This window comes from Calothrix anomala FACHB-343 (assembly GCF_014696435.1).
Classification (GTDB): domain Bacteria; phylum Cyanobacteriota; class Cyanobacteriia; order Cyanobacteriales; family Nostocaceae; genus Aulosira; species Aulosira anomala_A.
The window spans coordinates 1-57,671 of sequence record NZ_JACJQG010000036.1; the positions used below are offsets into that span (position 1 = coordinate 1).

At 40.2% G+C, this 57,671-nt stretch carries 41 protein-coding genes and 23 tRNA genes (1 of these 64 running past the window's edge); 23 read left to right on the forward strand and 41 right to left on the reverse strand.

Translation table 11 applies throughout. The features are described 5' to 3' along the window. The first annotated feature begins 396 nt into the window (after nt 1-396). Entirely contained in the window at nt 397-1,323 is a 927-nt protein-coding gene (locus H6G08_RS20170) for a phosphodiester glycosidase family protein (protein WP_190546151.1), read from the forward strand. A gap of 67 nt (nt 1,324-1,390) precedes the next feature. Here the strand turns inward: H6G08_RS20170 and H6G08_RS20175 are convergent, their stop codons facing one another. Then, the gene (locus H6G08_RS20175) at nt 1,391-2,983 is read right to left on the reverse strand and encodes an ammonium transporter (protein ID WP_190546154.1); all 1,593 of its coding nucleotides are present in this window, start codon (nt 2,981-2,983) and stop codon (nt 1,391-1,393) included. A gap of 489 nt (nt 2,984-3,472) precedes the next feature. Here H6G08_RS20175 and H6G08_RS20180 point away from each other — a divergent pair, with 489 nt between their 5' ends. From H6G08_RS20180 to H6G08_RS20200, 5 genes are all read left to right on the forward strand, one after another. Then, nucleotides 3,473-4,837 carry a serine/threonine-protein kinase gene (locus tag H6G08_RS20180; RefSeq protein WP_190546156.1) on the forward strand — a complete coding sequence of 455 codons (1,365 nt, stop codon included), beginning with the start codon at nt 3,473-3,475 and terminating at the stop codon, nt 4,835-4,837. 356 nt (nt 4,838-5,193) lie between these two features. Then, nucleotides 5,194-5,763 carry a hypothetical protein gene (locus H6G08_RS20185; RefSeq protein ID WP_190546158.1) on the forward strand — a complete coding sequence of 190 codons (570 nt, stop codon included), beginning with the start codon at nt 5,194-5,196 and terminating at the stop codon, nt 5,761-5,763. A gap of 55 nt (nt 5,764-5,818) precedes the next feature. Then, a complete protein-coding gene (locus H6G08_RS20190) occupies nt 5,819-6,223 on the forward strand; it encodes a C6orf136 family protein (protein ID WP_190546160.1) in 405 nt (134 codons plus the stop codon). Nucleotides 6,224-6,404: 181 nt separating this feature from the next. Then, nucleotides 6,405-7,577, forward strand: coding sequence for a TRC40/GET3/ArsA family transport-energizing ATPase (locus H6G08_RS20195; RefSeq protein ID WP_096647274.1), 1,173 nt, complete (start codon nt 6,405-6,407; stop codon nt 7,575-7,577). 485 nt (nt 7,578-8,062) lie between these two features. Beyond that, the gene (locus H6G08_RS20200) at nt 8,063-11,371 is read left to right on the forward strand and encodes a GAF domain-containing protein (RefSeq protein ID WP_190546162.1); all 3,309 of its coding nucleotides are present in this window, start codon (nt 8,063-8,065) and stop codon (nt 11,369-11,371) included. Between the two features lie 125 nt (nt 11,372-11,496). On the opposite strand, the gene dnaN is transcribed toward H6G08_RS20200, so the two are convergent. From dnaN to H6G08_RS20225, 5 genes are all read right to left on the reverse strand, one after another. Continuing rightward, nucleotides 11,497-12,654, reverse strand: a complete 1,158-nt coding sequence (gene dnaN / locus H6G08_RS20205) for a DNA polymerase III subunit beta (protein ID WP_190546276.1) — start codon at nt 12,652-12,654, stop codon at nt 11,497-11,499. Nucleotides 12,655-12,890: 236 nt separating this feature from the next. Beyond that, nucleotides 12,891-14,480, reverse strand: a complete 1,590-nt coding sequence (locus H6G08_RS20210; RefSeq protein WP_190546164.1) for a B12-binding domain-containing radical SAM protein — start codon at nt 14,478-14,480, stop codon at nt 12,891-12,893. 165 nt (nt 14,481-14,645) lie between these two features. Beyond that, entirely contained in the window at nt 14,646-14,906 is a 261-nt protein-coding gene (locus tag H6G08_RS20215; RefSeq protein WP_190546165.1) for a hypothetical protein, read from the reverse strand. A gap of 556 nt (nt 14,907-15,462) precedes the next feature. Beyond that, nucleotides 15,463-16,437: an alpha/beta fold hydrolase gene (locus tag H6G08_RS20220; protein WP_190546167.1), complete on the reverse strand. Its 975-nt coding sequence runs from the start codon at nt 16,435-16,437 to the stop codon at nt 15,463-15,465. A 20-nt stretch (nt 16,438-16,457) separates the two neighbouring features. Continuing rightward, nucleotides 16,458-17,069, reverse strand: a complete 612-nt coding sequence (locus H6G08_RS20225; RefSeq protein ID WP_190546169.1) for a hypothetical protein — start codon at nt 17,067-17,069, stop codon at nt 16,458-16,460. A gap of 385 nt (nt 17,070-17,454) precedes the next feature. Here H6G08_RS20225 and H6G08_RS20230 point away from each other — a divergent pair, with 385 nt between their 5' ends. Then, entirely contained in the window at nt 17,455-17,943 is a 489-nt protein-coding gene (locus H6G08_RS20230; protein WP_199322671.1) for a biotin carboxylase, read from the forward strand. A 309-nt stretch (nt 17,944-18,252) separates the two neighbouring features. On the opposite strand, the gene tnpA is transcribed toward H6G08_RS20230, so the two are convergent. Continuing rightward, complete coding sequence (tnpA, locus tag H6G08_RS20235) at nt 18,253-18,654, reverse strand: IS200/IS605 family transposase (RefSeq protein ID WP_190546171.1); 402 nt, start codon at nt 18,652-18,654, stop codon at nt 18,253-18,255. 29 nt (nt 18,655-18,683) lie between these two features. Here tnpA and H6G08_RS20240 point away from each other — a divergent pair, with 29 nt between their 5' ends. Next, on the forward strand, nt 18,684-19,976 hold the full coding sequence (locus H6G08_RS20240; RefSeq protein ID WP_190546173.1) for an RNA-guided endonuclease InsQ/TnpB family protein: 1,293 nt from the start codon (nt 18,684-18,686) through the stop codon (nt 19,974-19,976). A gap of 77 nt (nt 19,977-20,053) precedes the next feature. Here H6G08_RS20240 and H6G08_RS20245 read toward each other — a convergent pair whose 3' ends face one another. From H6G08_RS20245 to upp, 3 genes are all read right to left on the reverse strand, one after another. Beyond that, entirely contained in the window at nt 20,054-20,332 is a 279-nt protein-coding gene (locus H6G08_RS20245) for a YggT family protein (protein ID WP_190546175.1), read from the reverse strand. A 132-nt stretch (nt 20,333-20,464) separates the two neighbouring features. Further along, nucleotides 20,465-20,818 carry a ssl2009 family thylakoid membrane protein gene (locus H6G08_RS20250; protein WP_190546178.1) on the reverse strand — a complete coding sequence of 118 codons (354 nt, stop codon included), beginning with the start codon at nt 20,816-20,818 and terminating at the stop codon, nt 20,465-20,467. An 86-nt stretch (nt 20,819-20,904) separates the two neighbouring features. Beyond that, the gene (upp, locus tag H6G08_RS20255; RefSeq protein WP_190546179.1) at nt 20,905-21,555 is read right to left on the reverse strand and encodes a uracil phosphoribosyltransferase; all 651 of its coding nucleotides are present in this window, start codon (nt 21,553-21,555) and stop codon (nt 20,905-20,907) included. 554 nt (nt 21,556-22,109) lie between these two features. Between upp and crtH the strand changes: the two genes are divergently transcribed. From crtH to fba, 3 genes are all read left to right on the forward strand, one after another. Next, nucleotides 22,110-23,612 (forward strand): carotenoid isomerase, encoded by a 1,503-nt coding sequence (gene crtH / locus H6G08_RS20260; protein ID WP_190546181.1) that lies wholly within the window; start codon nt 22,110-22,112, stop codon nt 23,610-23,612. A 272-nt stretch (nt 23,613-23,884) separates the two neighbouring features. After that, the gene (locus tag H6G08_RS20265) at nt 23,885-24,025 is read left to right on the forward strand and encodes a hypothetical protein (RefSeq protein ID WP_190546183.1); all 141 of its coding nucleotides are present in this window, start codon (nt 23,885-23,887) and stop codon (nt 24,023-24,025) included. Nucleotides 24,026-24,307: 282 nt separating this feature from the next. Further along, entirely contained in the window at nt 24,308-25,387 is a 1,080-nt protein-coding gene (fba, locus tag H6G08_RS20270; RefSeq protein ID WP_190546185.1) for a class II fructose-bisphosphate aldolase, read from the forward strand. A 292-nt stretch (nt 25,388-25,679) separates the two neighbouring features. Here fba and hisD read toward each other — a convergent pair whose 3' ends face one another. The 3 genes from hisD to H6G08_RS20285 all read right to left on the reverse strand — a co-directional run bounded on the left by hisD (nt 25,680) and on the right by H6G08_RS20285 (nt 28,503). Next, a complete protein-coding gene (hisD, locus tag H6G08_RS20275; protein WP_190546187.1) occupies nt 25,680-26,966 on the reverse strand; it encodes a histidinol dehydrogenase in 1,287 nt (428 codons plus the stop codon). Between the two features lie 164 nt (nt 26,967-27,130). Beyond that, a complete protein-coding gene (locus H6G08_RS20280) occupies nt 27,131-27,688 on the reverse strand; it encodes a hypothetical protein (RefSeq protein ID WP_242046218.1) in 558 nt (185 codons plus the stop codon). A 518-nt stretch (nt 27,689-28,206) separates the two neighbouring features. Continuing rightward, a complete protein-coding gene (locus H6G08_RS20285) occupies nt 28,207-28,503 on the reverse strand; it encodes an acylphosphatase (protein WP_190546188.1) in 297 nt (98 codons plus the stop codon). 235 nt (nt 28,504-28,738) lie between these two features. Between H6G08_RS20285 and H6G08_RS20290 the strand changes: the two genes are divergently transcribed. From H6G08_RS20290 to H6G08_RS20300, 3 genes are all read left to right on the forward strand, one after another. Beyond that, nucleotides 28,739-29,122, forward strand: coding sequence for a DUF1823 family protein (locus tag H6G08_RS20290; RefSeq protein ID WP_190546190.1), 384 nt, complete (start codon nt 28,739-28,741; stop codon nt 29,120-29,122). 529 nt (nt 29,123-29,651) lie between these two features. Continuing rightward, a complete protein-coding gene (locus H6G08_RS20295; protein ID WP_190546192.1) occupies nt 29,652-31,310 on the forward strand; it encodes an alpha-amylase family glycosyl hydrolase in 1,659 nt (552 codons plus the stop codon). A gap of 276 nt (nt 31,311-31,586) precedes the next feature. Beyond that, complete coding sequence (locus H6G08_RS20300; protein WP_190546194.1) at nt 31,587-32,630, forward strand: 3-deoxy-7-phosphoheptulonate synthase; 1,044 nt, start codon at nt 31,587-31,589, stop codon at nt 32,628-32,630. 277 nt (nt 32,631-32,907) lie between these two features. Here the strand turns inward: H6G08_RS20300 and H6G08_RS20305 are convergent, their stop codons facing one another. Next, entirely contained in the window at nt 32,908-33,867 is a 960-nt protein-coding gene (locus H6G08_RS20305; RefSeq protein ID WP_190546196.1) for a stage II sporulation protein M, read from the reverse strand. 79 nt (nt 33,868-33,946) lie between these two features. On the opposite strand from H6G08_RS20305, the gene H6G08_RS20310 reads away from it, so the two are divergent. Both H6G08_RS20310 and H6G08_RS20315 read left to right on the forward strand, forming a co-directional pair. Continuing rightward, entirely contained in the window at nt 33,947-34,801 is an 855-nt protein-coding gene (locus H6G08_RS20310) for a DUF7847 domain-containing protein (RefSeq protein WP_190546198.1), read from the forward strand. 69 nt (nt 34,802-34,870) lie between these two features. Further along, nucleotides 34,871-35,650: an RDD family protein gene (locus tag H6G08_RS20315; protein ID WP_190546200.1), complete on the forward strand. Its 780-nt coding sequence runs from the start codon at nt 34,871-34,873 to the stop codon at nt 35,648-35,650. A gap of 696 nt (nt 35,651-36,346) precedes the next feature. On the opposite strand, the gene H6G08_RS20320 is transcribed toward H6G08_RS20315, so the two are convergent. The 25 genes from H6G08_RS20320 to H6G08_RS20440 all read right to left on the reverse strand — a co-directional run bounded on the left by H6G08_RS20320 (nt 36,347) and on the right by H6G08_RS20440 (nt 40,589). Further along, nucleotides 36,347-37,144 carry a DUF1868 domain-containing protein gene (locus tag H6G08_RS20320; protein WP_190546202.1) on the reverse strand — a complete coding sequence of 266 codons (798 nt, stop codon included), beginning with the start codon at nt 37,142-37,144 and terminating at the stop codon, nt 36,347-36,349. Nucleotides 37,145-37,357: 213 nt separating this feature from the next. Continuing rightward, nucleotides 37,358-37,440, reverse strand: a tRNA-Ser gene (locus H6G08_RS20325). A gap of 85 nt (nt 37,441-37,525) precedes the next feature. Beyond that, nucleotides 37,526-37,599: transfer RNA gene (locus H6G08_RS20330), tRNA-Ala, on the reverse strand. Nucleotides 37,600-37,712: 113 nt separating this feature from the next. Beyond that, nucleotides 37,713-37,808: transfer RNA gene (locus H6G08_RS20335), tRNA-Val, on the reverse strand. A 5-nt stretch (nt 37,809-37,813) separates the two neighbouring features. Next, nucleotides 37,814-37,884 (reverse strand) — tRNA-Gly (locus H6G08_RS20340). A 5-nt stretch (nt 37,885-37,889) separates the two neighbouring features. Next, nucleotides 37,890-37,963, reverse strand: a tRNA-Gly gene (locus H6G08_RS20345). A gap of 4 nt (nt 37,964-37,967) precedes the next feature. After that, nucleotides 37,968-38,044: transfer RNA gene (locus tag H6G08_RS20350), tRNA-Thr, on the reverse strand. A 66-nt stretch (nt 38,045-38,110) separates the two neighbouring features. Further along, a tRNA-Leu gene (locus tag H6G08_RS20355) sits at nt 38,111-38,184 on the reverse strand. A 6-nt stretch (nt 38,185-38,190) separates the two neighbouring features. Further along, nucleotides 38,191-38,265, reverse strand: a tRNA-Lys gene (locus H6G08_RS20360). A gap of 4 nt (nt 38,266-38,269) precedes the next feature. After that, nucleotides 38,270-38,350, reverse strand: a tRNA-Leu gene (locus H6G08_RS20365). A 5-nt stretch (nt 38,351-38,355) separates the two neighbouring features. Next, nucleotides 38,356-38,429: transfer RNA gene (locus H6G08_RS20370), tRNA-Leu, on the reverse strand. Between the two features lie 3 nt (nt 38,430-38,432). Continuing rightward, nucleotides 38,433-38,509: transfer RNA gene (locus tag H6G08_RS20375), tRNA-Pro, on the reverse strand. Nucleotides 38,510-38,514: 5 nt separating this feature from the next. Beyond that, nucleotides 38,515-38,595: transfer RNA gene (locus H6G08_RS20380), tRNA-Leu, on the reverse strand. Nucleotides 38,596-38,622: 27 nt separating this feature from the next. Beyond that, nucleotides 38,623-38,697: transfer RNA gene (locus H6G08_RS20385), tRNA-Gln, on the reverse strand. Between the two features lie 113 nt (nt 38,698-38,810). Continuing rightward, nucleotides 38,811-38,885, reverse strand: a tRNA-Asn gene (locus H6G08_RS20390). 9 nt (nt 38,886-38,894) lie between these two features. Continuing rightward, nucleotides 38,895-38,968, reverse strand: a tRNA-Phe gene (locus H6G08_RS20395). 6 nt (nt 38,969-38,974) lie between these two features. After that, nucleotides 38,975-39,048, reverse strand: a tRNA-Arg gene (locus H6G08_RS20400). A 6-nt stretch (nt 39,049-39,054) separates the two neighbouring features. After that, nucleotides 39,055-39,139 (reverse strand) — tRNA-Ser (locus tag H6G08_RS20405). 4 nt (nt 39,140-39,143) lie between these two features. Next, nucleotides 39,144-39,228, reverse strand: a tRNA-Tyr gene (locus tag H6G08_RS20410). Nucleotides 39,229-39,235: 7 nt separating this feature from the next. Then, nucleotides 39,236-39,312 (reverse strand) — tRNA-Glu (locus tag H6G08_RS20415). Between the two features lie 147 nt (nt 39,313-39,459). Continuing rightward, nucleotides 39,460-39,530, reverse strand: a tRNA-Trp gene (locus H6G08_RS20420). Between the two features lie 2 nt (nt 39,531-39,532). Then, a tRNA-Ile gene (locus H6G08_RS20425) sits at nt 39,533-39,607 on the reverse strand. Nucleotides 39,608-39,612: 5 nt separating this feature from the next. Continuing rightward, nucleotides 39,613-39,686: transfer RNA gene (locus H6G08_RS20430), tRNA-Cys, on the reverse strand. Between the two features lie 87 nt (nt 39,687-39,773). Next, nucleotides 39,774-39,848, reverse strand: a tRNA-Asp gene (locus H6G08_RS20435). Between the two features lie 204 nt (nt 39,849-40,052). Beyond that, nucleotides 40,053-40,589: an HNH endonuclease gene (locus H6G08_RS20440; protein ID WP_096647294.1), complete on the reverse strand. Its 537-nt coding sequence runs from the start codon at nt 40,587-40,589 to the stop codon at nt 40,053-40,055. A gap of 655 nt (nt 40,590-41,244) precedes the next feature. On the opposite strand from H6G08_RS20440, the gene H6G08_RS20445 reads away from it, so the two are divergent. Further along, complete coding sequence (locus H6G08_RS20445) at nt 41,245-42,846, forward strand: AAA-like domain-containing protein (protein ID WP_190546204.1); 1,602 nt, start codon at nt 41,245-41,247, stop codon at nt 42,844-42,846. Nucleotides 42,847-43,182: 336 nt separating this feature from the next. Further along, nucleotides 43,183-46,209: an AAA-like domain-containing protein gene (locus H6G08_RS20450; protein ID WP_190546206.1), complete on the forward strand. Its 3,027-nt coding sequence runs from the start codon at nt 43,183-43,185 to the stop codon at nt 46,207-46,209. Nucleotides 46,210-46,523: 314 nt separating this feature from the next. Here the strand turns inward: H6G08_RS20450 and H6G08_RS20455 are convergent, their stop codons facing one another. After that, nucleotides 46,524-46,706, reverse strand: a complete 183-nt coding sequence (locus H6G08_RS20455; RefSeq protein ID WP_190546208.1) for a hypothetical protein — start codon at nt 46,704-46,706, stop codon at nt 46,524-46,526. Nucleotides 46,707-46,865: 159 nt separating this feature from the next. On the opposite strand from H6G08_RS20455, the gene H6G08_RS20460 reads away from it, so the two are divergent. The 3 genes from H6G08_RS20460 to H6G08_RS20470 all read left to right on the forward strand — a co-directional run bounded on the left by H6G08_RS20460 (nt 46,866) and on the right by H6G08_RS20470 (nt 54,671). Further along, the gene (locus H6G08_RS20460) at nt 46,866-47,411 is read left to right on the forward strand and encodes a hypothetical protein (protein WP_190546210.1); all 546 of its coding nucleotides are present in this window, start codon (nt 46,866-46,868) and stop codon (nt 47,409-47,411) included. Nucleotides 47,412-47,432: 21 nt separating this feature from the next. After that, complete coding sequence (locus H6G08_RS20465; protein WP_190546212.1) at nt 47,433-48,551, forward strand: Kelch repeat-containing protein; 1,119 nt, start codon at nt 47,433-47,435, stop codon at nt 48,549-48,551. Nucleotides 48,552-48,842: 291 nt separating this feature from the next. Further along, the gene (locus H6G08_RS20470) at nt 48,843-54,671 is read left to right on the forward strand and encodes a trifunctional serine/threonine-protein kinase/ATP-binding protein/sensor histidine kinase (protein WP_190546214.1); all 5,829 of its coding nucleotides are present in this window, start codon (nt 48,843-48,845) and stop codon (nt 54,669-54,671) included. 162 nt (nt 54,672-54,833) lie between these two features. Here the strand turns inward: H6G08_RS20470 and H6G08_RS20475 are convergent, their stop codons facing one another. Then, on the reverse strand, nt 54,834-55,073 hold the full coding sequence (locus H6G08_RS20475) for a hypothetical protein (protein ID WP_190546216.1): 240 nt from the start codon (nt 55,071-55,073) through the stop codon (nt 54,834-54,836). A gap of 652 nt (nt 55,074-55,725) precedes the next feature. On the opposite strand from H6G08_RS20475, the gene H6G08_RS20480 reads away from it, so the two are divergent. Continuing rightward, nucleotides 55,726-56,775 carry a FecR family protein gene (locus H6G08_RS20480; RefSeq protein ID WP_242046219.1) on the forward strand — a complete coding sequence of 350 codons (1,050 nt, stop codon included), beginning with the start codon at nt 55,726-55,728 and terminating at the stop codon, nt 56,773-56,775. Between the two features lie 52 nt (nt 56,776-56,827). After that, nucleotides 56,828-57,671: the 5' portion of an outer membrane beta-barrel protein gene (locus H6G08_RS20485; protein WP_190546218.1), read on the forward strand. Its footprint extends 128 nt past the window's final position; only the first 844 of its 972 coding nucleotides appear in the window; its start codon is at nt 56,828-56,830; the stop codon falls past the right edge of the window.

The window sequence follows — 57,671 nt, forward strand, 5'->3', positions numbered from 1 at the left end:
GCCTGCCTTCGCAGGCTAAAAGTTTGATAGCCTGCGAAGGCAGGCTTCGTATTTCTAGCCCCACCCTTATAGGGTGAGGGCGTTTTTGCACATTTGGGATGCTCCCAGTTGAGCTTAATTTGATCCTCCTTTAGTCCCCCCTTTCTAAGGGGGAACAGGGAAGCCGGGGGGTAATTATTAGGCGCATTGTTACAGAGAATTGCTATCAGGGTTTCAAGGTTAGGTAATACCAATTGGAAAAAAGAATGCACCAGATTGTAGGGGCACTGGCACTGCCATGCCCTCTAGAATATTTTGATGTGTCGCAAAGATTATTTGAATTGGTATATTTTTAGTAAAATAGTTAAGTTTATTTGCATTGACTTACTTATGTAAAATTATTGGATTTATATCAATATGTCGAGATTATTCTTAATATCTATTTTTGTAGTTTTGCTGAATTTATTATCAGGCTGTAAGAGTCTGGAATCTAATGCAGCGCAAGAGCAAGGGAAATCTACTACTTGTATTGGCAAGAATCCTAATTTTAGTATTGAGTTTTTCAAAACCAATAACCAGGGTAAAAAATTTGCTAAAGGGATAAATCATGTAATTATTTTTAACCCTAGATCGGCACAATTAGATTTTAAAGTAAATGTGGGTTTAGCTCATAAACTTTATGCTAAAGATAATCGCGGAAATTTGCGCAAGGAATATATACCAAAGCAATTTCGCGAAATTATTACTGATGAAAATTCGCGATTAAATGGACAAAAACCTATAGCGGCAATTAATGCTGATTATATAGATACAGATAATAAACCCCAAGGATTAAATATTTCTCGTGGGTTTGAGTATTCTGGAGCTTTTAAAACTAAACGTTCTTCTTTTGGTATTTCTGCAGGTAAACCTCAAGAGAGAAAAGCTACTATTCAGGCGGGAAGAAGAAGTAATGAAATTTTGAATTACAACTTAGTAGGAGGTAATGGCAGGTTTTACCGGAATGGTAAATTTAAAGATATTTGTGCAGATTTGGGGGAACTTGCTTGTAAGCAAGCTACTAATCGCTCTTTAGCGGCTATCACAGACAAAGGTTATGTGATTTTATTAGTGAATGATGCTAAGGCTAATTCCAATATTGAATTTTCTGCGATTAATCAAGAACTATTCCCCGATCAATTTGATGATGTTCTACAAGGTATTGCGCGGAATAATTGTTTGGGGAATATTCAAGAAGGAATTTTGTTTGATGGGGGAATGTCGCCAGGATTGTATTACAACAATCAAATTTATGTAGAAAATCCCGGGCCGATTGGTTCGGTGTTTTTGGTATATAAAAGATAGTGGGCATGGGGCATTGGGCATTGGGCATTGGGCATTGGGCATGGGGCATTGGGTAAACAGTTTTTAATTATTTACCGAGATTGCGTTTACGTTGCCAATAGCGTTTTTGTTTTTGTGTTTCGATGTATTCTCGTTTGAGTTGTTGGATGTCGCTACCTTCAGCAAATAAACTATCTAAGCCGATGACTTCTTCTTGAGGTAAAACGCGCAAGGATTTAAAAACTTTAAATCGAGAACCAGAGGTACTAGAGGTAAGATACATAAAATAGCTGATGCCAATCCAGGCGATCGCACTAAATATAACTGTGAACTCGCTAACTAGCAAAATCCCTACAAGTTGCGCAAACAACAGATTTGTTCCCCCACCAAAAAATAACCCGCCTTTTAATGAGCTTTCTTGAGTGAAAAAGTCTTTAGCCCAGGCATAAGTGCTAGGATCTTGGCTAAATAAGCCTACTGCTAATGTTCCCCAAATTCCACATACAAGATGAACTGGAATCGCACCGACGGGATCGTCAATTTCGCACTTGTCTAAAATTACAGCTGCATACACAACCAGCGCGCCACCCAGAAAGCCGATAAAGGCTGCACTGGGAATATTCACAAAAGCACAAGCAGCGGTAATACTTACACAACCTGCTAAGATACCGTTAATCATAAATGAGAGACTAGGTTTCTCATAAAATTGCCACGACCAAAAAGTAGCGCCAAGTGCGCCCATTGCACCTGCTATAAGTGTGGCGATCACAATATGAGCGATCGCCTCAGGATGAGCTGTGAGTGTTGAGCCGGCGTTAAAACCATACCAACCCAGCCATAGAATAAAACAACCGAGAGTAGCCGCGCTGAGGTTATGTCCTGGAACAGCAACGATTTTTTTGCCGTAAAAGCTGGTTCGCCGCCAAGAGCGTTTTTCATCTGGGTTAAATTTTCTATATTTTCCTAACCTTGGTCTTAACAATACAGTGCCCATTAAAGCCGCCCAACCGCCAACTGAGTGAACTACAGTTGAACCCGCGAAATCTCTAAAACCTAATGTGTAGAGAAAACCACCTCCCCAGATCCAGTGACCGGTAATAGAATAGCTCAACACTAAGAAAAAACTGAAAATCATAAATGCAGCGAATTTAATTCTTTCTGCAACCGCACCGGAAACAATAGTTGCAGCTGTACCAGCAAAGGTTAATTGAAAGAAAAATTTCGCACTCAGAGGAATTGCCGCCCAGCTTAATGAATCAAAGACTCCCTGGTAATCATTAGCGATCGCTGGGCTATTGTCATAACCTTGTAACAAAAAACCGTTTGTGCCAATAAATTCGCTTCCATCACCAAACATCAAGCCGAAGCCTAAAAGCCAGAAGGCTAAAGTAGCAATAGCAAACACAATCAGGTTTTTGGCTAAGACAGTTATGGCATTGGCGCTACGACAAAAGCCAGACTCTAACATCGCGAAGCCGGAGTTCATAAAAAACACTAAACATCCTGTCAACATTACCCACTGAGTGTTATCAGCTACTTTATAACTCGCTGCGGGAGCGGTTTGGGCATTAGTGGCATGAGATATACACAGCAGGATGATGAAAGTTAATACAGGTAACAGAGCATACTTGAAAAGCCGACTTTTTTTTTGTTTCGCTTTCTGGCTTTTTGGCTTCAGCATAGATAAACAGACTATTGTGATGGGAATACTGGATGGATGTATTTATAACTTATTTATACTTGTATCAGAGATATTTTCAAAGTAAAACTTTTAACAAGCTTGTTCCGGATTCAAGTGCTGACCAAGCGATCGTAATATAATCAAAAATACATATTGGTAAGTATTAGGATGTGCTAAGAAATTTCGTAAAGTATTTTATACTACGTTAAATTTCGGACTCTTAAGGTAATAATAAAACTTCACAAACTAACTAATAATTTCCAGGAAAAGTGTGAAAAATATCGCAATAAGTCAATATCTTGAGCTTGCTCCATCTTTTTAACCCGGATAATTTTTCATTTTTAGATAAATATTGGCTGTTAGGGGAGAGCAAAAATTATCCCATATTGTTGATATATGTAGGCTCAAAAAATATTTTATTTTTTACCTAAATAGAAAAATTTATCTACCTTTTTTCATCGTCTTTAATCCCCCAATAAATCTAAAATAATGGCAATTTTTGACTCATTCAAATCATCTAATTCACCAGGAAGTATTTGCTTATGTATTAATTTGACTTGTCTACATAAGCCCAAAAATTTTAATGAGCTTTATTGTCAAGACTGTGGTGCTGATTTGCTATTAAATGGCCGTTATCGGGTGATTGGCTTATTAAATCAAACGCAAATTAAAGAGTCTATGGTTTATGATGCCATTGATATGCTCGATGGGGGAAAGCCTAAAGTTATCAAAGCGTTGTATACAGATAACGAAGAAGCAATCTCCCGGTTTAATCGAGGAGCCTATGTATTAGCAAAACACTGGTTTCCCGGACTACCTCAGTTAGATCCGGGGGGATACTTCCCGATGAATTTTCCGAATCAAATGATAGCTTATTGTTTAGCTATGGAGAAAATTGCTGGCTTAGATTTACAAGAATTAATTGAAAGTGGCAATAATCGAGCGCTTACAGAACAGCAAGCAATTAATTTGTTAGAACAACTGACTATCATTTTAGGTAATCTTCATCAAAAAAATTTCTTTCACCGTGATATCAAACCTGCAAATATCATGGTCAGAAGCCAGAATGAAGAGTTGGTGTTAATTGGTATTGATGCTATTCGCTCTATTACTGAAGCTGCTTTAAAGGGAAAAAATTTGAGCAGAATTGGCACAAAGGGTTACGTTGCACCAGAGCAAGAAAAAGGTAAGCCTGTAGCTCAATCTGATTTTTATGCTATGGGACGTACTTTTGTGCATTTATTAACAGGTAAAGCTCCAAATGATTTAGCTGAAGGAGCAGATAGAAAACTGCTATGGCGTCACAGCGTACCCAAATTATCAAATGATTTAGCTGCTTTGATTGATAGTTTGATGGCTTTTTCTCCAGAAGATAGACCGAGAAATACAGAGGAAATTTTACAGCGATTAGCAGAAATTAAACAGAATTTACAAAACGAAAATCAAAGTAAAAAACGGCTAAGTTTTAAAAAGATTGTCGGCTTGATAGTGTTTTTATTAGTTGGGGTTTTGGGCTACATAGGGATTCAATCACCAAAAACTGACAATATTAGCCCCCAAAATGCGACTTCATCCCATCCAAAATGTCAAATACGTCAGGGAAAAACTGTACCAGAGGAAAACGCTCTGGCTAAGGATGTATATCAGATTTTGCTAGAGCAAAAACTTAGCGGAAAAGATCCAGAAATTCGCCAAATTGAGCTGCTGAATGTGATGCAATCTAATTGTGACTTAAATATATATGTCAGTTTAGCGGAAAATAATCTCCTCAGTTCTAGCCTAGAAAATAAAATTACCGATTTAATCAGAAGTCGCTTTGATTATGCTGGTAAGATTAAAGTGAATAAATATTAAGAGATATTAATAGAAAGTTGGACATTGGTATTGTTGACCAAAGAGGCAGGGGAGCAGGGAGCAGGGAGCAGGGGGGAAAGTTGAGTAAATTCCACTGCCAAAAGGGATACAGAGCAACTAAATTTATTTATGAAAAAAAGAAAAAATATGTATTTCGAGACACGTAGTGCAAGAAATACTGCGTCTTTATTTCAGAGTCACCGGAATTTATGTATGGGGTTCTCCCCTCTGCCCCCTGCCCCCTGCCCCTTGTCCTCTTCGTTGACGGTTGACGGTTGAATGATGCGATCGCCTCAAGGTAGAGCAGTTGCGATCGCCGAAAGCTGTACTCTAGAGGTGATGGCTTAAAAAAACCTATGACACCTGAAGAAATTGCGGGTACGCTAACAAAATTGTTCGGTACAGCAGCTGTAGCAGCGATCGCGCCTGGATCGTGGCAAGTAGAGACGGCTAATTTTCGGCTGTTGGTGTTGCTGGCTGAGGATCGCACTTGGTTGCGAGTGTTAATCCCAATTGTGCCCATAGAAGCAGCCCAACCATTCTTAGAACAGTTCCTCGAAGCAAACTTTGATGAGACGCAGGAAGTACGCTACGCCTTATATCAAGGCGCAATGTGGGGAGTATTTCAGCACAACAACGCCACTTTAGCTAGTGAGGATTTGTCAAGAGCGATCGCTCACCTGATAGCTTTACATGAAGCTGGTTTAAATGATGTCTTTAATCGCTTGATTGAAAATCGCATCAGACAAATTGTCCAAGCAGCTAAAAAACAAGGACAATCTCTCCAATTCACAATGCAAAACTTAGAACGTTTTTATACAGAGGGATTACTGGGAGAAATTGAGCAAACCCAAGAAGCAAGAGACCAAGTGCTATCTATATGGCGGTATCAACTAGAACGCCTATGGGACGAAATCGAAGCGTAAAATATTTAAAAACCGTAACTGTGCGATCGCAAATATTTCTGGTGGTATGGGTGCTATGGATATAATTCAAATTCTCAAAGAAGACTATCAAAGATTTCCTGTCAATCAAACTTATAGTATTTATGCAGCAGATGTTTATTTTCAAGATGCTGTATTTAAATTTCGTGGTGTAACTCTGTACAAGCTGATGATTAATTTCATCAAGACTTTTTTTCTCAATCCCCAGATGGATTTACATGACATTCAATTATTGGGAGACACCATTAAAACCGAGTGGACGCTCAGTTGGAATAGTCCCCTACCTTGGAAACCGAGAATTTCTATTGCTGGCTGGAGTGAATTACGTCTCAATGCTGAAGGTTTAATTAGTTCTCACATTGATTATTGGCACTGTTCGCAACTGGATGTGATCAAACAACATGGTTTTTCGGGAAAAAATCGTTCAGATACTTCCAAATAATCAACGAGCCAATTTCAGTATAAAGGCGGAAATAGGTAATATTTTCTATTTCCCCCTTGCTCCCTGCTCTGCTTCCCCCTGCCTCTGACATGCACTGCCCTAGCATTTATGATCTTGAAACATCGATAATAGAGATAGCGTAAATAAATGTAAACAATTCTCAGGCAGGATAAAATCATTCATGCGGGTAATTTTGATGACAGGCAAGGGCGGCGTGGGAAAAACTTCTGTAGCCGCTGCTACTGGACTCCGGTGTGCAGAGTTAGGTTATCGCACATTGGTGTTAAGTACAGATCCCGCCCATTCCTTAGCCGATAGTTTTGATTTGGAACTAGGACACGCACCAAAACAAATTCGCCCTAATTTATGGGGTGCGGAACTAGATGCACTGCAAGAACTAGAAGGAAACTGGGGTTCTGTGAAGCGTTACATTACCCAAGTTCTCCAAGCTAGAGGTTTAGAAGGAGTACAGGCGGAAGAATTAGCTATTCTACCAGGCATGGATGAAATTTTCGGTTTGGTGAGAATGAAACGCCATTATGATGAAGGCGAGTATGATGTCTTGATTATTGATTCAGCGCCTACTGGTACTGCTTTGCGATTGCTGAGTTTACCGGAAGTTGGCGGTTGGTATATGCGCCGTTTCTACAAACCCTTTCAAAATATCTCGGTAGCGCTGCGTCCTTTGGTAGAACCGCTATTTCGCCCAATTGCTGGTTTTTCCCTCCCAGATAAAGAAGTGATGGATGCGCCTTATGAGTTCTATGAACAAATAGAAGCTTTGGAAAAAGTACTGACTGATAATACCCAAACTTCAGTTCGCCTAGTCGCCAATCCAGAAAAGATGGTGATTAAAGAATCTCTGCGCGCTCATGCTTACTTGAGTTTATATAATGTTGCCACAGATTTAGTGATCGCTAATCGCATTATCCCAGAGGAAGTCAAAGATCCATTTTTCCAACGCTGGAAGGAAAATCAGCAACAGTATCGTCAGGAAATTCATGATGATTTTCATCCGCTCCCGGTGAAAGAAGTTCCTCTATTTTCGGAGGAAATGTGTGGTTTAGCCGCCTTAGAAAGACTGAAAGAGACACTTTACAAAGACGAAGATCCCACGCAAGTTTATTATAAAGAAACAACTATTAGAGTTGTTCAAGAGAATAACCAATACAGTTTAGAACTGTATTTACCGGGGATTCCCAAAAGTCAAGTCAATTTGAGTAAAATAGGAGATGAATTAAACATTACTATTGGCAATCATCGGCGTAATTTAGTATTACCACAAGCTCTAGCGGCGCTCCAACCTGCTGGTGCAAAAATGGATGAAGACTATCTAAAAATTCGGTTTGCTTAAAATATAAGAGTTTAATTCTACTTTCAAGAGCATCAGAATTAAACTTTGTTTTTTGTCCAGACGCGATCGCGATCGCGTCTGTTTTTTTAAGTAATAAATTTGTATATAATTACACTTGCACAAGAGTCATTTTCTGTTGTTTATCAAGGCTCAAGGGGCTTTAGTAGCAGCAGTTATTAATTAGTATTAATTAATCAAAGCTAGCTAAAGCGAGTATTAGCAAGCCATGTATAGATTTTCCATCCGGACGATTTAGACACATTTATTTAATGCAATCATAACAGCGATTAATTGTTTCATCATGTTGCTTAAAAGAAATTTTTTATATTATAAATGATGATTTTTTAGGGGTGATTTACCTAATGTCTATAGGTGCGTATACCGTAGTTTTACTGAAGACATTATATTAAATAAATTTAATAATATCTTTAGATATAATCTTTTATTTTTTCTGAATAAAAAATAATTTATATAATTTACGAGCAATGACCCCGATCGCCAAAATCAACTTGCAATTAAACCTTGAGCAAGAAGGTTTATTACGACGGATTACAAACAGTATCCGGGAAACGTTGGATTTAGAAGATATTCTCACAACAACGACAAAGGAAGTGCGATCGCTACTCAAAACCGATCGAGTGATGATTTATAAATTTCATACTGATGGTAGCGGTCAGGTCATTGCTGAATCAATTTATAACAATAGATTACCATCCCTTTTCGGACTAAATTTTCCGGCTGATGACATTCCACCTCATGCGCGAGAACTATTCAAGAATTCACAGGTACGTTCTGTAGTCAATGTGGAAAAACAGCAGATTGGCTACAGTCATCTGCGTCACTCACAAACCGGAGAACAGCTAGCAGATGATATTCATTATCGCCCGGTCGATCCCTGCCACGTGCAATACCTAACGGCTATGGGAGTGAAGTCTTCTTTAGTAGCGCCTATTATTTGTCACGCAGAACTCTGGGGGCTTTTGGTATCCCATCATGCAGACAGCCATGAGATTTCAGCAGATGAAATTGACATAGTACAGATGGTAGTAGAGCAATTATCAATAGCGATCGCTCAAAGTCACCTGCTGATTCAAGCCCATAACAAAGCCGAACGAGAAGCTAATATTAACCGGATTGCAGCTCTATTGCATTCATTGCCAACAATTGTACTACAACCTGCCTTAGAAGCCACTGTAGCAGCTTTAGGTGGTTCTGGTGGTAGGCTTTGTATTAGAAATAATGCTTTTAACTTCCAAAATAGTACATTTAGACCCTTCACAGAATGTTTAATTCCGGGAAGTGATTGTATTCGGCTGTTCATTTGTGGAGAGCAACCAGCATTCAAAGAACCAACCATTTATCCCCTCATCGAGCAGTTTAATATCTGGCAAGAACATTATCAATCTGGTGAATGTGATGTCTGGGCAATTTCTGACATCTACGAAACACCAAATATGCGAACTATGCAACTTGCTTTTCAAGGCACAAAGATTCGCAGTATATTAATGATTCCGTTGAATTATCGCCAGGAATTAGTTGGTTATTTAAGCATTTTTCGGAATGAAATCGATACAGAAACTTTGTGGGCAGGTCGATTTGATACCGATAGCAGACAACTATATCCGCGTCAATCCTTTGAATTATGGCGCGAAACTAAAACAGCACAAATTCAAAAATGGACAGATGAAGAAATAGAAATGTCCAGAGAAATTGGTAAAAATTTTGCTTCAGCAATTCAGCAATATGAACTTTACCAACAAGTACAAGTATTTAATCTCAATTTAGAAAAACAAGTAAGAAGACGCACAATTGAAGTTCACAAGACAGCCGAACAACAACAGGCTGTGTTTGGAGTCATTGCCAAAATTCGCGAATCCCTAGATATTAAAAATATTTTTCAAATCACTACTAAAGAAGTTTGTCAGTTAATTAAAGCCGATCGCGTTTGTATTTATCGCTTTGATGGTGATTGGGGTGGTGAATTTGTCGGTGATTTTGAAGTAGCTAGTCCCCACTGGTCAAATGAGTCAAAGTTGAAAGTGAATACAGTTTGGAATGACACTTATTTACAAGATACTCAGGGTGGACGTTATCGCTACAACGAAACATTTGCAGTTAATGACATTTACAAGATGGGCTTTACTCAGTGTCATCTTGATAATTTAGAAGAGTACCAAATTTACGCTTTTGTTTTAGCGCCCATCTTTGTAGGACAACAATTATGGGGTTTGCTGTGTAGTTATCAACATTCTGGCCCCCGTCAATGGCAAAATTCAGAAGTTAACTTTCTCAGTCAAATTGCCGCTCAACTTGGGGTAGCACTCCAGCAAGCAGAATTACTCAGACGTACCCAAGAGCAAGCCTTAGATTTAAAACAAGCAGCAGAGCAGCAACGGGTATTATTTGAAGTTGTGGCTAAAATTCGCGAATCTTTAGACTTAGAGGCAATTTTTCAAACCACAACCCAAGAAATATGTAAAGCTCTCCAAGCAGATCGGGTAGCTGTGTATCAATTTCATGCAGATTGGAGTGGTGAGTTCATTGCTGAGTTTGTTGGTGAGGGTTGGATAAAGTTAGTCAGCCCAGAAAGTAAGACAATTTGGCAGGATAGTTATTTACAAGAAACCCAAGGTGGACGCTATCGTCAAAATGAAACCTTTGCAGTCCATGATATCTATCGCGCTGGTCATTCTCATTGTCATATTGAGTTATTAGAGCAATTTCAAATTAAAGCATACGCGATCGCGCCAATTTTTATCGGTCAAAAACTCTGGGGTTTGCTAGCAGCTTATCAAAACTCTGCACCGCGCCACTGGGAACCCTCAGAAATTCAGTTTTTAGCCCAGATTGCTAATCAGTTAGGGGTAGCACTCCAGCAAGTTAACTTATTTTTGCAAACTCAGCAGCAAACACAACAGCTAACTCAAGCCTTATACGATTTGCAAGAAACCCAAACCCAACTCATTCAAACCGAGAAAATGTCCTCGTTAGGACAACTAGTGGCAGGTATTGCCCATGAAATTAATAACCCTGTAAACTTTATTTACGGTAATTTAGTTCATGTCAGCGAATATGCTGATGATTTACTGAAGATGCTAGATTTATATGAGCAAGAATTACCTCATCCCAGTCAGAAAATTTGGCAACTAAGAGAAGAAATTGACTTAGAATTTATCAACGAAGATTTACCCAAAACTCTCACTTCCATGAAAGTGGGAATCGACCGCATTCGTCAAATTGTCTTAGGTTTAAGAAATTTCTCCCGTCTAGATGAAGCGGAAATGAAAGCGGTAAATATTCACGAAGGTATTGATAATACCCTGTTAATTTTGCAACATCGCCTCAAAGCGAAGCCAGAAAGCCCAGCGATTAATATAGTTAAGAATTACGATGAACTTCCCTTAGTAGAATGCTACGCCGGACAGTTAAATCAAGTATTTATGAATGTCTTGAGTAATGCGATTGATGCATTAGAAGAATATCGAGAATCTCATCCAGAAAATCATCAAAGTCAAATTACAATTTACACTTCTATTGGCAATATGAAGGGTAATATGAAGAGTGTAGTAATTCGCATTGCTGATAACGGGGCTGGTATTCCTGAAGCTTTAAAAACCAGAATTTGTGACCCATTTTTTACCACTAAGCCAGTAGGTAAAGGTACTGGCTTAGGGTTATCAATTAGTTACAAAATTGTTGTAGAAAAACATGGTGGTATTTTTAAATCTGATTCTGAACCAGGTTTAGGTACAGAATTCTGGATTGAAATTCCTATTCAACAGAATGGTTATTAGAGACGCGATTAATCGCGTCTGTACAATTGTCATTTGTCATTGGTCATTTGTCATTTGTCATTGGATTTCAATCCAAAATCCAAAATCTAAAATCCAAAATTCTTTCAATGCCCAATGCCCCATATTTAACTTCTCAGTTGTACTGGCATAGCTAAATAAGTCATTTTTAAAGCGCCTAAAGGTGTAAAAATTACTGGAGTTAGGCTTTGATTGAGGTGCATTTGGATTTCTGAAGATGGTAATTCTTTTAAGCCTTCCATGAGATATTTGATATTAAAAGCAATATCTATATCTTCACCAGAAATTTGGGCTGGCATGGATTCTCTACCGCTACCTATATCTTGAGATTCACAAGATAATGTAATTTCTTGGTTAGCGCCATTAATGGTGAGTTTGACAATATTATTTTTCTGATCGGCTAGAACTGCAATTCGTTCTAAAGTGCTGACAAATTGTTTTCTATCAAGAGTAACTTGGCGCTCAAATTGACGGGGTATCAATTGACGATACGCAGGATATTGCCCTTCTAAAGTGCGGCTGGTTAAGCGTTGATTTTTCCAAGCAAAGACAACTTGACCTTGATCTAAATATAAAGCTACAGGTTCATCATCAGCAGAACTATGAGCTAACATTCTTTGGAGTTCCCGCAGCGCTCTGGCTGGTACTGTCACTTCTAATTGGTTACTATTTTCCATAGGACGCTCGTTTGTAGTTTCTACGACTGCTAAACGATGTCCATCAGTAGCGGCAAATTCGAGGGTGTCTTGTTTAACTGTTAAATGTACGCCTGTGAGTACTTGTTTAGTTTCATCGCCACTGGTAGCAAATAAGGAACCGCGTAAGCCTTCAATTAAGGCGGCGGCGGTTAGGTGAATGACTTCGGAATTTTCAATTATAGGTAATTCGGGAAACTCTTCTGCACCCATTGCGCGTACTTGGTAATGTCCGCTTTTTGGTGTCAGAGTAACGATTAAACCCTCGCCTGTGTTGGTTTCGGTTGCTGATTCATCATCGAGGGTGATTTCGCCTTCTGGGAGACGAGAGGTAATATCTACGAGTAATTTAGCAGGAAGAGCGATCGCACCTCCTTGCCACACCTCAGCATTAAAGCTGGTACGGATACCCAAGCTGAGATCGAAGGCGGTGAGGCTTACTTGGTTAGTTTGTGCATCTGCTTGTAGCAGCACATTAGCAAGTACTGGATGTGTCGGTCGTGAAGGGACAGCACGGCTAACAAGGGAAAGGTTTGTACTGAGGTCACTTTGGGCGCAAACTAATTTCATGGTCAAGTTCAGCTTGTGAATGTCTATACTACCACTGTAGAAAGATTTTTCAGTCATTGTTCGCTAGCAGCTTTGATTACCAAGCTGAACAGTTCTGACCATTGAGCGTGAATTACGGGACATCCAATTTTTAAATACCCAATCAATTTGTAGTGCGAGCGTCTCGCTCGCTGGTTTTCAAAAGCGAGCAAGATGCTCGCACTACGGAATTTGGGTAATTTATTTTTTGTAAGTACCTACATATTCTTAACTAGGGTTCGTTCCACCTGAGGTAGTACAGAAACTTCTAATGGGTCGTAGCCTAGCTGTTGCGTAATGCGTTCCCTGGCTAAAACTCGATATTCCCAAAAATGCTCACCCGCAGCGCATAACGCCAAATACATATTCAGAACTTGGGGTTTTGTCCACAGCAGTGTCCATAGTTGTCCCCAAAATTGCCCTCTAATTTCTGGTCGTCGTAAGCCTTGATGCCAGATTAACTGGGCAAAAAGCCGCAACTTTCTACCTACAGGAATCTGCATTGTTTGTGTTCCCCTTTTAGAGGGCACAATATTGAGGCACTGTTGAAAAGCTCTGCGCAGATAGTTTACAGGTTCGTATAACGTCCAGAAGCCTTCTACATACTCTCTAGCAATTTCGGCAATGGGGCGGGTGGGAATAAAATTCATCAGAGTATTCTGATCTCCCGTGGGATGAATGCTATCACCCTCAATTAAACGCTGTTCCTGTTGGAGGCGATTCCAGAGGGCTGTGTTGGGTGGAGCTTGGAGGATGCCCAACATAGGTTGAGGAATACTGGTTTGTTCCACAAAGGCTTGAATTCTTTCTCCTGCACCAGTGCGTTCTCCATCAAACCCCAGAATGAACCCAGCATAGATCAGCAAACCTGCTTCATTGATTTTGTGACAGGCTTCTACTAAGGGGTTGCGTGTATTTTGCACTTTGCGCGTTACGACGAGGCTATCTTGATCGGGAGTTTCAATACCGAGAAAGACAGCATAAAATCCTGCTTCTACCATCAGTTCTAGCAGTTCATCATCTTCTGCTAAGTTCACAGAGGCTTCGGTCATGAAGGTGAAGGGATAGTTGTGCTGCTGCATCCAAGGAATCAATTCTCTTAAAAAGCGTTTTACATTACGCTGATTGCCAATAAAGTTGTCATCGACAATGAATAGCGAGCCTCGCCAACCTAAATCATAGAGATATTGCAACTCTGCTAAGGTTTGAGCAGGTTCTTTAGTCCGCGATTTGCGACCGTAGAGAGAGATAATGTCACAAAATTCGCAATTGAAGGGACAACCGCGAGAAAACTGAATTGCCATCATGAAGTAGGCATCAAGTTCCAGCAGGTCAAAGCGAGGCATAGGGCTTTGAGTCACATCCGGCTTTTCTGGGGAGCGGAAGATTCCTTGAGTTTGACCTTGAGCGATCGCTTCTAAGAATAGCGGAACTGTCATCTCTCCTTCATCTAGGATGAGATAATCTGCTCCAGAAGCTTGGGCTTCCTGTGGGACTGATGTGGGATAAGGCCCGCCTACTGCTACTTTTTTACCTAACCTTACAGCTTTTTTAATCAGAGCGTGGAAATCTGGTCTCTGCACCAGCATGGCAGAGATAATCACTAGGTCACACCACTCCCAATCTGCCTCTGTCTCTAGGCGGACATTGCGGTCATAAAATCTTACTTGCCAATCTTCGGGTAATAATGCTGCAACAGTAATGATTCCCAAGGGTGGAATGACGGCTTTGAGTCCAGCGATTTCCATAGCGCGATCGTAAGACCAAAAAGACTGAGGAAACTGGGGGTAGAGCAACAGTGTTTTCATAGTCTCTTTTTAAGATCCTTAGTGCATGGTTGCTTATTTTTGCACAAGCGCATAGAGAAAGAGTCTAGCAAAAGTTAGATTTATGGAAGAAGAAATCAGAATTTATTTTTCTGGAGTTGAATGGTAGCACTGAAGGGTGGGTTTAAGGAAATTTTTGTGATTGATTTATCTTAATTCGATGTCTTGTTCAAAAACTAATATCAAATCATTTATAGTTTTTTTGTATTGAAACCCATAGTCTAACAAAGCTTGCTTTAAAGTTTCTCCTTCAGATGCTTCGAGTTTATGTTTGGGGCTAATCTCAATAGTTGCCTCATTTACTGTAAAATCGAAATAGTCTTTAAATTGACTATAATCCCAGTTTAGTTTTCTCGCTGCATTTAACTCAATGGCAGCTAATGTATCATCAAATTTGCTGTTAACCATGAGTTGGTCTCTCCCAGGAGCTTAAAAATATATCTTAACAAAAATTAGAACTAAAAAACTCAATGTCACCCTTAATGAAGAGCGAAGACTAACTGCTAAGTATAGCGAAGTTAACAATTATAGTTATTGAAAAGCAGATGACAGATGCTACAAAGAAAGATTGTTTAAATGCGATTTAAATTGGTAAATCTAATTATGTTTGTTTGCCATTTTATCCTAATACATTTTGAAAATCTCAAAAATCCATCTTTTGGTTAATATAAAAAATTAAATTATAAAGTTATCGTACATAAAAGGGTTTAAGACCCCTACGTCTATACGTAGTATCATTTTCAGTCGGGGTTTAAATCCCCGACTGAAAATGCCTTTAATTTTGAATTTTGAATTTTGAATTTTGAATTGTTAAGATTTAAAGTTATTTATTCAAATTTACAATCTATAAATTAAGTTGATTTTATAGTCAATCAAGATTGACAAGACTATTAGTATTCATGTTTATGAGTCGATCAATTCTGAAGCAGAACCGCAATCCTCAGACAAATAATATTCTTTTGATTTAATTGCAATCGCAATTTTTGACAATATGCAAAATTGCTTTGACAATCAACTCTGGTTGATCGATCCAGACAAAATGACTACTTATATCAGTTTGAATTTGCATAGAATTTGTAGATAAATTCATTAATTCATCGTGCATTTTGTCGCGTAAATCGTTAGCGGCTTTACTAGGTAAAAGTAGCGTCCAAAAAGAAGGATGAAAAAAAGTATTGGCTTTAATATTAACTATAGGTAATTCCCCAAAATCATTAGCTGACATAACTTGGCGACTACTATTATCTAAATTTAAGATTTCCCGACTCATGGTAATCCAGTGTTTAGGACGACAAAAAGAACGCTTAACTGATTTGAGAGTTTTTTTGGGAAATTTCCCTAATTCACGCTTGATGAGTTCAAATGTGCCAATCAATTTCAGTAATCTGACAATACCGAGAACTGAGCCTAAAAAGGACATCACAAAGCCGGAGAGAAAAAAGTATTTCAGACATTGTAAAGGAATGGGCATTTTCAACATAGCCGTTTCATGAAGCCCATCAGTCAGAACCATGCCGATAACTTTGTGGGGAAATCGCTTTGCATACAAGCGCACGTTATAGCTACCGAAGGAATTACCCACGAGAATATAAGGGGGTTCAATTCCGGCTTGAGTTAACAGACAATCGAGTTCTGTGACGATTTGCTGACTGGTTCGGGGATAAGGACTATGATCGCTCCAACCATAGCCAGCGCGATCGTAAATACAAACTTTTGTCAGTTTGGCTATCTCTGGTAGGAGTAAATAACCTTCAATTCCGCCTAAACTGTGGTCGATTACCACTGTCGGCCCGGATTCGCCGGCTGTGTAAAGGTGTAGGTTATAACCACCTACATCAATGAGCTTTCCTGGTGGGGGGTGACGATCTTCGAGCAAGCAAGCGATCGCCTGATAGCAAGTTGTAGCCAACAGTATCATACTGTTGATAGATGGCAACATGTTGTAAGTATGATTGATTATTAGTTTTTAGACCAGCGCCAATTATAACGGTTCCATTCGTAAATTCCTTGAATTTCATATTCAGCACCATTATTGAAGCGGACAATACAATTGCTACAGAAAGTATCGCCATTCTCAATTTCCGCAACTTGTAGCACCACACAGCCGAACCATTCTCGCTTACAGGGGCCATCATCCTGCACCCATTCCCACATTGCATTACAAATTTCAATGCGATCGCCCGCTTTTAATTTGAGCGCATCCTCAAAATATACATATTTATCAAAATGATATGGCTGAAGGCGATTGAGCCATTGCAAACCGTAACGTTCCCGAATAAATTGTACTTCTCCAGAATCTGACGCATTCAGCCAATCATTCAAGAATTGCGCTTTCCAGTTACCATTGTCTTGTTCGTGTGTTTTCACGAATTGCAAAAATGCTGCTAATTCTTCTGAGGTCAGTTCATCTAAGGGATTAGCAATTTCTAGCACCCCACAATGAGAATTTTCGGGAATTTGCTCAATTACTTGCAGTAGTATCTGTTTCTGTGTCTCAGTGAGAGGACAGCTGGCTACATCACAACACTTAAAGGCTGCTTGCAAAGCTGCTTTAATCTCATCCGGAGTCATAAGTTAATAGCAAGTTAAGGGTTGTTTTCCCTAATTATTACAAAAGTTTAATCAAAGTCTCCAATATCTTTTGGTTAGTTGTCAGTTGTCAGTTGTTAGAGACGCGATAACCCTTGTCTGTACAATGGTCAATGGTCAATGGTCAATAGTCAATGGTTACTAGGGGCGGGTTTATGCGAGATCGTCATGAATCAGTGAGGATATCTGTGAACCCGCCCGTACAGTTTTCAGTTATCATTAGACCTCTGTGTCTCTCAGTCTGTGCATCTACTTCACTTCATACGGATTGAGACAGGTATACCGATGAATGCGTTAGTGATATATGTAAGAAAACAGCAAACAATAAATTATCCCGTAGAAACCTTGGTAAGATTAGTTTTTAGATATGGAAAATAAAAGTAGCAGCAAATCTTGGTTAAATTTACTAGACTTAGCTAAGTCATTTTATCCCAGAGAAATCAAGGTAATCTTTATTTCTTGTCTCATCAGTGTTTTTCTCTGGATATTTACTCCCCCGGCTGTAGCGCTGACACAAATTAAACTCTTTGATATTTCTTATAAAGACTGTCCTCCAGAACTGGCGGAAGGTGCTGTGATTAGTAGCGGTTCTGGGGCGGCTAACTGTTTTATTGTTACAGGTAAAGCGGAAAATGGTACATATAAAACCGTCTACGATGCAGATATTTTCGGACGGATTTATGATGCTAACAACGATCCAATACTCCAAAATCGCACTCGTTTAGGTTCAATTGCGGAGATACCACCAGGTATCAGTGATTTTGAATTGCGAATTTCTGTACCTGCAAACCAGCCAACCCCGTTGAAGCTGAAGCAGTTTAAAGCTGCTGGGTTTAGCGGTCAGGTGCGCAAGTAATCAGCTAATCTGCTTTTAAGTTGCATAATCCATTGTGAGGGCTGTTGACTGTTGACTGTTGACAGTCCTCATTAGGAGTTATGTAATTTAGATGCGCATTAGCTTAACCTTTAATAAATTTTTAACCATCAAATAGGGTGGGTATTACCCACCCTATTTTTCATCAGCTGCACAATAGTGATTACATAATATAGCGTTTTCCCATCCAACCAAAAGCCTCAAGGGGTCGCCCATCATACCAAAGGTTGATGGGTGGGGAATTGAGGCAAACATTCTCTGACTGAGCAAAGCGAATCCTTATTTTTGAGGTCATTGTTGTTGCTGCACATATTCTTTTAACTGCTCAACTGTGACCCCACCACAACTAGCAACAAAGTAAGAACCTGTCCACAGCACAGGTTTTGTATACACTTGGTTCAAGATAGGTTCAAACTCTTTACGAATTAATCGACTAGAAACAGTTTTGAGGTTAGCAATAAATTTGCTGAGTTCAATTTGTGGATGGTAACGAATGAGTAAATGTACATGATCAACTTCACCGTTAAATTCTACTAATGTACATTCCCATTTAGTACAGGTATCTTTAAATATTTCTGCCAGCCTAGAAAGCATAGCCTCATTAATCACCATTCTCCTGTATTTAGTCACAAAAACTATATGAGCAGTAAGAGAATAAACTGAGCGAAAACCTTTATCATATAAATCTTCCATCGATAAGCAATAAATGATATACTGATATTATGATTTTAACTTACTGCTACCGAATTTTACCTAATGCCGCGCAAATAGCTTTGATGTCAAATACATTAGAGCTACTACGCCGTCATTGGAATTACGCATTTGGGCAGAGGTTAGATGCACTCCACAGAAGTCGCTGTCAAATTGATCGATGTTCAATAGTTAGTGAACCAATTGGAGAAATCCCACAGCGAGTTAATTACTATACTCAGCAAGCGGATTTAAAGCAAACGAAAATACTGTTTCCCGATTACAAAAATATCTGGGCAGAATCTCAGCAAATCAATTTACAGCGTTTAAATCAAGCATGGGAACGCTGGTTAATTCCTGACGCATCAGGAAAACGCGGCGGTCGTCCCAGATTTAAAAAGCCTGGAGAATTAAGGTCTTTTGTTTATCCACGAGTGAACTGTCCAAAGGCAGGTGCTAACCTCAAAGACGGCATATTGAAACTCAGTAAAATTGGTGAGATGCCAGTCATCTTACACCGACCATTACCAGAGGGCTTTGTACTCAAAACTTGTACGATTGTGTGCAAAGCAGATGGATGGTACTGCTGCATTGCCATGCAAGATAATTCTGTGCCGCAATTATTACCTCTTGATGAGGTTAAATCTGCGATAGGGGTTGATGTTGGGCTAAAAGAATTTTTGACAACATCAGATGGTGATACAGTTGCTATTCCACAGATTTATCGTCAAACTCAACATCATTTAGCACGACAACAACGTCAACTAGCTCGTCAACAAAAAGGCTCTCGGCGACAAGCTAAAAAGAAAAACCACATAGCCAGAATTCATCAAAGGATTGAGCGTCAAAGGAAAGATTTTCACCACAAAACAGCACACAAACTAGTCAAAAATTTTGACTTAATCGCAGTGGAAGACTTGAATATCAAAGGTCTTGCTAAAACACGATTGAGTAAATCAATTCTGGATGCCGCATGGGGGGCATTTATCAATATCTTGGAAGCAGTGGCGGTCAAACGCGGTGTCCGAGTCGTGAAAGTTAACCCCCATTCTACTAGCCAGGATTGTTCCGGTTGCGGTCATAAAGTCCCGAAAAGTCTCTCTGTTCGTTTGCATCATTGTCCGAAATGCGGGTTATTGATGGATAGAGATGAGAATGCCGCAGTTAATATTTTAAATCGGGCAATTAGCGAGGTGGGACTCATCTTGCCTGCGCGTGGAGGCTTCGGGGTTGCCCCGCCTGTGAAGCGCGAAGCTTTTTTAGAATTTGATTGTTCTCAACTATCTGGTTCTAGATTAGAAGCTCCCGTTATACCGCAAGGTTAACGGGAGAGAACGTCACTGAAGTAGAGGAAAAAGTTGTTTACCACAGATGAACACAGATGAATTCATCGCTCAGTAGACTAGAAAGGGCTATAAGTTAACTTTTGCAAAATCGGTAGCAGCCAGTCGCCAATGAATTGCAGTAGCAAGAAGGCGATGATGGGAGAAAAATCTATACCGCCTAGTGGGGGAATAATTGAACGGAAAAGATTGAGATAAGGGTCAGTAATCTGGGCTAAGGCCGCAAATGGTTGACTGTAAAAGTCAATATTGGGGAACCAGGTCAAAAGAACCCGAATAATCAGTAAAACAGTATAAATCTGGATAAAAGTAGCCAGTGTGGTAATCAGTAGATTCATGGATAGCTTGGTTTTGGGCTAAGTTGACAAACAAGGTCTTATCATAGATTTTAATTTAGTCTCGGTCATGGCGTCTGCGATTAGTGCAGGCACATCGCACCACACTTAAGCGCTGCACCAAGTCGTAATTATCTAAGAATCCTTTGTCAAAGAACGCTCGTTTACTGCTTGCGGTGCAGTGCCATTGACATTGCCGAGTTGCTTACGTACCTCATCTATTGTGGCATTTAGCTGGGCAATTTTATCTTCTAGCGATCGCCTTGCTGTTTCCATTTCTAGTCCTTCTGTTTGAGAAGGGGGCATTTGACGCCTTTTTCCAGCTATTTTCCGGGTTTCTTCGGCGTTGGGTGTCAGTTCTGCTTCTTCATCTCCTGTTAATTCTAAATCTTGACGATTAGCAATCAAAGAGCCGACAACGCCACCAACAACACTACCGAAAATTGCTCCGGCCAAAAATCCACTGAAAAAACCATCACGCTGACTCATATCCTTAACCGCCTTGACGAAACTTTGGGACTTTTATACTAGTAATCCTAGTTAAAGTTATTTTCCTACCCTAGCTGCATAGTAGCTTAAGTCCCGTAGGTGCGATCGCCTGCATCTCCTAATCCCGGTACAATAAATCCTTGGTCATTGACTGTTTCATCAATGGTAGCCGTGTAAATAATTAAACCTGGATAAGCAGCGCTGAGTTTTTGCAAAGCAGGTGGAGCCGCCACTACGCAAACAATTCTGGTTAAAGATGGATCTATGCCACGTTGTGTCAATTCTGCCATTGCAGCCATCATTGAACCGCCTGTAGCCAACATCGGATCGGTAATTAATACCCTTGTTTGCGGATCGAATTTTTCTGGTAATTTGTTGAGGTAACACGTAGGCTGTAGTGTTTCCTCGTCGCGGACTAAGCCCAAATGATAAATCGAAGCTAGGGGTAACAAAGTCTGCGCCCCTTCTAATAGCACTAACCCAGCCCGCAAAATCGGTACTACCGCCACAGGTACTTGTGGATCGATTAAAGTCGCTGGCGTAGAATCTAAAGGAGTTTCTACCGTCGTTTCTTGCGTCGGTAACCACTCTCTTGCAGCTTCATAGGTTAACCATCTTCCTAACTCTACCATCGCACTGCGGAATAATACCGAAGGTGTGGCAGCATCACGAGCAACTGCTAACCAGTGCTTAATCAGAGGATGGGGTGGAACATAAACACGCAGTTGTAGCGTCATAGCCAAAAATCGGCGTTTTTAATATATAAGAACTGAAACATCATGATACTCTGTCCTGCCTCTGACTGGCAGCTAAAATCCACAACCTAAAAATTATTGATAATCTTTTGCATTAATAGTTGACAGCCATTCTCAATCAAGGTTATATTATTAATCAGTGTTCTCCTCTCTTTAAGGATCGGCAGACGGGATTAGCCAGCAGTAGCAGGCTCGTCCCTCTTTTTTTGGCAAGAAATCGACATATTTTACATTTAAAAAGAACAAGCCCAGGAAAATAGATAGACTTTTTTTGAAAATTAAATCAAAATTCCCTCTTCAATTAAATTTTGATCGACAATTTAGCGATTTAATCTATACAAGCTCATCAGATTAAATTGGTTAAGTAGGAGATTTGCTCTTAAAAGTAATATGGGCTACAATTTTTAGAAAAATTTTATGTAGCAACTGACAATCCCTTGGCAATTGGGGCATTTGCATCAAAATTAATTTGTCAGTATACTGCTCAAGGCTAACTATTCTGTTTTTGAATTGTGAATTTTAAATTTTGAATTATTATGACTTCTAGTTCCTTATTTGATGTAATTGTTATTGGCTCTGGGATTGGGGGATTAGTCACCGCAACCCAGCTAGCAGCAAAGGGAGCTAAAGTACTGGTTTTAGAAAGCTATATGATACCTGGTGGTAGTGCGGGCTATTTTGAACGCCAGGGCTATCGTTTTGATGTAGGAGCATCAATGATTTTTGGTATGGGTGACAAGGGAACTACAAATTTACTCACCCGCGCCCTTGATGCTGTGAACGTTAGCATCGAAACAATAGCCGACCTCGTACAGATTCACTACCATCTACCTGATGGTTTAGATTTGAAAGTTGACCGCGTTTATGAAAAATTTTTGCAAAATCTTGGTGCATATTTTCCGCAAGAAAGATATGGGATTCGTAGGTTTTATGACGAATGTTGGCAAGTTTTTCATTGCTTAAACAGTATAGAGTTACTGTCATTAGAAGAACCTCGGTATTTGCTGCGGGTATTTTTACAACGTCCTTTAGCTTGTTTGGGATTAGCTAAATATTTGCCACAAAATGCAGGAGATGTGGCGCGACGCTACATCAAAGATCCGTTATTGTTGAAATTTATTGATATGGAATGTTATTGCTGGTCGGTAGTTCCAGCCAATATGACACCCATGATTAATGCAGGTATGGTATTTTCTGATAGACATTATGGTGGAGTTAATTACCCCAAAGGTGGAGTAGGAACAATTGCTCAAGCATTAGTTAGCGGTTTAGAAAAAGCTGGGGGAACAATTAAGTATCAAGCAAGAGTAAAGCAGATTATCACCGAAAAAGGCAAAGCTATAGGGGTAAAACTGGCTAATGGTGAAATCTATCGGGGTAAACGCATAGTTTCTAATGCTACACGCTGGGATACTTTTGAAAAATTATTACCTGTAGATGCCATGCCCCATAATGAGAAAAAGTGGCAACAAACTTATCAGAAATCACCTAGCTTTTTGAGTTTGCACATGGGAGTTGAGCAGTCGGTTCTGCCACAAGGAACCGAATGTCATCATATATTGTTAGAAGATTGGCAACAAATGACTGTCTCCCAAGGCACAATTTTTGTGTCAATTCCGACATTGCTTGACCCAGATTTAGCGCCAGAGGGTTATCACATCATTCATGCTTTTACCCCTGATTGGCTAGATAATTGGCAAGGATTAAGTGAAAGGGAGTATGAGACTAAGAAAGAAGCGGCAGCATGGGCAATTATTCAGCGATTAGAGCATATTTTCCCTGGTTTAATTGCGGGATTGGATTATTTAGAAGTAGGAACACCCCGCACCCATCGCCGCTTTTTGGGAAGACAAGATGGTACTTACGGGCCTATTCCCCGACGTAAGTTATGGGGGTTATTGGGGATGCGATTTAACCGCACAGCGATTCCCGGATTGTACTGTGTAGGGGATAGTACGTTTCCTGGTCAAGGATTAAATGCTGTTGCATTTTCTGGTTTTGCTTGCGCCCATAGAATTGCTGTAGATTTGGGGTTGTAGTTATTTGTCATTTGCCATTTGTCATTTGGTAAGTGTTTCCATTGAATTTAGGTTCATTATGAAAAGATTATCCAGAGGATACTCAGATTATAGGTTGGATTGAGGAACGTAGACCCGTTCGCGGAGCGTTGCCGAAGGCTAGGGGCTTCCCGCAGGGTAACCCAACATTTTCGGCGATTTGTTGGGTTTACACACGGTAAGGTTTTTGACGCTAACTGAACGATTTAGAACAAGGTGAATACTTAGAATTACTAGCTGATGATGCTGGAGTTATGCACAGTCGAGTTTTTCCTGGTTTGTGGTTAGCCACATCAGAACTTTTAGCCGGGAATATGCAGGTTGTGTTGGCAACTTTACAAGCAGGGTTGCAATCTGCTGAATATGCAGCATTTGTCAAGCAATTATCCACTTGATTGATTTTCAGGACTTGATGACATTGTTGAAGTCAATCATCTAGGATACAGGACTACCAAAGCCCCAAGCAGTGACGTAGCAGACTGTACAGTACGTTATTGTGAATTTAAGGCACATTTATGAGTTGTAGCGTAAACTTTTTCAACATAAACACCATTCACTAGTTATAATTTCCTATATGTTGAAAAAACTCTTAAGATTAGCGTAACAATTACAATAATGGTAAATAATTACGCTTCTCTCACACCGACTAGCTGACAACCACATTAGGAGGACTATCTATGGCGCTTGTACCCTTACGGCTGTTGTTGGATCACGCGGCTGAAAACGGTTACGGCATCCCAGCTTTCAACGTTAACAACTTGGAACAAATTCAGGCAATCCTGAAGGCTGCTGCTGAGACAGATAGCCCCGTAATTTTACAAGCTTCTCGTGGCGCTCGTAACTATGCAGGGGAAAACTTCCTCCGTCACTTGATTTTAGCGGCGGTAGAAACCTATCCTCATATTCCCATCGTGATGCACCAAGATCACGGTAATGCTCCTTCTACCTGCTACTCAGCAATTAAGAACAACTTCACCAGCGTCATGATGGACGGTTCCTTGGAAGCTGATGCTAAGACTCCAGCAAGCTTCGAGTACAACGTTCGTGTTACCAGCGAAGTTGTGAATGTAGCTCATGCTTTGGGCGTCAGCGTTGAAGGCGAACTCGGTTGCTTAGGTTCTCTAGAAACTGGTGCGGGTGAAGCTGAAGATGGTCATGGTTTTGAAGGTACACTCGACCACTCTCAATTGCTGACCGACCCCGATGAAGCTGTTAGCTTTGTAGAACAAACCCAAGTAGATGCTTTGGCTGTTGCTATCGGTACCAGCCACGGTGCTTATAAGTTTACCCGCAAGCCAACTGGCGAAATTTTGGCAATCAGCCGCATTGAAGAAATTCACCGCCGCTTACCCAACACCCACTTGGTAATGCACGGTTCTTCTTCTGTACCTGAAGATTTGATTGCTTTAATTAACGAGTACGGCGGTGCTATTCCTGAAACCTACGGCGTACCTGTAGAAGAAATTCAAAAAGGTATCAAGAGCGGTGTACGTAAGGTAAATATTGACACCGACAACCGTTTGGCTATTACTGCTGCGGTACGTGAAGCTTTAACCAAGAATCCTAAGGAATTTGACCCCCGTCACTTCCTCAAGCCTTCTATCACTTACATGCAGAAGGTTTGTGCAGAACGCTATCAGCAATTTGGTACTGCTGGTAATGCTAGCAAGATTAAGCAAGTTTCCTTGGAAGATTTTGCTGCTAAGTACGCTAAAGGCGAACTCAAAGTTGTTACCAAGTCTGCTGCTGCAGTTTAATTTGGTTAGGTATTTAGGAGCATAGTACAGCTTTGCTCCTATCAGTCTGGAAATTGTGATTTTAAAAAACCAGGTAGCAATTGAGTTACCTGGTTTTTTGTTATTGGGCATTGGGCATGGGGCATTGGGCATGGGGCATTGGGCATGGGGCAGAAAAAGTCAAAAGTCAAAAATATTTCTGAATACTTCGACAAGCTCAGTACAAGTTTTGAATTGATTTTGTCCCCCTTCCCTTGTCCCCCTTGTCCTCCTTGTCCTCCTTATCCTCCTTGTCCCCCTTTCCCTCCCTTCCCTATTCTGCTGCTAATCGTATGGCTACGCTACCGCCGTGTGCGGGTAGTCCTTCGGCTGTGGCTAGGGTGACTGCTGCTTGACCGATTGTTTGTAATGCTTGTTGGTTGCATTCTAAGTAGGTGATGCGCTTTAAGAAGTCGTAGACGCTTAAGCCAGAAGCAAAACGGGCGGAACGGGAGGTAGGTAATACGTGATTTGGCCCGCCTAAATAATCGCCAATGGCTTCTGGGGTGTAGCGTCCTAAAAATAGGCTACCAGCGCATTTGATTTGATTGGCGAGTAATTGGGGGTTATCAATACACAATTCTATGTGTTCTGGTGCTAGCTGGTTTATTAGGGGAATACTTTCGGCTAAATCGTTGACAATTATTACCGCCCCATGCTTTTCCCAACTGGCGCTAGCTACTGCTTTGGTAGCGAGGTTATTTAAAACTTGCGCCACAGATGCGATCGCTTTTTCGGCAAATTCAGCTGAGTCGGTAATTAAAATAGATTGGGCGCTAGGATCGTGTTCGGCTTGTGATAGTAAATCCCAAGCAATCCATTCGGGATTATTTTGATTATCGGCAACTACGAGAATTTCTGATGGCCCGGCAATACTATCAATTCCTACCGTACCAAATACTTGGCGTTTAGCTTCGGCAACATAAGCGTTACCAGGGCCGACGATTTTATCCACAGGGGCGATAGTTTCTGTACCATAAGCTAAAGCTGCGATCGCTTGTGCCCCACCAATACCATATATTTCTGTGACACCAGCAATTTTAGCAGCTGCCAACACTGCGGGATTAATCTCACCGCGAGGCATGGGTACTGTCATCACAATTCGTTCAACGCCAGCAATTTTGGCTGGTAAGGCGTTCATTAATACTGAACTCGGATAACTAGCGCGTCCCCCCGGTACATAAATCCCAACTTTCGACAGCGCTACCCAATTTAAGCCCAATTTTACGCCGACTGTATCGGTATAGCCGATATCTTGGGGTAGTTGTTTTTCATGAAACGCCGCGATTCTTTGGGCGGCTAGTTCTAAAGCTGCTGTCACATCCGCCGGACATTTGGCAGCTAGTTCGGCAATAAAGCGATCGCTTAAACGCAAAGACTGAGCATTATAATTGTCAAAGCGGCTGGTATATTCATTCACTGCCGCATCACCACGAGCTTTGACATCAGCCAGAATCTCTCTTACTGTCCCGCTAACATCAACAGTTGCTTCCCGGCGATCGTTTACAAGTGCTTTGAATTGGGTAGAAAAATCTTTGTCGGTTGTGTGAAGTAGCTGCATGGACAGTATCTTAAATGCGCTAAGGTCAATAATAAATCGGAGTACGATCTATAACATTTTACCCTAAATGTATGTCGAAAAACGCTGAATTTTGCGAGTATTATTTTGTCGTTTCACACATCTAGGTATAGCTTTCTCTTGAAAAATTATCTACATTTTTACTTTTAGTAAACAGATTTCCAACCTTCTACAGTTCCTTTACCGATTTGGCTATCAACAGCTTCCCCACTTTCTGATAAAAGTCTAATAGTGACATTTTTCGCAGGTGAATTTTTCAAAGCAGTTGCTAACTCATCACTAACTTTAAATGTACCGTTGTTTCCTGCTAACCGAAAAACCTGTTCGCCAATTTTGATATACAGGTTATTAATCTTGAGGGTGTTGTGAGAAACTAAACATTCAGGTGCAGCTAGCAAAGTATGATAGTATGAACGATAAGCACAATTGCGAGAGCTATAAGCTAAAAGTACGCGAATAGAATTGCGACTCCACAGGCTAATTACTTCTACTCTGGCATTATTATTAACAAAGTTACTCCAGAAATAATTGCGGTCAAAAATACCCAAATAATTACCTTCAAAAGGGTCTTCAATTTTCACCAGCTTTGACCAAGGTACATCCATATTTGCACCCAAAGCCGCAGATTTAACTACTGGTATTTCCCCAGATGTTTTAGCTAGTCTATTACTTGACTGTGCAACAACTGGTTGGGAATGAATCATGCTTGTTGTTGCTAAATTTAGAGATACTAGACCTAATCCTACTATTGCCAGTCTAGCCAAACTCCAAATTCTGTGATTTTTATCCTTGGAGTGCATTAACATAACTGAATCTAAAACTTAGCTATCAAATTTATCTGCAAATGAATCATGAGTATTTATCCTTGATGGTGCTCAACTTAATTAGCAGATAGGTATATTACAAATATAGCTACAATTTTTATCCGTGCCGATGCGATCGCAGAGTCTCAACTAAACTTTACTTAGTTAATAAAGTAGATAATTTTGCTATATAAAAAATCTCAGTTTATGCGTGAATAAATTCTTAAACCTGTATTTTATGCTTTAAAAGCTGATATTCATCCTGAGCGCCAAATTTATCTAAAGATTTCGTCTTAAGGGACTTCCAGAAAATAAATTATCGCATTTTCATAGTTGCAAATTATTTCTCCTCTGCTTCCTCTACCTCCTCTGCTTCCTCTGCATACACAGCGATGGAATATTTTTTTAGTTGGAAGTTCCTAACGCCTCACTTCAAAACCTCGCAAACCCTCCGGTTCTTCGTACTCCACCACTACATTTTGTACCACAGCCGCCGGAGGGCCGCTATGACACCAGCGCACCATATCTTCTACGACTTCACGCGCACCTTCAAAAACTGCTTCCACGCGACTATCACCGAGATTGCGCACCCAGCCAGTTAATCCCAACTGACTAGCTGTATCTACTGTAGCGTAGCGATAACCAACCCCTTGGACTCGTCCAGAAATCCAAACATGGGCGCGAATTAGCTTTGGTATTGGTGTAGAATTCGGCATTGACTGGTATATGGTTGACGATTTCCAGTTTAGCGGGTTTTGCGACCGGGATTAAATCATCCCGACATTTAGCTCTGTGAGTGGGTAATAGTGATAAATTGTTGGTCACTGAAATTGCGATCGCTCTTGAGGATGCTTGTCCACAATCGAGACTGGAGACTGTCAACCAGCAAATACATCCCAAAGTTGCAATTACCAATTACCCAACCTGTCAATTTCAACTTTTCACGTACTTATGTCTAATTTGCCACCACTCACTACAGAAACTATTTGGGCAATTCTCAACGAAACCATTGATGATGCAACAGTCAACCAATTGTTATGGTATCACTTAGGTTATCGCTACAATTCATCAACAGAAGATTGGGACAATAGCCAAGTCGCACCAGAATGGCGAGACGAATACCCACAACCACCAGATTTTATTGACAGTCGTCCCGCCATAGTCAAATTAACTCGTTCCATTCCCAAAGAAAACAAACAAATACTCAAAGAAAAGTTAGGTTTCAAAGGTTATAAAATTGGTGAATTCGGCCCAAGACAAACTCGCAGAGCAACTGCCGCCAATTGGTTGTATAGTTACATGAATCCACCTAGCAGCAACCTCGAACCAGTTTAAGAATAATCAAGTTCATTATTTAGGGTGTCCTATTACGCACCCTAAAATCTCAACATAATACCGTTTCTTTTTAAAACTGTGCCAAATTCTCCTCATCTCTAATTCTTGGCGTACTTGGCGTCTTCTCTGCGAGACGCTACGCGAAGGCGGTTAATTTTTTTCATATTTATTTAAGTCACACTAGTAGCTAGTAGGTTGGGTTGAACGAAGTGAAACCCAACATTTCCGGTGGCTTGTTGGGTTTCGTTCCTCAACCCAACCTACAGTTTGTCTTTATTATCTCAAACAAAACACTTTATTGATGCATAAAGTATAGAAATAGTAAGGCTAAATTTTTTGAAATAAATAATTATTTGTACCTCACCAATTGGTAATCTGCTGTTAATTAAAACATAATATATAAGAAATTTAAAACTTATATCCCTAGATAGAGGAACTCATCAGTTAATTATCTCCACAGGTCTATTGGCGAATGTAATCTGTGAATAAGAGAATAATCTTAACAAGATTTGCTACTCCAAATAATTATATGTCGAAGCCAATTGAATTTAATTTATTTGCTCCCTACAACAAAGGTGCAGTATTAATTGGGTCTTTTTCTGATTGGCAAGAAATACCCATGCAAAAAGGAGATGATGGTTATTTCCGCACAACCGTAGATTTAGAAGATGGCGCTTATCAATATAAATTCCGCGTCCAAACAAACTCTTGGTTCTTTGAGGCAGAACAATGGGTAGATGTCACAGATCCTTATGCAACTGACATAGACGAAATAGGGGGTAAAGATAATGGTGTAGTACGCATCAAAGATGGGGAAAGAATAGTTGATACCTATGTTTGGCACCATGATGATAAACATTTACCTGCAGATCATGAATTAGTAATTTATGAATTGCATGTTGCAGATTTTTCTGGTGGAGAAGACGATCCCTATGCACGCGGAAAGTATAAACATGTAATTGAAAAATTAGATTATTTGTGTGAATTAGGAATTAACGCCATCGAATTAATGCCAGTTAAAGAATATCCGGGAGATTATAGCTGGGGATACAATCCGCGTCACTTTTTTGCAACAGAATCTAGTTATGGTTCTACAGCAGAATTAAAAAATTTAATTGATGAATGTCATGCTAGAGGCATTCGCATTATCATGGATGGTATTTATAATCATTCAGAAGCTAGCGCACCTTTAACCCAAATCGATCACGATTATTGGTATCATCACGCGCCTCGCGATCCTGATAATAGCTGGGGGCCTGAGTTTAACTACGAACATTACGATGAGAATTTAGAAACCTATCCCGCCAGAAAATTTATTGGTGATACTATTCGTTTTTGGATTGAAGAATATCATGTAGATGGTATTCGCTATGATGCGGCACGACAAATTGCCAACTACGATTTTATGCACTGGATTGTGCAAGAAGCAAAGAACACTGCTGGTGCAAAACCTTTTTATAATATTGCCGAACATATTCCCGAAACTACCAGTATTACCAATGTAGACGGGCCGATGGATGGTTGCTGGCATGATAGTTTCCGTCATACAGTTACAGTACATATTTGTGGCGATACCTTTGATTTAGAAAGCCTAAAAGACGTAATTGATGCCAAACGTCAAGGTTTTTTGGGTGCGACAAATGTGGTAAATTATCTCACAAACCATGACCACGATCGCCTCATGGTAGAATTAGGTAAGCGGGAAATTTTCGATGAAGAAGCTTTTAGACGAGCTAAATTAGGAGCAGCAATTCTTTTTACTGCAGTTGGTGTACCTTTGGTCTGGATGGCGGAAGAATTTGGAGAATACAAACCAAAACAACAAGAATCAGCGAAAATTGATTGGACAATATTAGCTAATGACCTCAATTCTAGCTTACTTGCATACTATAAAGGCTTAATTCACTTGCGTAAAAATAGCCATGCACTTTACACCGAGAATATAGACTTTATTCATGAAAATGCCGAAGCAAAAGTACTTGCTTATAGCCGTTGGAATGATGAAGGTTCTCGCGTTGTTGTAGTCGCCAATTTTTCTGAAAATTTCCTAGCTGGATATCATGTACCTAATTTTCCTTGTGGTGGTACCTGGCACGAGTGGACAGCCGATTATGATGTAGAAGCTGGTGATGATGGCATCATCACTGATATCGGGCCTTATGAAGCTAAAGTATTTGTGTTGCAGTAATTAATTACACTTGTACTTACGAATAGTTTAGGCAGCAAAAAAAGGGGGAAATATTGCCCCCTTTTAATTTAGAAGAATTTTGCAAGTAATAAAAACTCTTTTCTTGGTCTAATAAAATACAACTTTCTGTAGAGCGTTACAAACTATATATAAATATATAAAATTTAGTTTTCTCACAATTTTCTGATTTCTTTAAATTTGGCGTTCGTTTGGGCCTAGAAACTGTGTATAATTTTTAAGCCTCAGTATAGTAGCATAAATCACATGATCTGCTCCATGCGCCACACATTGTTTGATGCCAACATTGAGAACTCTCACGTTTTATTAACTCCGAACGAAGTAAAATCAAAATTACCATTAACTAAATTAGCCGAAGAGACAGTTCTAAAATATAGGGAAGAACTAGAACAAATTCTCGATTTTCAAGACAGAAGAAAATTTATCGTTGTCGGCCCTTGCTCAATCCACGATCCAAAAGCCGCATTAGAATATTCACATAAACTCAAGGCTTTAGCAGAGCAAGTCAAAGATAAACTATTGTTAGTGATGCGAGTTTATTTTGAAAAACCCAGAACTACAGTAGGTTGGAAAGGATTAATCAACGATCCAGAAATGGATGATTCCTTCCATGTAGAAAATGGTTTATTAATTGCACGGGAATTACTGTTACAAATTTCCGAATTAGGATTACCTACCGCAACAGAAGCACTTGACCCTATTGTACCTCAATACATTAGCGAACTAGTTGCTTGGTCAGCAATTGGCGCACGCACAACCGAATCACAAACCCATCGAGAAATGGCTAGTGGACTTTCCATGCCTGTGGGTTTTAAAAATGGTACAGATGGTAATATTCAAGTAGCCTTAAATGCTTTACAATCTGCGAGAACTCCCCATAATTTTCTCGGCATTAATCAAGACGGACAGGTTAGTGTATTTCAAACTAAAGGAAATCCTTACGGCCATGTGATTTTACGGGGTGGTTATCAACCTAACTTTGATGCAGATAGTGTCAAAGTAGTAGAAGAGAAATTGAAAGAGGCGAAATTACCACCCAGAATTGTCATTGATTGTAGTCATGGTAATACCAATAAAGATTACAGATTGCAATCTGCCGTGTTAGAAAACGTCATTCAACAAGTAGTTAATGGCAATACTTCGATTGTGGGTATGATGCTGGAATCAAACTTGTATGAAGGTAATCAACCAGTAAATTGTAAAAAAGAAGAATTAAAATATGGCGTTTCGGTGACCGATAAATGTATTAGTTGGGAGGAAACCGAAAGAATTATTTTGGCTGCATACGAAAAGCTAAAATAGAGAGATTAGGGACTAGGGGCTAGCAATTTGTAGTGGACTGACACGACTAAAATGATGCAGAAAAATTGTAGGTTGGGTTGAGGAACGAAACCCAACATTTATCCGGGTGTTGGGTTACCCTGCGGTAAGGCTGCGCCTACGCAAAGTCTCAACCCAACCTACACCTAATGCAACTAGGGGCTAGCAATTTATAAGGTGCGTTATGGTGTTTTACCTAACGCGCCTTATGAATTAATTAGTAATTCTTTTAATTAAGAATTACTAATTAAGAATTATTTTAGGTTTTAGTTTTTTTCCGCCGACAATAATTCACTAAAAGCACAAATAATCCCATACCAACAAGATACTTAAAAGCGTCTGGTACCCTGGGATTAGGAGAGAAAAAACCCTCGATTGTACCAGCAATAACTAACATCGGCACAATTCCATATACTAACTGCACCGCCTGATAACCATAAAATTTGATTGCATCGCGACGACGGTATTTACCAGGAAATAAAATCGCTTTCCCTAAGAGAAACCCAGCAGCGCCTGCGAAAAATATCGCTGGTAATTCTAGAGAACCATGTGGAAACACAAAAGCCCAAAAGGGATAGGCGAGATGATTTTGCCCGACTAGAGTACCAATAGCACCAATTAATAAACCATTAAATAACATTAAATATGCTGTATATGCTCCGGCTGTCATCCCACCAGCAACAGCGCCGAAGGAAACTGATAAATTATTCACCATAATACTGCTGGATGCCCAAGGTTCAATACCCACAATCGAACCCATCCACAATTGGCGATCGTCGCGCACTTTAGAAATTAAATGTTCAGGTACAATTAATGCCATAAAGCTGGGATCTTGCCAAGCGTACCACCAAGCAACTAACGCCGCCAATAAAAATAAGGATGTAGCAAATGCAATATATGCAAATGTTTGCTGCACTACTGCTGGTAATCCCCATTTGTAGAATTCCACTACAGCTTGCCATTCTTGTCGTCGCGAACCTTGATAAATCTGCGTATAGGCGCGAGTTGTTAAAGATTGTAAACTATGTATCAATGTGTTTCCGACTTTCTGAGTCCGGGCACGGGCGAGATCTGCCGCTACTGACCGATATAAACTTGCTAAGTCGCGAATTTCACCATATTGCAGCGATTTTAGCCCTTTTTTTTCTACTTGCCGTAAAAGTTTGTCCAAACGCTGCCAATTTATTTCTCGTCGTGCAATCCAACGTTGAATATTCATAAATTTTAGAAGGATTCGCTTGCCTGTACTTTAAGATAGCGTCAATTCATTTCCGTACTAGCAAGGATAATTTAACATCATGTCTGGTGATTTTGGTTCCCCTAGTCCTATGCAACCCCTTAGTGTGGGAAATGTCGTGAGTGCAGGAATACGATTATATCGTTCTCACCTAAAAGAATACTTTTTATTGGCTTTGAAGGCTTATATTTGGATATTAGTTCCAGTTTATGGCTGGGCAAAGTTTTATGCTTTGATAGCCTTGATTTCTCGCTTGGCTTTTGGGGATTTAGTCGATCAACCCGAAAGCATTAGTGCTGGCGAACGTTTTGTCAATTCCCGAATATGGCAGTTTTTAATGACTATGCTGCTAATGTCGATTGTCGGGATGGGAGTTGTTTTTGGGATTGTATTTGTATTTGTGTTAGTCGGTGCTTTAGCGGCTGTAGTAGTGGGCGGGATAGGGCAACAAACTAGTCCGGCTGCTGGTTTACTTGTGGCTTTAGTGGCGTTTGTTTTAGGTTTAGCCGCATTTGTAGCGATTTTATGGCTATTGACACGTTTTTATTTAGTAGATGTACCCCTTGCTGTTGAAGATAACGTTGATGCGACTTCAACTATTGGTCGTAGTTGGGAATTAACTCAAGGTCATGTTTGGCGGATTTTACTGATTGGATTTGTAGCTTTTTTGATTACAATACCTATTCAAGTGTTGGTGCAAATCCTCACTACTATTATTCAGTTAATCTTTATGCCTTTGCTGCAACAGGGTTCTAATTTAGCAGCTTTGCTAATGGTATTACTGATAGTGGCTTTAAGTTTTGTGAGTGGAGCGGTGATTGTACCATTTTGGCAAACTATCAAAGCTGTGATTTATTATGACTTGCGGAGTCGGCGTGAAGGCTTAGGCTTAAGGTTACGCGATCGCGATATTTAAATATTAATCATTAGTCATTGGTCATTTGTTCTTCTGCCATCTGCCTTTTCGTAAAATTTTAAATTGCTTATGCACCTTTTTAATCGTGTTAAATTCCGCACTCCCGAAAGTGTAGAACTAGAATTTACCCTGGCGGGAATTGGTAATCGCGCGTGGGCTTTGATAATTGACTATCATATTTTGGCTTTTATTTTACTACTGTTATACATAATTTTCGCGGTAATTTTAGTCCAATTATCAGATTTTTGGGTCACAGCTTTAGGTTCTAATTTAGGTTTGTGGATGATAGCGATATTTTTCATCACCACTTTTGCTATTTATACAGGTTATTTCGTATTTTTTGAAACTTTATGGCAAGGACAAACCCTTGGTAAACGCTGGGCTAAAATTCGTGTAATCCGAGATGATGGTAGACCAATTGGATTACCACAAGCCGCTTTACGAGGCTTACTGCGTCCCTTAGATGAATTTTTATATATTGGTGCTTTTTTTATTATGTTGGGACGCAACGAAAAGCGCTTAGGAGATTTCGCTGCTGGTACAGTTGTCATTCAAGACCAAATACCCACTGGTACAGCTACTTTAACTATTTCTGAACAGGCAAATTTAGTTTATGAGGAATTGAACCAAATTGCTGATTTTTCGGCATTATTACCAGATGATTTTGCGGTAATTCGAGAATATTTACAAAGACGTAATGGCATGTCACCTAGAGCCAAATCTTCTCTGTCTTTGAAGTTGTCTCAACAAGTTCAAGCTATTATTAATTTAGAGCAAATACCTATAGGTGTAGCACCTGATGTATTTTTAGAAGCGATTTATCTTGCTTATAAACAAACAGAATATTAAATATAAAATCTAGAATTAATAAAATGTTTAATACTCAATTATATAGGATTAGAATTAATACCAACCGAAATCTGAATATATTGTAAATTGCCTAGCCTACATATAAAGAAAAATTTTCAGGCATACAATTGGATTTCTATATTTTGTAGATACAGCATATTTCAGGTACATGAGGTACGCGCTTCGGGGCATGGCAGTGCCAGTGCCCCTACAATCAACGATTATCTGTACCTCACTAACTGGCAATCTGCTGTATGTAGATATAATTTATCGAAAACTTGGGTCTACAACCCCGTCCTAGAAGGACGGCTTTTGATAAAATAAGTACAACCGGAAAATCAGATGTGTAGTCGTGGCACGCGAACTGACCGTTGGATAAAAGCTAGTGTCACCAGCCCTCAAGGGTTGCCCCAATACCTCACTGCCCTCTAAAAATATGGCATAGGTGGGAGATTAAAGAAATTAAATACCCTGGGACACAGGGAAATTTACGCTTGGGGAGTAGTCCATTAGAGCGCTTGCCGCAAGGTGTAGTCGGACTAAACATGAGACTGTAAGACCAAGATTAGCATCGCGCTTTGGAGGCAAGATTCAGCCCAAGAATCACCGCACTTTTAGAGCGGTGAGTGTCAACCTCAGTCAATAGTCAAAAGTACAGAAGCTAACGACTAATGACTATTGACCATTGACTAATGACTATTGACTAATGACTAAACTTGGCCAATCTGGCTGACGCTGATAGCTTGTCATATCCTCAAATTTTCTCATTTCCACACGATCTATGAAAAAGTCTGGTGAATTTAACGGCCATTGTTGATTCAATTCAGATAGCTTTGTACTCAAAGCTGTACGGTCTAATTCAGGTGAAATTTCGCCAAAATAACCTAATGTAATATGGGCAGTGAAGTGATAATGTTGTTCAATGCCCAACGCCATTAATTGAGAAGTTTGATAAACAGTGCGGCGAAATTTAATCACCTGTTCGTAACAATTTTCATCCTGTGGTACTAGACAAACTCCTATTGCTCTTGGCATGACCATTAGTCCTAGTACTTGCCAATATATTGGTTGACTATCGGCGGTAAGAGATTTTTTATAGTCCTCAAATATATTAGCGATACAAGAACTTAAGTCTTGTTCAAATTGTGGGTTTTCCTCCAAAGCATGACGGTAGGCACTATCCCAAATTAAGTCTGCTAAAGTCAAATGAAAGCTAGTAGAAGGTACAGGTACAATCAAATTACTGTCAGCAGACAATTGTAATAATTGTTGCTGATAACTTTGCAATTGGGCATAGAAAGCAGAGTTTTCTGTTGCTTCTACTGCTGGTGGGGTAATTAGTGTGTAGCCAGGAAATGGTACGGCTTTTCTCGATCCAGTAGCATCTGGCTGGAATTTAGAAGATTCCTGGATACGCTGAACTTGGGATCTGTAGGCTTCTGGTAGCGTCATTCTGGCTACCCGATTTAGGTAAGTTTGATAATTGTCGTCCAATCTCGTTGGCCTCGCGCGCTCACTTGATAGATTTTAGCTGAATAGGCAGTAAGCGCTGCAATCTAACTGTAATGTAATACCTTTGCTCAATTATAATGAAGGCGATTGTAGTTTTTCTGAGTTGGATTTGATGATAATCCACCAGGAAGGTACTGCCCCTTCTGTATCTGTGTTATCAGCACAGCGCCTCACTTTTCGGCTTCTGGTGGAAGGCGGAAGATGGAGGAATCGAACCCCTAGGTGTTACCCTACCCCGGTTTTCAAGACCGGTTGCCGACCATTTAGCGGCATCTTCCATTTAGGGTATCTGACGGGGCTTGAACCCGTTATGACTGGTTCCACAAACCAGCGCCGCGACCGCTTTGGCTTCAGATACCACAGTGGAATCAAGGGGATTTGAACCCCTAACCTTCCGCTTGCAAGGCGGATGCTCTAGCCAGTTGAGCTATGACCCCATACAGCAGGAGTGGTAGGACTCGTAGACGCGGAGCGGCTTCCCGCAGGGTACCTACATCGCTCGATTTAGAAGATCGATGCCCATCCATTAGGCGACACTCCCATGAATTAGTAGCCCTGACAGGATTTGTAGACACGGAGCATAAGGCAGGGTACCTGCGACTTCCTCTTTGTCAGAGAAGCACTCTCCCCACTGAGCTACAGGGCTACGAGAGCGGACGACGAGATTTGAACTCGTATCTGAAGCTTGGCATACTTCGGTGTTGCCCTTACACCACATCCGCGTTATTGGAGCGATCGCCGAGAATCGAACTCGTACCGTGAGTTTGGAAGACTCTGATGCTACCTTTACAGTGCGATCGCATTCTGGAGCTGGTGACAGGAATTGAACCTGCAACCTACTGATTACAAATCAGTTGCTCTGCCAGATTGAGCTACACCAGCATTTCTGGATCTGAAAGTAGAAATTGTAGTCGCCCAAAAGAGCGACTACCCGCTCCATCTCAGCCATACCCCTGACTGGATTTGAACCAGCATCTTCCAAATTTTAAGTTTGGCACCTCTTCCAATTGGGTTACAGGGGCATAATTTGGTGGGTCGCCCAGGGGTTGAACCTGGATAAGTCTACTTAAAAGGTAGCTGCATATCCGCTCTGCCAACGACCCAATTTGGTACTCCCGACAGGATTTGAACCTGTAACAAGAAACTCAGCGCTCAACTGAGTGCGTCTACCTATTCCGCCACGGGAGCATCAGTACCCCTGACAGGAGTCGAACCTGCAAAACACTCGGTCTAAACGAGCGACGGTTTCCAATTACGTCACAGGGGCAAATGGTCGGGATGGTAGGATTTGAACCTACGACTCCTTGTCCCCAAAACAAGGCTTCTAGACCACTGAATTACATCCCGATATCTGGTACTCCTGACGGGAGTTGAACCCGTACAAAATAGACTGTTTTTGAGACAGCCGCCTCTTCCAATTGGGCTACAGGAGCATAATTTTTCTGCTTTGATAAGCAGAACTGGGAAGGCAGGAATCGAACCCGCGAGATCCTGAGCCAAAATCAGGTGGCTTTGCCAACGTCGCCTACTTCCCAATAATTGGTTGCCGAGGTTGGGGTCGTAGACACGAAGTGGCTTCCCGAAGGGTACCAACTTCTCTGTGATTCAGAGTCACAGCGACTTTCCAAGTCGTCCACTCGGCAATGAATGGCTGCCCCAGTAGGACTTGAACCTACAACCTCGCGGTTAACAGCCGCTTGCTCTGCCATTGAGCTATGGGGCAATGTGCCAGTCCCCCAGATCCGGATTGAACGGATGACCTCCTGTTCTTCAAACAGGCGCTACTACCAACTGAGCTACCAGGGGATAAGGCGAGAACGGAGGGACTTGAACCCCCAACCTTCAGGTTCGTAATCTGAGATGCAATCCAGTTACACCACGTTCTCATCAGGCGGAGAGAGAGGGAGTTGAACCCACAGTGGACTTACATCCACGACTGTTTAGCAAACAGCTTGCCCTGCCGATAGCAATCTCTCCATAATGGGTCGGGTAGGATTTGAACCTACGAGGCTCATAGGCATCCGTTTTACAGACGGCTTCCTTCAACCGGACTTGGATACCGACCCATCAATTTGGTAGTGCAGACGGGACTCGAACCCGCTAATTACACGCTTGAAAGACGTGCCGCTCGGCCACTTCGCTTCTGCACCAAGAGTGAAATTTCTACCACATGCAAGTTTGAGAAGCTGTTTTTTCAGCCCCCTGGTTTGGTGGAGGCTGTAGGATTTGAACCTACTCTGATTGAGATAATCAGATGACCAGTTTGTAAGCTTCTGATGTTGGGGCACGTGGTAGAACGCACAGACAAGGATTTGAACCCTGACCAAAGGTTTTGGAGACCCTGGTGCTGCCGTTACACCATCTGTGCATTGGTCGCAGTGGTGGGAATTGAACCCACATATCCTCGATTATGAGCCGAGTACCTTGCCGTTAGGTTACACTGCAACGTTTGGAGTCCAGGGCGAGAATTGAACTCGCACAGTCGGTTTTGCAGACCAATACCCTACCATTAGGCGACCTGGACATTTTTGAAGCCTCGACGGGAGTTGCACCCGCTTCTCTCTGACTGAGAATCAGAGCGACTTTTCTATTCGTCCACAAGGCTACAAGGCGGGGATGACGAGACTTGAACTCGCGACTTCCTATTCGACAGATAGGCACTCTTAACCGACTGAGTTACACCCCCACGTTGGGTGGCAATTATTTAGTTTTCATGGTTCAGAGGTGTGAGCGCTGTGCCTTTTGCTGAGGCTCTTTTGCTTCACTACATATATACTACATATATACTACAAAGCTGTCAAGGGTATACTACAAATTTTTTTTGAGAAATGAGAGGGCGGTGTTATTTAATGGCTGTATTGCCCTCTCTGACTGGGTTTAGGGGAGTGAATTACTCATTCTCAGTTAGGCGTTGTGCGTTCCAGAACTGTTCGGCAAATGCAACGGCTGGGTGAATTGGCGCTTTGGGTTTGGTTTTGAGTACCATTCCTGCTTCATGGGGAAGGCGATCGCTTTTTGTCGAGTTACAACGTTCACAAGCTGTGACAACGTTGTCCCAGGTATGCTGTCCACCTTTGGAACGAGGTATTACATGGTCGAGGGTGAGACGCTTAGTACTACCGCAATATTGACAGCTATGGCTATCACGCTTGAGGACTTCACGGCGATTGACAGGTGGTACTTTCCAATGACGTTCGGGGTTACCGACAGTCAAACGAATGTGTTCGGGAACTTGTAGTACGATGCTAGGCGATCGCACTTCCCAAAGCGTTGAACTGCCAAACTCTAAGGATTCAGCCTGTCCGCTAACTAGCAAGACAATAGCGCGTTTGATATTAATCCTGGCCAATGGTAGGTAGTTCTTAGAGAACACCACTACCGAGTTTTGTAATACGTTTGCTTTCTGAGTCTGTGGTTGAGGTTCCATAGGTGAATTCACTCCGAAAAAAATAACCCCCGTTTCTTGGCATCAGAAGCGGGGGTTAAGTAGTTAACACTTTTTTCCTTATCTGCGGTACAAGAATGCACTTGCACCTCCCGCTATCTATCAGCCGGTCTGGATTTAGCCAGGCGACTAGCACTTCAATAATCCCGTCCATTGCAGATTTACTGCTGGAACATTGATATGTACCCTCAAAACCAAATAGGGCGTTGTTTTTGCCCAAACCCTTGCGGGGTCGGTCATGTCTTGCTCTATCTATATTTGAGGCAAAGTTGTGGATCATCGAATTTCTGTAGTATTTGTAATGAAGGAATAACTTATTTTCATATTACATTTGTAGTATGAAATTGTCTACCGTACAATTTTGAAGAATGAGTGTGGCGCTTGCACATCGAAGCCAGCATCTTTAAGTTAATGCGATCGGTCAGTTCTCTAGAGCGATTGAGCATAACTATATGAAGAAGGGTAAAGGGAAAGGAAGAAATATTTACCCGATAATATATAGATTAACGCAAAGCATGATTGCTGTAATCTTGCTCTAAACTCCGAAAAACCCCATACTCAAGATGTATATCTAGCTAAAATTCAAACATCCGCCATTTTAGCCTTGCTTTTGGGCTACTGTGGTTGAAACTTCATAATGAGTAACCAAAATTACATTCGGAAAATTTTACTGTTATCTGCAAATCCTAGAGGAAGCAGTCCGTTGCGTTTGGGTGAAGAGATGCGCGAAATTAAGGAGGGGTTGAAAAGGTCAAAAAATCGTGAGCAATATTCTATTGATACAGTAGAAACTGTCCGCTACAGGGATATACACAGAGCTATTTTGGAATACGAACCGCAAATTATTCACTTTTCGGGACATGGGGTGGGTGAAGAAGGCTTAGTATTTGAAGATGAATCCGGTCAAATTAAGTTAGTTGATGCGGAAGCTTTAGCTGGGCTATTTCAATTATTTGCTAATCAAGTAGAATGTGTAATTCTCAATGCTTGTTACTCTAAATACCAAGCTCAGGAGATAGCAAAACATATTAATTATGTTGTGGGGATGAGTCAAGCAATTGGCGATCGCGCAGCTATTGAATTTGCAGTAGGTTTTTATGATGCACTTGGTGCAGATAAAGATTATGAGTTTGCTTATAAATTAGGTTGTAGTTCGATGCTTGTAGCTGGGATAGCAGAAAATCTGACACCTAAATTAATCATGAAATCAGATATATTATTATCCAATTCTTCAGCAGAGGCGACGACAATATATGTAGAAAGACCGCCAATTGAGGCGAAATGTTATGCAGCAATTTTACAAGCTGGGGCGCTAATTCGCATTAGGTCGCCGCAGAGAATGGGTAAAACGTTACTTTTGGAGAAAGTGCTAAATTCTGCCAGAGAGCAGGGTTATCAAACAGCAAAATTAGATTTAAAACTTGCTGATAGTGATATTTTGGCTGACACCAAAACATTTTTACAATGGTTATGTGTTAATGTTTCCGATAGCCTAGATATAGAACCACAATTAGATAAATACTGGCAAGATGTTTTTGGGGTAAATAAAAATTGTACTCGATATTTTCAAAAATATTTATTAGGAGTTAATGATAGTCCTCTAGTTTTAGCTATAGATAACTTTGAGCGACTGTTTCCATATCCAGAGATTTTTCCCCAATTCTGCTTATTATTGCGGGGATGGTATGAAGCAGCAAAACAAGGAGATAAAATTGGTAATCTCTGGAAGAAACTACGATTAGTGGTAGTTCATTCCACAGAATCATATCCTACTTTAGATACTAATCATTCACCATTTAATGTAGGAATTGCCATTGAGTTACCGGAATTTAACCTGCAACAAGTAGAATCTCTTACCCAGCAGTATGAATTAGCAGATAAATTGGGACAACAAGATTTGAGTAAATTGATGGAGTTAATAGGAGGACATCCCGATTTAATACAGCAAGCAGTTAGTTATCTGAAAAATCCCCAAGCTAGTATGGAAGAACTTTTGCAACTTGCGCCAACAGAACAGGGAATTTTTAGCGATCATTTGCGACAGCAATTGTGGCATTTACAACATAATTCTCAGCTTGAGTTAGGGTATAAAAAGGTGGTAATGGCGAATGCGCCTGTACGCTTAGATACTGAGGTTGCATTCAAGTTACATAGTTTAGGATTGGTTAAACTTTCAGGTAATGATTGCGTTCCCAGTTGTGAATTATATCGTCAGTATTTCTCCGTGCGCTTGGGGTAATAGGGTGAGTTATAGTAATAAATATTTTCTGTGAAGCTGCACATTAACGCCCTCAGGCTGGAAGCCTGGGGCTAAACAAACAAAGCCTGCCTGCGCAGGCTAAATTATATGTATCTTCTGATTGAATTGGTCTTAGGACTAAAATCCATAACGCACCCTACTAAGGGACTTACAAAAAATAAATTACCCATATTCCGTAGTGCGAGCATCTTGCTCGCGGTTGTTCAAAAGCGAGCAAGATGCTCGCACTACAAATTGATTGGGTATTTAAAAAATTGGATGTCCCTAAGACAAATGACAAATGACAAATGACAAATGACAAATGACAAATGACAAATGACAAATGACCAATATATATTCTCTGGAAGTCTACCGGAAAATGCTAGCACTTACGTCACACGCCAAGCTGACGGTGATTTGTATGCGGGATTAAAAGCGGGAAAGTTTTGTTATGTTTTGAACTCCCGACAAAGCGGAAAGTCTAGCTTGCGTGTGCGAACCATGCAAAGACTTAGAGAAGAAGGTGTACAATGTGCAGCAATTGACCTTTCGGCTGGGGGTGTTCAAAATGTACCGCCGGAACAGTGGTATGCGGATTTAATTGATAATTTAATTGAAAATTTTGATTTAGATGTAGATTTTGGTGATTGGTGGGAAGCTAATCAATTAAATTCGCTGGTAACGAGATTTCGCAAGTTTTTAGAAGAGATATTACTGGTTGAAGTTAAAGAGAATATCGTTATTTTTATTGATGAAATTGATAGCGTACTTAGCCTAAAATTTCCTACAGATGATTTTTTTGCACTAATTCGCGCCTGTTATAATAAGCGGGTTGATAATCCTGAATATAATCGCCTGACTTTTTGTTTGTTGGGAGTCACATCACCTAGCAATTTGATTGAGGATAAACAACGGACTCCGTTTAATATTGGTCAAGCTATCTCTTTGACTGGTTTTCAATTACATGAAGTTGAGCCATTAGCTAAGGGGATGTCGGAGAGATTTTCTCATTCTCAAGCAGTCATGGAGGAAATTTTATATTGGACAGGAGGACAACCATTTTTGACACAAAAATTGTGTCAGTTGATGATTGAAGAATCTTTGCAAGACAATTCTCGCACTGTTGAGCAGGTAGTAAAATCGCGGATTATTGAAAACTGGGAATCGCAAGATGAGCCTGAGCATTTACGCACGATTCAAGCCAGAATTTTGCGTGATGAACAACGGGCGGGATATTTATTAGAACTGTATCAGCAAATTAGATTGAGGGATGAACAATCTGAGATTAAAGCCGATGATACTTTAGAGCAAAGTGAGTTACAGCTTTCAGGTTTGGTTTTTAGGCAGCAAAATAATTTAAGAGTTTATAATCGCATATACCAAGAGGTTTTTAATCGAGATTGGATAGATAAGCAATTAAAAAATCTGCGTCCATATTCCGAGAACTTTCGCTTTTGGGTGGCTTCTGAGGGGAAGGATACATCAAGATTATTGCGGGGAAAGGCTTTAGAAGAAGCGGAAGTATGGGCAAAGGATAAAAGTTTAAGTTATCAAGATAGGCAGTTTTTAGCAGCTAGTAAAGAGCAAGAAATTCAAGAAGAGATTGCTGCTAAAGAAAAAGAAGCTGCTTTAGAGAGAGAAAGAAAAGATAAGGAAGCAGCCGAGTCAAGAAATGAACTACTAAGTGAAGCTAATAGGAAATCTCAAAAGCAAATTCGTAACGGGGCTGCTATTTTATTTGTGGCTGTATTTATTGCTGTAATTTTAGGAGTATTTGCAGCAAGAGAAGGAAATAAAGCATTACAAGCACAAAAAAGGTTTGAAGATGCTAACACAAAAGCTCAACAAGCTAATACAAAAACTCAAGAAGCAGAACAAAAAGTTATAGCCTTACAGCAGCAGGCTCAACAAGTGCAAAAAATTGCTGATGGTGCTAAACAAGAAGCACAAAAAGCGACAGAAAAAGCTAAAGAAGAACAAAAAAAAGCTGACGATGCTAATCAAAAAGCGACAGCAGCAAGAGAAGAAGCTAAAAATGCACAAATAAAGGCTGATGAAGCTAACAAACAAGCTAAAGTTGAACAACAAAATGCTGAAGAAGCACAAAAAAATGCTGCTGAAGCTAACCAACAAGCTACAAAAGCCAAAGAACAAGCTAAAGTTGAACAGCGTAAAGCTGAAGAAGCACAAAAAAATGCTGATGACGCTAAACGACAAGCGCAAGTAGCCAAAAAAGAAGCAGAAAATTTACAAGCTAAACTGGCTGATGCAAAGAAAGATGTTGAAAATGTGCAAAAACTGTCTGAATTAGCTGGAGAGTTACGCAATGCAAATCTTACATCTGAATCAGATGAAGCCTTAAGATTAGCAGGTTTATCATTCAACGTTAAAGACTATAACCTTAAGCAAGCTCTACTACTTGCTTCTAGTTCACAAGCATATCAGCATTTAAAAAAGTGGGATGAAGCAGAAAAAGAAATTCAAGAAAGCAATATTTTTTTAGCACAAGCAGATAAAAGTATTAACTCTAGCGAAGGGTTACAAATTCAAGTTTTAGTTAATAAAGTTAAAGGTAATTTGATATCAGAAAAAAAAGAAATAAATCAAGCTATAGAATTTTATGAATCTGCATTTAAAATTCTTAGTAATTACCAGGAGCAAACAAGTCCATTTATAAAAAGTAACCAATTGCTTGCAGCAGAAGATGTTGAATCTGTTCATCGCAATTTACTTAAACTACTCTCAACTAACACCTCAGCAGCAGAATTGAGAGTAAGGGTAGAACAATTTCTAAGAGACCATTTATATGCTCAACTTGAATACTCTTTGAAAGCTCAAAATTGGCAAGCAGCCGATTACCAAACATACCAACTCATGCTCAATATTGCTAAAAGAGAAGAACAAAGATATCTAAATTTGGATGATATTAATAATTTTTCTTGTCCAGACTTAAAAACAATAGACCAGCTTTGGGTCAATAATTCAGACAAACGTTTTGGCTTTAGTGTGCAAAAGGAAATATGGATTAGCATGGGACATCGGCTGGGTATAAAACCAGAAGAGTGGAATGCCAAAGATCATGAAAATTTTCTTCGGATTGCCAAGGTCGTTGGATGGTATGTTGATAAAAAAACAAGGGAAGAAGAAACAGGCAGCAGAGACGGCTACTGGGTGAGCTACAACGAACATCTAATGCGTATAAAAAATGACATGAGTTATAGTTATGGCAGGGGAAGCCTACCGTGGATCGTGTCGCGTTCCATAATTATTACAAAAACCAGTTCGTCGTCTGGTGGGGTGGGTTTTGCGATTCCAGGAGAACCCACGATCTTCTTGTCTCGCGTTGCGACTTGTAAAGTGTAACATTTAGTGTGATTCGTTGGCTAGGAAGTATTACCAGCAGTAAATAGGAGGATTAGCCGCTAGGGAAAGGGAAAATATCCCAATTACCTTGATAACTGCATAATAATATAGGTGAGGTATTAGAAGCCAAGTCCTATCCCGTAGGCGGAATAGTGACAGCATATCGCCCAGCAGTGATGTGATAACAAAATCCTAGTTGAAGGTTATGTGAGGGACGAGACATTGTCAAGAGTAAAACCGATCACATCGGGTGACAATGCCATTGTATAGAATTACACTGCCATTACATCAACTTGCATTGCGATCGCATCGACTCAGATTGCAATCAGATCAACTTTGACGACAATCAGATCAAGTTTGATTGCAATCAGATCAACTTTGACGACAATCGGATCAAGTTTGATTGCAATCAGATCAACTTTGACGACAATCAAATCAAGTTTGACGACAATCAGATCGACTTTGATTGCAATCAGATCAAGTTTGACGACAATCAAAACGACTTTGATTGCGATCGCATCGGCTGAAAAAGCTCAGACAGAGGCTATTTCTAGCTTAAGTTAACACCAATGGGCAATGCCATGCGCCTACGATTTGTCGAATTATTTTTTTAATTGGTATAATTTTTATCTAAAAATTACTGATTACTTAAATTTATGTTAAGAGAAATTTCCTTAGCGATCGCAACTGCGACTATATCTTTAACCGGCTTTATTCAAAGTCCTGTAGATGCTAATATTCCGGCTAAATATCAAATTGCCCAAAATCCTCATCAAGTCAAAGGAATCACTATCGAACGCCTGGGAATTGGTGGTGTAAAACTTGATATGTCGGAAGCACAGGTAAGAAAAATTTTAGGTAAGCCTGTAAAAGTAGAAAATCAATTTATGCCTGCTATTGGTAAAGTACGCACGCTGAAATATCGGGGTATTTCTATTGATTTAGCGGAAGATTTTCCGGAAAATAAATTCACTGTTTATCAAATAAAAGCAACTAGTAATAAATATGCAACTCTAGATGGTGTCAAAGTTGGTGATAGTCCATCGAAAATTACTAGAACCTATGGTAACACTGATGCTTATAAAGAAGGTAATCTCACTCGCTTAAGTTACTCAATTGAAAATCCCAGTCCTGCAGGTTTAAATTTCACTCTGGAAAAAGGAAAGATTACAGAAATTCTCTGCTTTTATCTGATGAATTAAGCCTTTTTTATCAAAATAACTATGTCATTACATACCCCTCGCTTCATTTGGCGAAAACGCCAAATCCAGGGACAACCTCCCTCACCTAGATATGGACATTCTGCAATTTTGTATGAAAATTCCATGATTGTATTTGGTGGAGAAAGTAACGATACTGGCGATACCCTCAACGATGTTCACGTGCTAGATTTAGAAACTTGGACTTGGAAGCAACCTGAGATTTTTGGCAATATTCCTGATAGTAGAGGCTTTCATACTGCGGTTTTATATCAAGATAAAATGCTGGTTTGGGGAGGATATAAAGAAGCAAAAGACGGCGGATATATTTTTACAGATATTGATTTGCATATTCTCAATCTTACAACCTGGGAATGGTCGCAAGTTATCCCTAATGGTACAGCACCAGCACCTCGTTCTCATCACAGCGCAGCTTTATATCAAGATAAGTTATTTATTGATGGTGGTTCTTTTGATATTTACGCAGCCTATGAAGATATTCATCTATTAGATATCACACAAATGTGCTGGATTGATATCCAAGTTGATAACTGTGTTGATGCTGCTTTAGCCGGATTAAAAGTACGTGGTAATACATTAATTAAGTTTCTGGGTGATGCGGCTTACGGCGGATTCTGCGAAGATATTTTTACTTTAGAATTGGGTAATTTAGATTCGCAAAGTCAAATTAAATTAGAATGGCAGAAAGCTGAATTTAGCGGTATAGAGAATTATTCATATCAAATTATTCTGCCGGATGATGATGAGGAAGGATACTCTGATGAGTTTGATGATGATAGGGGAATTCCCTATCGTACTATTCACGGCTATGGAGAATTTGGCGATAATTTAGTTTTATTTGCAGGTATGGCTCCAGGTAATGGTGTGAGCCATGTGACTATTGGCGATTTGGTATTATTAAATCTGCCTGCCATTGGCGATAGTAATAGCGGAACTTATAGGGCGATTTTTCCTGAAGTGGAAGGTAAATTTCCACCGCCGAGATTTGGTCATTCGACAATTCAGTTTAAGCAGCAAATGATTATTTATGGAGGTTTATGGATTGATACTCAAGTTGGTAATAATAGCTATGATAATGATGTTTATATTTTAGCAGGTTTAGGTTATACCAATTTAGGATGAAGTTGCATAAAAGTATAGTTTATTTTTAACGCAAAGGTACACTAAGGTTTACGCATAGGTACGCAGAGTTTTTTCAGTTACTAGGATGAAGTTGCATAAAAGTGTACTTTATTTTTAACGCAGAGGTACGCTAAGGTTTACGCAAAGGTACGCAGAGTTTTTTAAGTTACATTTTGGTTATTGGGAAGGGTTTCAAGCATGTTTACATTAGTTACTTATCTATTTTTGCTTGTTTTGGTGAAATAAATTGTCGATGTGGGAATACTAAGCCCGGTAGTTAAGGTTGATGCTATGCTGAATATTTCCGGATACAAGATTGCTAAAGAAATCTACAATGGCTCAAGAACATTGGTTTATCGGGCTATTCGCGAGACTGACGCATTACCTGTTGTGATTAAACTGCTGAAAAATCCCTATCCTAGCTTTAGCGAACTCTTATCTTTTTGCAATCAGTACAGCATTGCCAAAAATCTCAACTCACCTCTAATTATTCAAATCTATAGCCTCGAACCATACCAAAATGGTTACGCCCTCATTATGGAAGACTTTGGGGGAATTTCTCTGCTGGAATGGCAAGCTAATAGTAGGGGAAGCTTTCTGCGAGAGTTTTTAGAAATTGCGATCGCACTTTGCAAAGCGTTAGATATATTATACCACGAGCGCATAATTCATAAAGATATTAAACCCAGCAATATATTAATTAATCCGGAAACTCAACAAGTTAAATTAATTGATTTTAGTATTGCTTCTTTATTACCGCGAGAAACGCCAGCGATAGTTAATCCTAATGTGTTGGAAGGAACACTGGCTTATATTTCTCCAGAACAGACGGGGAGAATGAATCGCCCAATTGATTACCGGACTGATTTTTATTCTTTGGGTGTGACTTTCTATGAATTACTCACAGGTGAATTACCATTTCCCGCCAATGATGCGATGGAATTGGTACATTCACATATTGCGAAAAAGCCGCCTAGCCTAGAAGGCAGGAGGCAGGAGGCAGGAGGCAGAAGGGAAGAAATTCCCCTGGTGATTTCTGATATTGTGATGAAATTGATGGCAAAAAATGCTGAAGATAGATATCAAAGTGCTTTGGGATTAAAATATGATTTAGAAAAATGTTTGTCTCAACTTGCAGAAACTGGTAATATCAAAAGCTTTGCCATTGGAGAACGAGATATTAGCGATCGCTTTATTATCCCCGATCAACTTTATGGTAGAGAAGCGGAAGTATCTACCCTACTGCAAGCATTTGAGCGCGTGAGCCTTGGTGCTACAGAAATGATGCTGGTGGCTGGGTTATCTGGAATTGGTAAAACAGCAGTTGTCAATGAGGTTCATAAACCAATTCTCAGACAACGCGGTTATTTTATCAAGGGTAAATACGACCAATTTCAACGGAATATTCCTTTTTCAGCGTTTGTGCAAGCATTCCGCGATTTTATTGGTCAAATATTAACTGAAAGCGATACACAAATTCAACAATGGAAACATAAAATTTTAGAAGCGGTGGGAGAAAATGGCGGGGTAATTATTGAAGTTATTCCCGAATTGGAAATCATTATTGGCGCACAGCCTCCGGCGATAGAATTATCAGGTACAGCAGCACAAAATAGATTTAATTTATTATTTAATAAATTTACGCAAGTATTTACCAGTGTTGAACATCCATTAGTCATATTTTTAGATGATTTGCAATGGGCAGATTCAGCATCATTAAACTTGATTCAGCTTTTGATGTCTGATACCAGTTATCTTTTCTTAATTGGGGCATACCGCGATAACGAAGTCAAACCAGCAGATCCGTTAATGTTGACTTTGCAGGAAATTCAAAAAAACCAATCAATAATTAATACTATTACCTTAACGCCACTGAATCAAGTAGAAGTAAATCAGTTAGTGGCTGATACCCTGAAATGCTCAGAAAATTTAGCATGGAATCTTTCTGTATCAATTTATCAAAAAACTCAGGGTAATCCGTTTTTTACTACACAGTTTCTCAAATCATTATATCAAGAAAATTTTATTCAATTTGATTTTGCACTAGGTTGTTGGCAATGCGATATTACCCAGATAAATCAGCTAGTGCTTACAGATGATGTTGTGGCTTTTATGGCATGGCAATTACAAAAAATGCCACAATTAACGCAAAATATTTTACAATTAGCTGCTTGTATTGGCAATTCTTTTGATTTAGCAACTTTGGCAATTGTTTCCCAACAGTCAGAAATAGAAACGGCTGCTGATTTGTGGAAAGCATTGCAAGAAGGATTGATTTTACCAATTAGTGAAGTTTATAAATTTTATCAGGCAAATGAGAGCGAACGCTTAGAAAAATTGAGTCTAGAAAAAGGACATCATAAGCAATTAGCAAAATATAAATTCTTACATGACAGGGTACAGCAAGCCGCCTATTCCCTGATTCCCCAAGAGCGAAAACAAGCCACCCATCTGCAAATTGGACAATTACTCCAGCAAAATCTTTCGCCAATCCAACAAGAAGAAAAATTGTTTGATATTGTTGGGCATTTGAATAAAGGTATTAAGTTAATTGTTGAACCGTGTGAACAAGAAAAATTAGCTCAACTAAACTTAAAAGCCGGAGCTAAGGCGAGAAATTCTACAGCATATTCAGCAGCTAGAACATATTTTCAAATCGGACTGGAACTCCTAACAGAAAATTGCTGGATGCATCAATATGAATTGGCTTTAAATCTGCATATTGCGGCGGCTGAAGCGAGTTATTTAAATAGTGACTTTGAAAGTATGGAACAGATAGCAACCATAGTCTTGCTATCAGCGCGAACAATTTTAGATCGAGTGAAAATTTATGAAATTCAAATTGCCGCCCAAGTTTTACAAAGTAATGTATTAGGAGCGATCGCGGTTGGTAGAAAAGCATTAGCACAATTAGGGGTGGAACTGCCAACAGAACCTAACCCAGACTTGATTGGCGCAATGCTACAACAGCTTACCACCCAACTTGCAGGTAGACAAATTGCCGACTTGATAAATCTCCCCTTAATGACAGATACCACCACAGAAGCGGCTATGGAACTGTTGGGTATGTTGTTTTCACCAATTATCCAAGGAATGCCCGGTTTATTACCCTGGTTGAGTTCGATGATGGTAAGTTTATCTCTACAATCGGGTAATACTGCGGCATCCACAACCGGATATGGTATTCACGGTATGGTATTGTGTGGATTCTTGGAAGATCCTGCCACAGGCTATGCTTTTGGTCAATTGGCGCTGAATTTACTGGAAAAATTACATATTAAACCGAATAAATCCGGAGTACTTTCTCTGTTTGGCTGCTTTATTCAACATTACCAAGAGCGATTAGATGCCACAATTCCACTTTTGTTAACAGCCTACCAAACTGGCATCGAAACCGGAGATTTTTTACATGCTGGTTTTGCTCTGGGTGGTCATAGTGATGGTAGGTTTTTCAGTGGTGAAGAACTGAATAGTTTTGTTCAAGTCATGGCTGATTATAGTTTGGCATTGGCTCAGGTGAAACAATATTCGGCTCAAATATATCTAAATTTGGGAAAACAAGCCGCAGAAAATTTCATAGAACCAGTCAGCCAACCAGATTACTTGATTGGCAATACCTACAATGAAACCTTGATGTTAACCAAGCATCACCAGGATCATGACTTGATTGCGATCGCGCAAGCTTATATCTATAAACTGCTACTTGCTTGCTATTTTGCTAATTATACAGATGCACGGGACTATATCGCCCAAGCCCAGCCTTGTTTAATGGCCGTTTCCGGCACGATTTTTGTGCCCATTTTCCATTTTTATGCGGCGCTAACTTATCTCGGACTTGTCCCCACCCAGCCAGAATCACAGCAAGCAGAACTGCTAACTGCTGCTAGCAACCATCAAACAATTCTGCACCAGTGGGCGCAATATGCACCCATGAACCACTTGCATAAATGGTATTTAGTGGAAGCGGAACGTCATCGAGTTTTAGGTGAAAAATTTGCTGCTAGCGAATGTTACGATCGAGCAATAAATTTGGCTCAAGAACATCAATTTATCAACGAAGAAGCCCTCGCCAACGAGTTAGCAGCCAAATTTTATCTGCAATGGGATAAACAGCGCCTTGCTGAAGAATACACAATCAAAGCCTACTATAACTATGCTCGTTGGGGTGCAAAAGCCAAAGTTAACGACTTGGAAAGGCGTTACCCGCAACTTTTGACTGCTATTTTACAGTCAACTCGCCCTCACCTCTCAATCAAAGAAACCCTCTTGGCAAGGGAAACCTTCACCTCAGCTAGTTCTTCTGCTCACAGTATCTCTAATTCCCTGGACTTAGCTGCAATTCTCAAAGCTACTCATGCTATCTCTGGGGAAATTGAACTAGAAAAACTGCTTTCCTTGTTGCTTTCGATTGTGATTGAAAATGTGGGGGCTGATAAATGTGTGTTCATGATGCTGCGAGACGAACGCCTGTTAATCAAAGGGTTAGTTACCGTAGGAACCGAACCTGTGATTTTGCCCCGTATTCCCATTGAGGAGAGCCAAGATATTCCCCTGAAGCTCATCTACAAAGTCAAGCACAATCAACAGACTGTTGTGTTATTGGATGCAACTGCCGATTTGACTTTAGCAAATGACCCATATATTATGCGTCAACAGCCAAAAAGTATCTTGTGCAGTCCAATTTTACGTCAAGGTCAATTGCTAGGTATTTTGTATCTAGAGAATAACTTAGCCACAGGAGCCTTTACCAGCGAACGAGTGGAACTGCTGAACTTAATTTGCACTCAAGCAGCAATTTCTCTAGAAAATGCCCGACTTTATCAAAAGTCTCAAGAATCTCTCGTAAAATTGCAGGCTAGCGAAACCCGCTTCCAAAATTTGGCAAATAATATTCCGGGGATGGTGTATCAATTCCGTCTAGCTGCTGACGGTTCAACTTCTACACCTTATGTGAGTTCTGGCTGTTTTGACTTGTATGAATTACAGCCAGAATTAGTCATGGCTGGTGTACATAGCCTGAGTGCTATGCATCATCCTGATGATGATCTGAATATAATCCAAGCAACGATGGAATCTGCCCAAAATTTAACACCGTTTGAGCATGAATGGCGGATTGTTTTGCCTTCAGGAAGCGTAAAATGGGTACGTTCTGCTGCTAGGCCAGAACGACAAGCCGATAATGCAATTTTATGGGATGGGGTGCTAATTGATATTAGCGATGGTAAAAAAGCCGAACTGGCTTTGCAACAACAATCACTTGACTTAGAACAAGCCCTAACAGATCTCCGAAACGCCCATTTACAAATTGTACAAAGTGAAAAAATGTCTGCATTGGGTAACTTAGTTGCTGGTGTCGCTCACGAAATGAATAATCCGTTGGGCTTTATTTTTGCTACTCTTCAACAGAGTAAACCAAATTTTGCCGATATCGCTGAACACTTGCAACTCTATCAAGAAATAGTCGCAAATCCCGGCGATGAAATTCAAGAACACGCCGCAGAAATTGATTTAGATTATCTCTTAGAAGACTTACCCAAAACCATCGATGCAATGGTGATGGCGTGCGACAGACTGAAAAATATTAGTACCAGTCTGCGGACATTTTCCCGCGCCGATAAAGATTACAAAGTGCCATTTAATATTCATCAAGGTATTGATAGCACGATTCTTATTCTTAAACATCGTCTCAAAGCTAACGATCAACGCCCAGCAATTGAAGTCATCACTCAGTATGGAGATATACCCCAAATTGAATGTTTTCCCGGACAATTAAATCAAGTATTTATGAATATTCTGGCTAATGCGATTGATGCTTTAGAAGAAGCAAATATTGGTAAGAGCTTTAAAGAAATTCAAGCCCAGCCTAACTGCATTACAATTACAACTGCATTAGTAAATAAAGTGGTGAAAATTGTCATTAATGATAATGGTAAAGGGATGAATGCAGAAATTCAACAAAAAATATTCGCTCATTTATTTACAACTAAAGCCGTGGGCAAAGGAACGGGATTAGGATTAGCGATCGCGCGCCAAATTGTAGAAGAAACTCATGGCGGTAAATTAAGTTGCAATTCTGTTTTAGGGGCAGGTACAGAGTTTATTATTGAAATTCCCGTCTGAGAGGATGTTTTAAAAGTCCTGTCGTTGGTAGCAAAAAGTTTTAGATCCCCCTAAATCCCCCTTAAAAAGGGGAGCCACTGCGTTGGGCGGGTTCCCCGACTTGTAGCAAGTGGCGTGGACTTTGATTGTATTTCCCCCCTTTTTTAAGGGGGGTAGGGGGGATCAATAAGTATCTAAAGGCACAGCCAAAAACTTTTCAAACAACCTCTGAGCATCCCCCGCAGGTGTATAGGCGAACCCGCCAGACATCAAGATTCCAGCAGCAAACCCTACGCTTCCCGGAGTCCGATTTAAACTAACTGCGGTGATTGATATCTTGCACCTACAGCCTATCAGGGTGAGGCTATACAAACATAGACGCGAAGCGGCTTCCCACAGGGTAGCCTGCGTAGGCAGGCTCATAAACTTATTTTTGCGGTTTATTGCTAAAATACAATGTTTATTAAAAGCTTATTAATTCAGTATAAATACCATGATGCAAGATGTAAGATGATTTTTGTCTCATATCAATTATTTCCCTACCCCATAAATACAACAACACCCAAGCTGCGACTTGCTTAGTGATTTCCTCTGTTTACTCAGGACACACGGGGCTACAATTACTAATTACATTCTCGCTATGTAATTGCGTTTACTTGTATTACCCCCTCTTTACCACATTGAGGAAATATTAGCTTTCGAGTTGGGTGTTGTTGTTTGTTGACGAGACAGACTATGTAACAGCGTTTTTTACCTCTTAACTAGCGTGGACTTTGTCTACTTGGCTGTTGTATCTGCCAGGGAAGCTTTGTAGCTTCAATTATTAAAATAGCACTATTAATTTATGGTGTCTCATTTTGAAAGCAAACTTTACTGATATGCAAATATACACTCATTTTGTGTAACGGTTTATTAAATGTAGGGCATGGGGCATGGGGCATGGGGCATGGGATATTTATTAAACGTAATAGTGTTTATCTGGAAAAAAGCGATCGCTGTTTGTAGTCGAAAATTAAAGAACAAATGTTCTAATTATAATTAGCACTTTTATTTAAAGTTGTGATGGAGTGGGGGGATGGAGTCATTAAGTCAAAAGCTAATTGTGGGGATATGTCTGACAGCATCTTGGATAACTCCAGCATTGGCGCAGCAAGATTTACTTACCCGTGCAGAAGTTTACAAGTTGCAAAATCAAGTGCAATTGTTATTGAAAGATAAACCACCACGGGCTGCGAAAAAGGCTGATGTTTTGGTTCCTTTAGATGCACTACAAACAAAAACGCGATCGCGGGCTGAATTATTATTTAACGAAGGTGCGCTAGCTAGGATTGGTTCTAGTGCGACTTTTCTATTTAAGCCGGGACTACGGCGCTATGAAATTACTAACGGCGTTTACAAAGCAGAAACTATTTTTCAATTGCAAAATGGTACAGCTGTAATCGCCAGTGCAGCTGGTAGTACAGGAACGACAATTGAAACACCTCAAAGTCGGATTAATATTATTGCAGCCGCACCACCACCAGGTTCAGATATATTACCCCCAAATGTTACTAGTGGGGCTGTAGCTGTAACTCATAACGGTGCTACTAATACTACTCAAGTTTTTAATTTAACTAATTTACCTGTTACAGTTACCAATCTTAACGGAACTCAAACCCAAACTTTACAAGCTGGTCAAACAGTTACCGTTAACAATGGGGTAATTAGTCCAGTACAAAACTTTGACTTGCAGAAATTTTATCAAACCAGCCAATTAGCTACGGGATTAGGGCCGGGACAAGAAGCTTTAGTTGCTCAAGAATCTCCGAATGTGCAGGTAATTCTGAATAAAGTGAGAAAAGAAACTTTAGCCGGATTAGAGACTCAAAAAGTCTGGATTGAAGGTTTATGTAATGTCAATTCTCGTGGTGGAGCTAGTACGCTCTCTACGAATTGTATCACCACTAACGATGACCCACTGCGGAAATTTGAAGACGATCGCAATCCTGTGACTCCCCAACCACCAAGAACAGACCAAGATAATCCAACCGTAGGGGATACTGGCGGTCAAACTGGCGGTCAAACTGGAAGGGATACGGGTGTGCAAACTGGCGGTCAAACTGGTGGTCAAAGACAAATACCTTAAAATGCGATCGCACAATCAAGCAAACTGAATTTATTTTAAATTTTAAATAACCATGCGTACTTATAAGATTGCGCTTTGTTCGTTAGCTACCTTACTAACTTGGGACATTCATTCTAGTATCGCCGCAGATTCTCCGCAACCATCACCAGAAGATACAATTGTCGTCCAACTACCTGTAGTTCCTGGCGATCCCAATAATCCCGCAGATTTTCCTGTCAATGACACCAATCAAACAATAGATCCAGAAGATGTAAAAGATGAATTAGGCGAGATTGAAATCATTACTCCTCGTCAACAACAACCACCCCAACGTCGCCAACCTGATGTGCAACTATTACTGCGTTCCTCAGCTTTTACCAGTTCTAATATTACAGGTTTTGAAGCATTTCAACCGAGCGATACAGTATTTATTAATAGCGCCACCTTACTAGCAACACCTAAACTAGGAGAAGAAACCCGGTTAGTAGCGGCTGCTAGTGGTGGTTTGGTGAGATATGCTGACCAAGGAGACTTTAATTACAACTATCTCAACTTTAATGTAGGGATACAGCAAAGAATTGCTAGGGGAATGTATGGTCAACTAGGATGGGTGCAGGAGAGACTATATAGAGATGGAAATGGCGATCGCTTATTATTAGATGATTCAGTTCGCTTAAGTATAGGACGACAAGACCAATTAAGCGATCGCCTGAGATTAGATTCATTTTACGAACTCCGCGCCAGCTTTGCCACACCTAGCGAGCAAAATCGCGTTGCTAACAGCTTAGGGGCGCGTTTGCGCTATGATATTACACCCCAACTTCAAGGTGCATTAGATTATCGCTTAAGTTTAAGAGACTTCACTCAACAAGAGAGATTTGATACGCAAAATCAAATCGGGTTAGAAGCAATTTACA

Coding starts and splice junctions, on each gene's coding strand:
- crtH (WP_190546181.1), top strand. CDS start 22,110: ATGACTTCTAGTTCCTTATTTGATGTAATTGTTATTGGCTCTGGGATT.
- H6G08_RS20190 (WP_190546160.1), top strand. CDS start 5,819: ATGGATATAATTCAAATTCTCAAAGAAGACTATCAAAGATTTCCTGTC.
- H6G08_RS20280 (WP_242046218.1), bottom strand. CDS start 27,688: ATGATTCATTCCCAACCAGTTGTTGCACAGTCAAGTAATAGACTAGCT.
- H6G08_RS20450 (WP_190546206.1), top strand. CDS start 43,183: ATGACAAATGACCAATATATATTCTCTGGAAGTCTACCGGAAAATGCT.
- upp (WP_190546179.1), bottom strand. CDS start 21,555: ATGACGCTACAACTGCGTGTTTATGTTCCACCCCATCCTCTGATTAAG.
- H6G08_RS20200 (WP_190546162.1), top strand. CDS start 8,063: ATGACCCCGATCGCCAAAATCAACTTGCAATTAAACCTTGAGCAAGAA.
- H6G08_RS20475 (WP_190546216.1), bottom strand. CDS start 55,073: ATGAGCCTGCCTACGCAGGCTACCCTGTGGGAAGCCGCTTCGCGTCTA.
- H6G08_RS20480 (WP_242046219.1), top strand. CDS start 55,726: ATGGAGTCATTAAGTCAAAAGCTAATTGTGGGGATATGTCTGACAGCA.
- H6G08_RS20225 (WP_190546169.1), bottom strand. CDS start 17,069: ATGACTCCGGATGAGATTAAAGCAGCTTTGCAAGCAGCCTTTAAGTGT.
- H6G08_RS20240 (WP_190546173.1), top strand. CDS start 18,684: ATGATTTTAACTTACTGCTACCGAATTTTACCTAATGCCGCGCAAATA.
- H6G08_RS20220 (WP_190546167.1), bottom strand. CDS start 16,437: ATGTTGCCATCTATCAACAGTATGATACTGTTGGCTACAACTTGCTAT.
- H6G08_RS20300 (WP_190546194.1), top strand. CDS start 31,587: ATGCGCCACACATTGTTTGATGCCAACATTGAGAACTCTCACGTTTTA.
- H6G08_RS20315 (WP_190546200.1), top strand. CDS start 34,871: ATGCACCTTTTTAATCGTGTTAAATTCCGCACTCCCGAAAGTGTAGAA.
- H6G08_RS20295 (WP_190546192.1), top strand. CDS start 29,652: ATGTCGAAGCCAATTGAATTTAATTTATTTGCTCCCTACAACAAAGGT.
- H6G08_RS20445 (WP_190546204.1), top strand. CDS start 41,245: ATGAGTAACCAAAATTACATTCGGAAAATTTTACTGTTATCTGCAAAT.
- fba (WP_190546185.1), top strand. CDS start 24,308: ATGGCGCTTGTACCCTTACGGCTGTTGTTGGATCACGCGGCTGAAAAC.
- H6G08_RS20215 (WP_190546165.1), bottom strand. CDS start 14,906: ATGGTTAACAGCAAATTTGATGATACATTAGCTGCCATTGAGTTAAAT.
- H6G08_RS20465 (WP_190546212.1), top strand. CDS start 47,433: ATGTCATTACATACCCCTCGCTTCATTTGGCGAAAACGCCAAATCCAG.
- H6G08_RS20180 (WP_190546156.1), top strand. CDS start 3,473: ATGGCAATTTTTGACTCATTCAAATCATCTAATTCACCAGGAAGTATT.
- H6G08_RS20230 (WP_199322671.1), top strand. CDS start 17,455: ATGGAAAATAAAAGTAGCAGCAAATCTTGGTTAAATTTACTAGACTTA.
- H6G08_RS20195 (WP_096647274.1), top strand. CDS start 6,405: ATGCGGGTAATTTTGATGACAGGCAAGGGCGGCGTGGGAAAAACTTCT.
- tnpA (WP_190546171.1), bottom strand. CDS start 18,654: ATGGAAGATTTATATGATAAAGGTTTTCGCTCAGTTTATTCTCTTACT.
- H6G08_RS20245 (WP_190546175.1), bottom strand. CDS start 20,332: ATGAATCTACTGATTACCACACTGGCTACTTTTATCCAGATTTATACT.
- H6G08_RS20440 (WP_096647294.1), bottom strand. CDS start 40,589: ATGGAACCTCAACCACAGACTCAGAAAGCAAACGTATTACAAAACTCG.
- H6G08_RS20290 (WP_190546190.1), top strand. CDS start 28,739: ATGTCTAATTTGCCACCACTCACTACAGAAACTATTTGGGCAATTCTC.
- H6G08_RS20170 (WP_190546151.1), top strand. CDS start 397: ATGTCGAGATTATTCTTAATATCTATTTTTGTAGTTTTGCTGAATTTA.
- H6G08_RS20210 (WP_190546164.1), bottom strand. CDS start 14,480: ATGAAAACACTGTTGCTCTACCCCCAGTTTCCTCAGTCTTTTTGGTCT.
- H6G08_RS20185 (WP_190546158.1), top strand. CDS start 5,194: ATGACACCTGAAGAAATTGCGGGTACGCTAACAAAATTGTTCGGTACA.
- H6G08_RS20305 (WP_190546196.1), bottom strand. CDS start 33,867: ATGAATATTCAACGTTGGATTGCACGACGAGAAATAAATTGGCAGCGT.
- H6G08_RS20285 (WP_190546188.1), bottom strand. CDS start 28,503: ATGCCGAATTCTACACCAATACCAAAGCTAATTCGCGCCCATGTTTGG.
- hisD (WP_190546187.1), bottom strand. CDS start 26,966: ATGCAGCTACTTCACACAACCGACAAAGATTTTTCTACCCAATTCAAA.
- H6G08_RS20250 (WP_190546178.1), bottom strand. CDS start 20,818: ATGAGTCAGCGTGATGGTTTTTTCAGTGGATTTTTGGCCGGAGCAATT.
- H6G08_RS20470 (WP_190546214.1), top strand. CDS start 48,843: ATGCTGAATATTTCCGGATACAAGATTGCTAAAGAAATCTACAATGGC.
- H6G08_RS20175 (WP_190546154.1), bottom strand. CDS start 2,983: ATGCTGAAGCCAAAAAGCCAGAAAGCGAAACAAAAAAAAAGTCGGCTT.
- H6G08_RS20265 (WP_190546183.1), top strand. CDS start 23,885: ATGCACAGTCGAGTTTTTCCTGGTTTGTGGTTAGCCACATCAGAACTT.
- dnaN (WP_190546276.1), bottom strand. CDS start 12,654: ATGAAATTAGTTTGCGCCCAAAGTGACCTCAGTACAAACCTTTCCCTT.
- H6G08_RS20310 (WP_190546198.1), top strand. CDS start 33,947: ATGTCTGGTGATTTTGGTTCCCCTAGTCCTATGCAACCCCTTAGTGTG.
- H6G08_RS20460 (WP_190546210.1), top strand. CDS start 46,866: ATGTTAAGAGAAATTTCCTTAGCGATCGCAACTGCGACTATATCTTTA.